This window comes from Mycobacterium sp. 134 (assembly GCF_048282715.1).
In the GTDB taxonomy this organism is placed as follows: Bacteria; Actinomycetota; Actinomycetes; order Mycobacteriales; family Mycobacteriaceae; genus Mycobacterium; species Mycobacterium septicum.
This window is the reverse complement of sequence record NZ_JBLVUN010000008.1, coordinates 1810702-1866229: the sequence shown is the minus strand read 5'-3', so window position 1 is coordinate 1866229 and position 55528 is coordinate 1810702. Positions and strand designations below refer to the sequence as shown.

At 67.3% G+C, this 55528-nt stretch carries 57 protein-coding genes, 1 tRNA gene and 2 pseudogenes (2 of these 60 running past the window's edge); 20 read left to right on the top strand and 40 right to left on the bottom strand.

The window, feature by feature from the left end; translation table 11 throughout:
* Nucleotides 1–1254 carry the 5' portion of a fatty-acid--CoA ligase FadD1 gene (gene fadD1 / locus ACNQVK_RS13755; protein ID WP_418029959.1) on the bottom strand. The gene continues 300 nt to the left of window position 1, outside the view, so the window shows 1254 of its 1554 coding nt (coding positions 1–1254); its start codon is at nucleotides 1252–1254; its stop codon lies off the left edge, out of view.
* An 85-nt stretch (nucleotides 1255–1339) separates the two neighbouring features.
* Here fadD1 and ACNQVK_RS13750 point away from each other — a divergent pair, with 85 nt between their 5' ends.
* The gene (locus tag ACNQVK_RS13750; protein WP_418029958.1) at nucleotides 1340–1984 is read left to right on the top strand and encodes a TetR/AcrR family transcriptional regulator; all 645 of its coding nucleotides are present in this window, start codon (nucleotides 1340–1342) and stop codon (nucleotides 1982–1984) included.
* 53 nt (nucleotides 1985–2037) lie between these two features.
* Here ACNQVK_RS13750 and rho read toward each other — a convergent pair whose 3' ends face one another.
* The 6 genes from rho to argS form a co-directional block, all read right to left on the bottom strand.
* Nucleotides 2038–4047, bottom strand: a complete 2010-nt coding sequence (gene rho, locus ACNQVK_RS13745; protein WP_418029957.1) for a transcription termination factor Rho — start codon at nucleotides 4045–4047, stop codon at nucleotides 2038–2040.
* 311 nt (nucleotides 4048–4358) lie between these two features.
* Nucleotides 4359–5306, bottom strand: coding sequence for a homoserine kinase (thrB, locus tag ACNQVK_RS13740; RefSeq protein ID WP_418029956.1), 948 nt, complete (start codon nucleotides 5304–5306; stop codon nucleotides 4359–4361).
* Nucleotides 5307–5311: 5 nt separating this feature from the next.
* The gene (gene thrC / locus ACNQVK_RS13735) at nucleotides 5312–6412 is read right to left on the bottom strand and encodes a threonine synthase (RefSeq protein WP_418029954.1); all 1101 of its coding nucleotides are present in this window, start codon (nucleotides 6410–6412) and stop codon (nucleotides 5312–5314) included.
* Nucleotides 6409–7728, bottom strand: a complete 1320-nt coding sequence (locus tag ACNQVK_RS13730) for a homoserine dehydrogenase (protein ID WP_418029953.1) — start codon at nucleotides 7726–7728, stop codon at nucleotides 6409–6411. Before ACNQVK_RS13730 ends, thrC begins: the two co-directional genes overlap by 4 nt.
* Nucleotides 7725–9110: a diaminopimelate decarboxylase gene (gene lysA, locus ACNQVK_RS13725; protein WP_418034158.1), complete on the bottom strand. Its 1386-nt coding sequence runs from the start codon at nucleotides 9108–9110 to the stop codon at nucleotides 7725–7727. Before lysA ends, ACNQVK_RS13730 begins: the two co-directional genes overlap by 4 nt.
* A gap of 35 nt (nucleotides 9111–9145) precedes the next feature.
* Nucleotides 9146–10795 carry an arginine--tRNA ligase gene (gene argS / locus ACNQVK_RS13720; protein ID WP_418029952.1) on the bottom strand — a complete coding sequence of 550 codons (1650 nt, stop codon included), beginning with the start codon at nucleotides 10793–10795 and terminating at the stop codon, nucleotides 9146–9148.
* Between the two features lie 105 nt (nucleotides 10796–10900).
* On the opposite strand from argS, the gene ACNQVK_RS13715 reads away from it, so the two are divergent.
* A tRNA-Arg gene (locus ACNQVK_RS13715) sits at nucleotides 10901–10973 on the top strand.
* Between the two features lie 33 nt (nucleotides 10974–11006).
* Here the strand turns inward: ACNQVK_RS13715 and ACNQVK_RS13710 are convergent.
* A complete protein-coding gene (locus ACNQVK_RS13710; RefSeq protein WP_418029951.1) occupies nucleotides 11007–11420 on the bottom strand; it encodes a YybH family protein in 414 nt (137 codons plus the stop codon).
* 52 nt (nucleotides 11421–11472) lie between these two features.
* Between ACNQVK_RS13710 and ACNQVK_RS13705 the strand changes: the two genes are divergently transcribed.
* The 3 genes from ACNQVK_RS13705 to ACNQVK_RS13695 all read left to right on the top strand — a co-directional run bounded on the left by ACNQVK_RS13705 (nucleotide 11473) and on the right by ACNQVK_RS13695 (nucleotide 13793).
* On the top strand, nucleotides 11473–12630 hold the full coding sequence (locus tag ACNQVK_RS13705; protein WP_418029950.1) for an acyl-CoA dehydrogenase family protein: 1158 nt from the start codon (nucleotides 11473–11475) through the stop codon (nucleotides 12628–12630).
* An 8-nt stretch (nucleotides 12631–12638) separates the two neighbouring features.
* A complete protein-coding gene (locus tag ACNQVK_RS13700; protein ID WP_418029949.1) occupies nucleotides 12639–13310 on the top strand; it encodes a GntR family transcriptional regulator in 672 nt (223 codons plus the stop codon).
* A gap of 138 nt (nucleotides 13311–13448) precedes the next feature.
* On the top strand, nucleotides 13449–13793 hold the full coding sequence (locus ACNQVK_RS13695; protein ID WP_409552998.1) for a hypothetical protein: 345 nt from the start codon (nucleotides 13449–13451) through the stop codon (nucleotides 13791–13793).
* A gap of 61 nt (nucleotides 13794–13854) precedes the next feature.
* Here ACNQVK_RS13695 and ACNQVK_RS13690 read toward each other — a convergent pair whose 3' ends face one another.
* The 6 genes from ACNQVK_RS13690 to ACNQVK_RS13665 form a co-directional block, all read right to left on the bottom strand.
* The gene (locus tag ACNQVK_RS13690; RefSeq protein WP_418029948.1) at nucleotides 13855–14598 is read right to left on the bottom strand and encodes an ABC transporter ATP-binding protein; all 744 of its coding nucleotides are present in this window, start codon (nucleotides 14596–14598) and stop codon (nucleotides 13855–13857) included.
* Nucleotides 14574–15401 (bottom strand): ABC transporter permease, encoded by an 828-nt coding sequence (locus ACNQVK_RS13685; RefSeq protein ID WP_418029947.1) that lies wholly within the window; start codon nucleotides 15399–15401, stop codon nucleotides 14574–14576. The genes ACNQVK_RS13690 and ACNQVK_RS13685 overlap by 25 nt, the downstream gene beginning before the upstream one ends.
* Nucleotides 15402–15446: 45 nt before the next feature.
* Nucleotides 15447–16505, bottom strand: a complete 1059-nt coding sequence (locus tag ACNQVK_RS13680; RefSeq protein WP_418029946.1) for an ABC transporter substrate-binding protein — start codon at nucleotides 16503–16505, stop codon at nucleotides 15447–15449.
* 13 nt (nucleotides 16506–16518) lie between these two features.
* The gene (locus ACNQVK_RS13675) at nucleotides 16519–17874 is read right to left on the bottom strand and encodes an LLM class flavin-dependent oxidoreductase (RefSeq protein WP_418029945.1); all 1356 of its coding nucleotides are present in this window, start codon (nucleotides 17872–17874) and stop codon (nucleotides 16519–16521) included.
* 171 nt (nucleotides 17875–18045) lie between these two features.
* Nucleotides 18046–18417, bottom strand: a complete 372-nt coding sequence (locus ACNQVK_RS13670; RefSeq protein ID WP_090428564.1) for a hypothetical protein — start codon at nucleotides 18415–18417, stop codon at nucleotides 18046–18048.
* A 382-nt stretch (nucleotides 18418–18799) separates the two neighbouring features.
* Nucleotides 18800–19681 carry an LLM class flavin-dependent oxidoreductase gene (locus tag ACNQVK_RS13665; RefSeq protein ID WP_418034157.1) on the bottom strand — a complete coding sequence of 294 codons (882 nt, stop codon included), beginning with the start codon at nucleotides 19679–19681 and terminating at the stop codon, nucleotides 18800–18802.
* 51 nt (nucleotides 19682–19732) lie between these two features.
* Here ACNQVK_RS13665 and ACNQVK_RS13660 point away from each other — a divergent pair, with 51 nt between their 5' ends.
* The 4 genes from ACNQVK_RS13660 (at nucleotide 19733) to ACNQVK_RS13645 (ending at nucleotide 23097) form a co-directional block, all read left to right on the top strand.
* Nucleotides 19733–20146: a VOC family protein gene (locus tag ACNQVK_RS13660; protein WP_418029944.1), complete on the top strand. Its 414-nt coding sequence runs from the start codon at nucleotides 19733–19735 to the stop codon at nucleotides 20144–20146.
* An 85-nt stretch (nucleotides 20147–20231) separates the two neighbouring features.
* A complete protein-coding gene (locus ACNQVK_RS13655; protein WP_418029943.1) occupies nucleotides 20232–21542 on the top strand; it encodes a sensor histidine kinase in 1311 nt (436 codons plus the stop codon).
* Nucleotides 21530–22174 (top strand): response regulator transcription factor, encoded by a 645-nt coding sequence (locus ACNQVK_RS13650; RefSeq protein ID WP_418029942.1) that lies wholly within the window; start codon nucleotides 21530–21532, stop codon nucleotides 22172–22174. Before ACNQVK_RS13655 ends, ACNQVK_RS13650 begins: the two co-directional genes overlap by 13 nt.
* A 32-nt stretch (nucleotides 22175–22206) precedes the next feature.
* On the top strand, nucleotides 22207–23097 hold the full coding sequence (locus ACNQVK_RS13645; protein ID WP_418029941.1) for a DUF4097 family beta strand repeat-containing protein: 891 nt from the start codon (nucleotides 22207–22209) through the stop codon (nucleotides 23095–23097).
* A gap of 96 nt (nucleotides 23098–23193) precedes the next feature.
* On the opposite strand, the gene ACNQVK_RS13640 is transcribed toward ACNQVK_RS13645, so the two are convergent.
* A complete protein-coding gene (locus ACNQVK_RS13640) occupies nucleotides 23194–24210 on the bottom strand; it encodes a nitronate monooxygenase (RefSeq protein WP_418029940.1) in 1017 nt (338 codons plus the stop codon).
* The gene (locus ACNQVK_RS13635; protein ID WP_418029939.1) at nucleotides 24210–24734 is read right to left on the bottom strand and encodes a GNAT family N-acetyltransferase; all 525 of its coding nucleotides are present in this window, start codon (nucleotides 24732–24734) and stop codon (nucleotides 24210–24212) included. Before ACNQVK_RS13635 ends, ACNQVK_RS13640 begins: the two co-directional genes overlap by 1 nt.
* Before the next feature lie 55 nt (nucleotides 24735–24789).
* Here ACNQVK_RS13635 and ACNQVK_RS13630 point away from each other — a divergent pair, with 55 nt between their 5' ends.
* Nucleotides 24790–25173, top strand: a complete 384-nt coding sequence (locus tag ACNQVK_RS13630; protein ID WP_418029937.1) for a VOC family protein — start codon at nucleotides 24790–24792, stop codon at nucleotides 25171–25173.
* Here the strand turns inward: ACNQVK_RS13630 and ACNQVK_RS13625 are convergent.
* On the bottom strand, nucleotides 25161–25802 hold the full coding sequence (locus ACNQVK_RS13625; protein WP_418029936.1) for a maleylpyruvate isomerase family mycothiol-dependent enzyme: 642 nt from the start codon (nucleotides 25800–25802) through the stop codon (nucleotides 25161–25163). The genes ACNQVK_RS13630 and ACNQVK_RS13625 overlap by 13 nt on opposite strands.
* Complete coding sequence (locus ACNQVK_RS13620; RefSeq protein WP_418029935.1) at nucleotides 25789–26691, bottom strand: alpha/beta hydrolase; 903 nt, start codon at nucleotides 26689–26691, stop codon at nucleotides 25789–25791. The genes ACNQVK_RS13625 and ACNQVK_RS13620 overlap by 14 nt, the downstream gene beginning before the upstream one ends.
* A 77-nt stretch (nucleotides 26692–26768) precedes the next feature.
* Between ACNQVK_RS13620 and ACNQVK_RS13615 the strand changes: the two genes are divergently transcribed.
* A complete protein-coding gene (locus ACNQVK_RS13615; RefSeq protein ID WP_418029934.1) occupies nucleotides 26769–27395 on the top strand; it encodes a TetR/AcrR family transcriptional regulator in 627 nt (208 codons plus the stop codon).
* Here the strand turns inward: ACNQVK_RS13615 and ACNQVK_RS13610 are convergent.
* The 6 genes from ACNQVK_RS13610 to ACNQVK_RS13585 all read right to left on the bottom strand — a co-directional run bounded on the left by ACNQVK_RS13610 (nucleotide 27392) and on the right by ACNQVK_RS13585 (nucleotide 33541).
* Complete coding sequence (locus ACNQVK_RS13610; RefSeq protein WP_418029933.1) at nucleotides 27392–27862, bottom strand: Rrf2 family transcriptional regulator; 471 nt, start codon at nucleotides 27860–27862, stop codon at nucleotides 27392–27394. The two genes, ACNQVK_RS13615 and ACNQVK_RS13610, sit on opposite strands and share 4 nt — an antisense overlap.
* Nucleotides 27863–27897: 35 nt before the next feature.
* Nucleotides 27898–28494, bottom strand: coding sequence for a cysteine hydrolase family protein (locus ACNQVK_RS13605; protein WP_418029932.1), 597 nt, complete (start codon nucleotides 28492–28494; stop codon nucleotides 27898–27900).
* 95 nt (nucleotides 28495–28589) lie between these two features.
* Nucleotides 28590–29333 carry a 3'(2'),5'-bisphosphate nucleotidase CysQ gene (locus ACNQVK_RS13600; RefSeq protein ID WP_418029931.1) on the bottom strand — a complete coding sequence of 248 codons (744 nt, stop codon included), beginning with the start codon at nucleotides 29331–29333 and terminating at the stop codon, nucleotides 28590–28592.
* Complete coding sequence (gene cysC, locus ACNQVK_RS13595; RefSeq protein ID WP_418029930.1) at nucleotides 29330–31174, bottom strand: adenylyl-sulfate kinase; 1845 nt, start codon at nucleotides 31172–31174, stop codon at nucleotides 29330–29332. Before cysC ends, ACNQVK_RS13600 begins: the two co-directional genes overlap by 4 nt.
* Nucleotides 31174–32112, bottom strand: coding sequence for a sulfate adenylyltransferase subunit CysD (cysD, locus tag ACNQVK_RS13590; protein ID WP_418029929.1), 939 nt, complete (start codon nucleotides 32110–32112; stop codon nucleotides 31174–31176). The genes cysC and cysD overlap by 1 nt, the downstream gene beginning before the upstream one ends.
* 94 nt (nucleotides 32113–32206) lie before the next feature.
* Nucleotides 32207–33541, bottom strand: coding sequence for an MFS transporter (locus ACNQVK_RS13585; protein ID WP_418034156.1), 1335 nt, complete (start codon nucleotides 33539–33541; stop codon nucleotides 32207–32209).
* Between the two features lie 146 nt (nucleotides 33542–33687).
* On the opposite strand from ACNQVK_RS13585, the gene ACNQVK_RS13580 reads away from it, so the two are divergent.
* Complete coding sequence (locus ACNQVK_RS13580) at nucleotides 33688–34077, top strand: PaaI family thioesterase (protein ID WP_418034155.1); 390 nt, start codon at nucleotides 33688–33690, stop codon at nucleotides 34075–34077.
* Between the two features lie 3 nt (nucleotides 34078–34080).
* On the opposite strand, the gene ACNQVK_RS13575 is transcribed toward ACNQVK_RS13580, so the two are convergent.
* From ACNQVK_RS13575 to ACNQVK_RS13550, 6 genes are all read right to left on the bottom strand, one after another.
* Nucleotides 34081–34572, bottom strand: coding sequence for a beta-class carbonic anhydrase (locus tag ACNQVK_RS13575; RefSeq protein ID WP_418029928.1), 492 nt, complete (start codon nucleotides 34570–34572; stop codon nucleotides 34081–34083).
* Nucleotides 34573–34696: 124 nt separating this feature from the next.
* Entirely contained in the window at nucleotides 34697–36619 is a 1923-nt protein-coding gene (locus tag ACNQVK_RS13570) for an ArnT family glycosyltransferase (RefSeq protein WP_418029927.1), read from the bottom strand.
* On the bottom strand, nucleotides 36616–37902 hold the full coding sequence (locus ACNQVK_RS13565; RefSeq protein ID WP_418029926.1) for a glycosyltransferase: 1287 nt from the start codon (nucleotides 37900–37902) through the stop codon (nucleotides 36616–36618). The genes ACNQVK_RS13570 and ACNQVK_RS13565 overlap by 4 nt, the downstream gene beginning before the upstream one ends.
* Nucleotides 37903–37957: 55 nt before the next feature.
* Nucleotides 37958–39757 (bottom strand): glycosyltransferase family 39 protein, encoded by a 1800-nt coding sequence (locus ACNQVK_RS13560; protein ID WP_418029925.1) that lies wholly within the window; start codon nucleotides 39755–39757, stop codon nucleotides 37958–37960.
* Nucleotides 39758–39851: 94 nt separating this feature from the next.
* A complete protein-coding gene (locus tag ACNQVK_RS13555) occupies nucleotides 39852–41450 on the bottom strand; it encodes a sensor histidine kinase (RefSeq protein WP_418029924.1) in 1599 nt (532 codons plus the stop codon).
* Nucleotides 41428–42132 carry a response regulator transcription factor gene (locus tag ACNQVK_RS13550; RefSeq protein ID WP_164481193.1) on the bottom strand — a complete coding sequence of 235 codons (705 nt, stop codon included), beginning with the start codon at nucleotides 42130–42132 and terminating at the stop codon, nucleotides 41428–41430. Before ACNQVK_RS13550 ends, ACNQVK_RS13555 begins: the two co-directional genes overlap by 23 nt.
* 178 nt (nucleotides 42133–42310) lie before the next feature.
* On the opposite strand from ACNQVK_RS13550, the gene ACNQVK_RS13545 reads away from it, so the two are divergent.
* Entirely contained in the window at nucleotides 42311–42763 is a 453-nt protein-coding gene (locus ACNQVK_RS13545) for a hypothetical protein (RefSeq protein WP_418029923.1), read from the top strand.
* Here the strand turns inward: ACNQVK_RS13545 and ACNQVK_RS13540 are convergent.
* The 3 genes from ACNQVK_RS13540 to ACNQVK_RS13530 form a co-directional block, all read right to left on the bottom strand.
* Nucleotides 42760–42996, bottom strand: coding sequence for a hypothetical protein (locus ACNQVK_RS13540; RefSeq protein ID WP_418029922.1), 237 nt, complete (start codon nucleotides 42994–42996; stop codon nucleotides 42760–42762). The two genes, ACNQVK_RS13545 and ACNQVK_RS13540, sit on opposite strands and share 4 nt — an antisense overlap.
* Before the next feature lie 74 nt (nucleotides 42997–43070).
* Nucleotides 43071–43340 carry a hypothetical protein gene (locus ACNQVK_RS13535; protein ID WP_418029921.1) on the bottom strand — a complete coding sequence of 90 codons (270 nt, stop codon included), beginning with the start codon at nucleotides 43338–43340 and terminating at the stop codon, nucleotides 43071–43073.
* A 65-nt stretch (nucleotides 43341–43405) separates the two neighbouring features.
* Nucleotides 43406–43660, bottom strand: coding sequence for a hypothetical protein (locus ACNQVK_RS13530; RefSeq protein ID WP_418029920.1), 255 nt, complete (start codon nucleotides 43658–43660; stop codon nucleotides 43406–43408).
* Between the two features lie 161 nt (nucleotides 43661–43821).
* On the opposite strand from ACNQVK_RS13530, the gene ACNQVK_RS13525 reads away from it, so the two are divergent.
* The 4 genes from ACNQVK_RS13525 to ACNQVK_RS13510 are packed head-to-tail and all read left to right on the top strand — an operon-like array spanning nucleotide 43822 to nucleotide 49312.
* Complete coding sequence (locus ACNQVK_RS13525; protein WP_418029919.1) at nucleotides 43822–44799, top strand: ABC transporter permease; 978 nt, start codon at nucleotides 43822–43824, stop codon at nucleotides 44797–44799.
* The gene (locus ACNQVK_RS13520) at nucleotides 44796–45737 is read left to right on the top strand and encodes an ABC transporter permease (protein WP_044519675.1); all 942 of its coding nucleotides are present in this window, start codon (nucleotides 44796–44798) and stop codon (nucleotides 45735–45737) included. Before ACNQVK_RS13525 ends, ACNQVK_RS13520 begins: the two co-directional genes overlap by 4 nt.
* A complete protein-coding gene (locus tag ACNQVK_RS13515) occupies nucleotides 45734–47578 on the top strand; it encodes an ABC transporter ATP-binding protein (protein WP_418029918.1) in 1845 nt (614 codons plus the stop codon). The genes ACNQVK_RS13520 and ACNQVK_RS13515 overlap by 4 nt, the downstream gene beginning before the upstream one ends.
* Before the next feature lie 42 nt (nucleotides 47579–47620).
* Entirely contained in the window at nucleotides 47621–49312 is a 1692-nt protein-coding gene (locus ACNQVK_RS13510) for an ABC transporter family substrate-binding protein (protein WP_418029917.1), read from the top strand.
* Nucleotides 49313–49321: 9 nt separating this feature from the next.
* On the opposite strand, the gene ACNQVK_RS13505 is transcribed toward ACNQVK_RS13510, so the two are convergent.
* Genes ACNQVK_RS13505 through ACNQVK_RS13480 form a run of 6 tightly spaced genes read right to left on the bottom strand, consistent with a single transcriptional unit; the run spans nucleotide 49322 to nucleotide 53241 of the window.
* The gene (locus ACNQVK_RS13505) at nucleotides 49322–49594 is read right to left on the bottom strand and encodes a hypothetical protein (RefSeq protein ID WP_418029916.1); all 273 of its coding nucleotides are present in this window, start codon (nucleotides 49592–49594) and stop codon (nucleotides 49322–49324) included.
* Entirely contained in the window at nucleotides 49591–50859 is a 1269-nt protein-coding gene (locus ACNQVK_RS13500) for an alpha/beta fold hydrolase (RefSeq protein WP_418029915.1), read from the bottom strand. The genes ACNQVK_RS13505 and ACNQVK_RS13500 overlap by 4 nt, the downstream gene beginning before the upstream one ends.
* Nucleotides 50860–50884: 25 nt before the next feature.
* A complete protein-coding gene (locus ACNQVK_RS13495; RefSeq protein WP_418029914.1) occupies nucleotides 50885–51151 on the bottom strand; it encodes a cytochrome C oxidase subunit IV family protein in 267 nt (88 codons plus the stop codon).
* Nucleotides 51152–51153: 2 nt separating this feature from the next.
* Nucleotides 51154–51750: a cytochrome c oxidase subunit 3 gene (locus ACNQVK_RS13490; RefSeq protein WP_418029913.1), complete on the bottom strand. Its 597-nt coding sequence runs from the start codon at nucleotides 51748–51750 to the stop codon at nucleotides 51154–51156.
* Between the two features lie 4 nt (nucleotides 51751–51754).
* The gene (locus tag ACNQVK_RS13485; protein ID WP_418029912.1) at nucleotides 51755–52468 is read right to left on the bottom strand and encodes a hypothetical protein; all 714 of its coding nucleotides are present in this window, start codon (nucleotides 52466–52468) and stop codon (nucleotides 51755–51757) included.
* 5 nt (nucleotides 52469–52473) lie between these two features.
* Complete coding sequence (locus tag ACNQVK_RS13480; protein ID WP_418029911.1) at nucleotides 52474–53241, bottom strand: hypothetical protein; 768 nt, start codon at nucleotides 53239–53241, stop codon at nucleotides 52474–52476.
* Nucleotides 53242–53363: 122 nt separating this feature from the next.
* On the opposite strand from ACNQVK_RS13480, the gene ACNQVK_RS13475 reads away from it, so the two are divergent.
* The 3 genes and pseudogenes from ACNQVK_RS13475 to ACNQVK_RS13465 form a co-directional block, all read left to right on the top strand.
* Entirely contained in the window at nucleotides 53364–53969 is a 606-nt protein-coding gene (locus tag ACNQVK_RS13475) for a TetR family transcriptional regulator (RefSeq protein WP_418029910.1), read from the top strand.
* Nucleotides 53970–54026: 57 nt separating this feature from the next.
* Nucleotides 54027–54986 (top strand): annotated as a pseudogene (locus tag ACNQVK_RS13470) (acyl-CoA dehydrogenase family protein); the annotation flags it as partial.
* Nucleotides 54987–55106: 120 nt separating this feature from the next.
* A pseudogene (locus tag ACNQVK_RS13465) lies at nucleotides 55107–55367 on the top strand (acyl-CoA dehydrogenase); the annotation flags it as partial.
* Here ACNQVK_RS13465 and ACNQVK_RS13460 read toward each other — a convergent pair.
* On the bottom strand, nucleotides 55364–55528 hold the final stretch of the coding sequence (locus ACNQVK_RS13460; RefSeq protein ID WP_418029909.1) for a LysR family transcriptional regulator. 750 nt of this gene lie beyond the right edge of the window; 165 of the gene's 915 nt are visible here — the last part of the coding sequence; its start codon lies beyond the right edge, outside the window — the gene reads right to left on this strand; it ends in the stop codon at nucleotides 55364–55366. The pseudogene ACNQVK_RS13465 and the gene ACNQVK_RS13460 sit on opposite strands and share 4 nt — an antisense overlap.

The following is a 55528-nucleotide window of genomic DNA, read 5'->3' as shown; positions in this document are numbered from 1 at the left end:
CCGCAGCAGGATTCGCTCGATGGGGGCGGCGGTGATGTTCTCGCCGTCCACCCGCATCCAGTCCGCGGTTCGGCCGGCCAGGTAGATCCAGCCGTCGGCGTCGCGGTAGGCCAGGTCACCCGACCAGTACATGCCGTGCCGAAGCCGTTCATCGGTCGCGCCCTGATCGTTGTGGTAGCCGCGGAACATCCCGCTGCCGTTAGTGTTGACCAGCTCACCGGTGGCGGCGTCGGCGTTGACCAGGGCTCCGGTGTCGTCGAATTCCGCGATTGCGCACTCTTCGACGGTCTCCGGGTCGTAGATCGCCACCCCGGGGAAACCCTGGCCGACGCTGCCGGCCGGTGTGCCTTCGGATCGGGTGATGATGATCGCCAGCTCGGTCGATCCGAAGCCGTCCCACACGCTGCAGCCGAACCGGCGGCTGAACTCGTCGATGTCACGGTCGGCCGCCTCGTTGCCGAATGCCACCCGCAGCGTGTTGTCGTGGTCGTCGGACTGCTCGGCGGTGGCCAGGATGTAGGCCAGCGGCTTGCCCACATAGTTCATGTACGTCGCGCCGTAGCGGCGGATGTCCGGCAGGAAGCCGGACGCGGAGAACTGTGCCGGCGCCATGGATGCGCCCGAACTGAGTGCGACGCCCCACCCCGCGTACACCCCGTTCGAGTGGAACAACGGCATGGCCAGGTAGCAGGTGTCCGCGTCGGTGAGGTCGTAGCGCTGTACCAGCGCCGCAGCCGAGAACAGCACGATCGAGTGGGCCACCTCGACAGCCTTGGGCTCGCCGCTGGTCCCAGAGGTGAAGATCATCATGAACGTGTCGTCGGGCCCCACCTCGCGGTGCGGGGTGAGTTCCCGTGGCGACCAGGTGGTCTCGGAAACGTCGATGACGGTGACGCCCGGCAGGTCGACACCGTCGAGCAGCTGGCGATGCTGGTCGTCGACCAGGACGACCTGACACTCGACCCGGGCGATGTCCCGGGCCAGCGCGTCGCCGCGACGGGTGTTGTTGATACCGCACAGCACGTAGCCGCCGAGCGCCGCGGCGGCGAGCGCGGTCAGCATGTCGGGGGTATTGCCCAGGAGTGTGCCGACATGCAGTGGACGCTGCGGATCGGCCATCCCGATCAACGCGGCAGCCTGAGCTTTCGCCTCGGCCACGTGCTCGCGCCAGGTCCAGGTGCGATCGCCGTACTTGACGGCGACCGTGTCGCCTCCTTCGCGCTCGCGGAGCAACTGCTGCAGCGTTTCGGCCATCCGGTAATTCCCCAAGGATCAGTGAACAGAATTAGAAAACTGTCTACCATGGTTGTGGCGCGACGGATACACCCTTGGCAGAATCATGTACCTAACCCCATCAGAAGACCAGGAGACACCACAGTTGACCAGCACCACGTCTCCGCGCAGCGTGCGAGATCGACTGATAGACGCTGCCGAAGAATGCCTGCGCACCAAGGGCATTCGCGCGACCACGGTCTCGGAGGTGGCCGAGGCCGCAGGCGTGTCCCGCGGGTGGCTGTACCGCCACTTCCCTGACAAGGTGACGCTGCTGGGCGCGGTGATCGTCCGGCTCACCGACACGTTCTGGTCGGAAGCGCAGGCCGTGCTCGAGCAGATCGACGGACTGGACCGGCAGATCGCCTGGGGTGTGGGCAACGGCCTGCGGGCGTACGACGACCCAGGCGCGGTGGTGATGAAACTCCGCACCGAGGAACCCGAGGAATTCGCCGCCTGCGCCGGCGCCGGCGTGCAGGGCATGATCCCCGACCTGGCCGAATTCTGGTCGCCCTATCTGGTGGCCGCACGCGACCGCGGCGAGGTCCGCGCCGACATCGACATCCCCGAGGCATCGGAATGGGTTGCGCGAGTATTGATCTCGCTGGCGACCGTGCCGGGCAACACGCTCGACCCCAGCGATCCGGACGCGGTGCTGACCCAGGTTCGGCGCTACTTGATGCCCGGGTTGCGCCCCGATCCCACCGCCTGACGGTACGAAAAAGGCCCCCGAACAATCGGGGGCCTTTCGCGTGTCTACAGCGCTCAGTCGACGTCCATCGAGCCTGGGGCGGTCTTGGAGACCTGCACCAGGAACTCGTAGTTGGTCTTGGTCTTGCGCAGCTGGCTCATCAGCAGGTCGATGGCCTGGTGTGAATCCAGCCCGGACAACACCCGGCGCAGCTTGTGCACGATCGCGAACTCATCCGGGCTGAGCAGCAGCTCGTCCTTGCGGGTGCCGGACGGGTTGACGTCGACCGCGGGGAACACCCGGCGCTCGGCGATCTTGCGGTCCAGCTTGAGCTCGGCGTTGCCGGTGCCCTTGAACTCCTCGAAGATCACGGTGTCACCGGTCGAACCGGTCTCGACCATGGCCGTGGCGATGATCGTCAGCGAGCCGCCGTGCTCGATGTTGCGTGCCGCGCCGAGGAACCGCTTGGGCGGGTACAGCGCGGTGGAGTCCACACCACCGGACAGGATGCGGCCCGAAGCCGGCGACGCGTTGTTGTACGCGCGGCCCAGGCGGGTGATCGAGTCGAGAAGGACGACCACATCTTTGCCCTGCTCGACCAGGCGCTTGGCCCGCTCGATCGCCAGCTCGGCAGCCTGCGTGTGGTCTGACGGCGGACGGTCGAAGGTCGAGGCGATGACCTCACCCTTCACCGAGCGCTGCATGTCGGTGACCTCTTCCGGACGCTCGTCGACGAGCACCACCATGAGGTGGCATTCCGGATTGTTCTTGGTGATCGCGTTGGCGATGTCCTGCATGATCGTGGTCTTACCGGCCTTGGGCGGCGACACGATCAGGGCACGCTGACCCTTACCGATCGGCATGATCAGGTCGATGACGCGGGTGGTCAGCCGCTCGGGCGTGGTCTCCAGGCGCAGCCGCTGGTTCGGGTACAGCGGGGTCAGCTTGGTGAAATCAGGCCGGTTCTTGGCCGCTTCGACCGGACCGCCGTTGACACTGTCCAAGCGCACCAGCGGGTTGAACTTCTGCCGCGGGTTGTTGCCGCCGCTCTCACCGCCCTCGCGGGGCACACGGACCGCACCGGTGACCGCGTCGCCGCGGCGCAGACCGTTCTTGCGCACCATGTTCATGGACACGTAGACGTCGTTCGGCCCGGCAAGGTAGCCCGAGGTACGGACGAAGGCGTAGTTGTCGAGGACATCGAGGATGCCGGCGACCGGCTGGACGACGTCGTCCTCACGCAGCTCGGTCTCGTTACCGCCCTCGGCGCCACGCTCTCCGCGGCGGCGACGGTCACGGTCACGGAACCGGCGGCCGCGGCGGCCCTGGCGGCCATCGCCATCGCCGTCATCGTCGTTGTTGCCCGACGAGTTACCGCCCCGGTTCTGCTGGTTGTCCTGCTGATCGGACTGGTCGCGGCCCTGACCCCGGTCCTGCTTCTGGTCGCGGTCCTGCTTCTGGTCGCGCTTGTCGTCCTGCTTGTTCTCGGCCTTGTTCTCGTCGCCGGACTGCTCGCGCTTCTCGCGTCGTTCCTGACGCTCACGCTTGGCAGGCTTTTCCTGCTGCTCGGCGGCGGGCTCGGCGTCTTTGGTTTCGGCAGGGGCTTCCGCCTTCGCCTCAACCTTCACGGCCTCGTTGCCCGCGTCGTCCTGGGCGGCGTCGGCGGCAGGAGCGCCGGCCTGGCGCGAGGAACCCCGACGCTCACGGCGACGGGTCGCGGGCTGCTCAGCGGCCTCGGCAGCGGCTTCCGGCTGGGCGTCGGCGGGGGCGTTCTTGGGGGCCTCGGCGGCTCCGTTGGATTCGCCACGATGGGCACGAATGGCTGCGATCAATTCACTCTTACGCAAACCGGACGCGCCCTCAACACCGATTTCCTTGGCCAGCGCTCGCAGCTCAGGCAGCACCATGGTCGACAGCGACGCGGGACGGGCGCTCGAAGCGCGCCGCGCGGTGTCCGATCCGGGCGCAGAGGCAGCAGCCGGCGCCGCGGTGTCGGCGGTCGCAGTGCTTTCAGATGTCACGGCATTCGGTAAATCCCCAGCGCCATTGGCGCTGTCAGCCGTGAAGAGGTCCGTATCTGTCACGGATTTCCTTTCTTTCCCTCGCTCATCAGGTAGCGCGAGGGGTTCCCCAAAGGTCGATGCGCGTTCAGCTGAACCGCTGAGCGCGTAGCTCACACCGTCGCCTGCGCAACGGCGATCGCCAGGATTCGCCGAGATGGCGAACCGTCAGTCCACGAGTAGAACACAAGAAGATTGGGTGGTCGTCCTGGTGTCGACGCAGGCAGAGACCCTGCGAGTGCTGGACGAGAGCGAGAATATCTCGCTTTGGTGAAGTAATCAAGCAACGTCGACGCTGGGCGTGTGGCGTTTGCTTCCTCTTGTGTCACTCATCATCAGTTCCTGGCGGCCACACCCGACGTCCAGCGGACGCCCGCTCCGACCGACATCTCCCTGACGGTGAACCCGTTGGCAGTGCCGTAATCAAGGGCCTCATCAGGCAATCCCACCTGGGAACTCATCCCCAGAACCGTGGGCCCGGCCCCGGACAGCACTGCTGCCACTCCACAACGCCGCAGGAGTTGCAGGTATTCCGCCGAGGCCGGCATCGCCGCGGCGCGTTGTGGCTGATGCAACACATCTTGGGTGGCGGCCATCAGCAGATCCGGACGGTCGCTCAACGCCACGACGAGCAGGGCTGCGCGGCTGAGGTTGAATCGCGCGTCGGTGTGACTGACCTGCTCGGGTAGCACCGCGCGGGTCTCCGCAGTGGACGACCGCTGCTGCGGAACCGCGGGAAACAGCCGGATGTCCGGATGAACCCGAATCGGCGCCGCGCGGTAGCGCGGCCTCGCGTCGTCACCGGTCTCGGTCCAGGACACCACGGCTCCGCCCAGCACCGCCGCCGCGGCGTTGTCCGGATGCCCCTCGAACTCACTGGACAGCTGAATCAGCTGTTCCTCGCTCATCGGATCCGAACCAGCCTGTGCGACAAGACCATTGACCACAGCCAGACCTCCGACGACCGCGGCGGCCGAGGATCCGAGCCCACGCGAATGCGGAATCTCGTTGCGGCAGCGCACGATCAGTCCGGCGGCGCGATGGCCGGTGGCCTGCAGACCCGCCTCGATGGCCCGCACCACCAGGTGTGTCGCATCGAGCGGCACCTGGCCCGCACCCTCACCCTCGACCTCCAGCTGAAGGCCGGATTCGGTTGTCTCGACGATGATCTCGTCGTACAGGCTCAACGCCAAGCCCAGGCTGTCGAATCCTGGGCCGAGATTGGCGCTGGACGCCGCGACGACAGCGGTGGCCGTGAGTCCGGCGGGCAGGGTGTTGGTCACCAGGCTCAGACCAGTCCGAGCTTGGCAACGACGGCAACCGGATCCACCGGCACCGCCGTGACGGTGGGCATGTCCTTGAGCGCGGTGTCGGGGTCCTTGAGACCGTTGCCGGTGACCGTGCAGACCACGGTCGAGCCACGCTTGACCCAGCCGTCCTCGATCGACTTGAGCAGACCGGCCACGCTGGCCGCCGACGCGGGTTCGACGAAGACGCCTTCACTGCGCGCGATCAGGTGATACGCCGCCAGGATCTCCTCGTCGGTGGCCGCCAGGAACCGGCCCTTGGACTGCTGCTGGGCCTCGACCGCTCCCGACCACGAGGCCGGCGAACCGATCCGGATGGCGGTGGCGATGGTCTCGGGTTCCTTCACCGGCTCGCCCAACACCAGCGGGGCGGCTCCGGCAGCCTGGGTGCCGAGCATGCGCGGGAGCCGGTCCGACAGACCGTCGCGGTGGTACTCGGTGTAGCCCTTCCAGTAGGCGGTGATGTTGCCCGCGTTGCCCACCGGCAGCGCGTGCACGTCGGGGGCGGTGCCCAGCGCGTCGACGATCTCGAACGCGGCGGTCTTCTGCCCCTCGATGCGGTACGGATTGACCGAGTTCACCAGGGCGATGGTCGGGAAATCGGCGGTGATCTTGCGGGCCAGTTCCAGGCAGTCGTCGAAGTTGCCGTCGACCTGGATGATCTTGGCGCCGTACATGACCGCCTGCGCCAGCTTGCCCATCGCGATCTTGCCCTGCGGGATCAGCACCGCACAGGTGATGCCGGCCTGGGCGGCGTAGGCCGCCGCCGAGGCCGAGGTGTTACCGGTGGAGGCACACATCACGGCCTGCTGTCCGCGGGCCAGCGACTCGGTGACCGCCACGGTCATGCCGCGGTCTTTGAAGGATCCGGTCGGGTTGAGCCCCTCGACCTTGAGATGCACCGTGCAGCCGGTGAGTTCGCTCAGGCGCTTGGCGTGGATGAGTGGCGTGCCGCCCTCCAGCAAGGTGATCGGCGTCCAGTTGTCGCCGACCGGCAGCCGATCGCGGTAGGCCTCGATCAGTCCCGGCCAGGGCCGGTGCACCGGCCCGGCGCTGGTCTTTCCTTGCGTCCCGGGGTTCATGCGTTCGTTCCTTCCATACGCAGCACGCTGTTGATGGTCTGCACCACGTCGAGATCGGCCAGCGCCTCGACGGTTTCCGACAGCGCGGCATCGGTGGCCTGGTGGGTGACGACCACGATGCGTGCACCGCACGGCTGCCCGCCCTCGTCGACCATGCCTTCCTGGCGCACCTCGGCGATGCTGACCTCACGCTTGGCGAATTCGGCTGCCACGGCGGACAACACACCGGGCCGATCCGAGACGTTCATGTTGACGTAGTAGCGGGTGGGGATGAATCCGATCGGGGCGATCGGGAGCTTCGCGTACTTGGATTCCCGCGGACCACGGCCACCCTGGACCCGGTTGCGCGCGGCCATCACGACGTCGCCCATCACGGCCGACGCGGTCGGCGCTCCCCCGGCACCCTGGCCGTAGAACATCAGCCGACCGGCTGCCTCGGCCTCGACCACCACCGCGTTGAAGGCACCGTTGACGGCGGCCAGCGGGTGCGTCAACGGCACCAGCGCCGGGTAGACGCGCGCCGAAACACGTTGCTTGCCTTCGTCACTGGTGAGCCGCTCGCAGATGGCCAGCAGCTTGATGGTGCAACCCAGCGCCCGGGCCGACTCGAAGTCGGCGGCGCTCACCTTGGTGATGCCTTCGCGATAGACGTCGTCGGCGGTCACCCTGGTGTGGAAGGCGATCGAAGCCAGAATCGCCGCCTTGGCCGCGGCATCATAGCCCTCGACATCGGCGGTGGGATCGGCCTCGGCGTAGCCCAGCGCACTGGCATCGGCCAGGGCCGAGTTGTAATCGGCTCCGGTGCTGTCCATCTCGGACAGGATGTAGTTGGTCGTGCCGTTGACGATGCCGGCCACCCGCAGCACCGAATCACCGGCCAGCGACTGGGTCAGCGGGCGGATGACCGGAATGGCACCGGCCACCGCTGCCTCGAAATACAGGTCGACGCGCGCCTTTTCGGCGGCCTGCGCCAGTTCACCGGTGGACTGCGCCATCAGCGCCTTGTTGGCGGTGACCACCGACTTGCCCTGTTCGAGTGCGGCCAGGATGGCCTTGCGGGCCGGCTTCACCGGGCCCATCAACTCGACCACGATGTCGACGTCGTCGCGCGACACCAGTTCGATGATGTCGTCGGTGAGCAGCTCCTTGGGCACCCCACGGTCACCGGAGACCTTGCGCACGCCGATGCCGCGCACCTCGAGCGGCGCACCGATGCGGGCAGCCAGGTCGGCGGCGCTCTCGTTGATGATGCGCACCACTTCGCTGCCGACGTTGCCCAGCCCCAGTACCGCTACGCCGATGGGCTTCTCACTCATTGACCACTCACCTCCAGGCTCAAAAGGTCGTCGACGGTCTCCCGACGGAGCACCAACCGCGTCTTGCCGTCCTTCACTGCCACCACGGCCGGACGGCACAGCAGGTTGTACCGGCTCGACATCGAGTAGCAGTAGGCGCCGGTCGCGGCGACCGCCAGCAGGTCGCCCGGCGCGATGTCATCGGAGACCCAGGTGTCGCGAACGACGATGTCACCGGTCTCGCAGTGCTTTCCGACGATGCGCGCCAGGGCCGCCGATGCGTCGCTGACCCGGGAGACCAGGCGCGCGTCGTACTCGGCGTCATACAGGGCGGGGCGGATGTTGTCGCTCATCCCGCCGTCGACGCTGACGTAGCGCCGCTGCGCGGTGGCGCTGACCGCGACGTCCTTGACGGTGCCGACCTCGTAGAGGGTGATGGTGCCCGGTCCGGCAATGGCGCGGCCCGGCTCCACCACGAGCTTCGGCGTCGGCAGACCGACCGCCTCGGACTCGCTGCGCACGATGGCCAGCAGCTTGTCGGCCAGCTCCTTCATCGGCGGCGGATCATCTTGGGGCACATAGGAAATACCCAGGCCACCACCCAGGTCGATGATCGACATCTGCGAGGTCTTCTCGACACCGAATTCGGAGACGACGTCACGCAGCAGGCCGATCACCCGGTGGGCGGCCAGTTCGAAGCCGGCCACGTCGAAGATCTGGCTGCCGACATGGCAGTGCAGGCCGACCAGCCGCAGGTTGTCGGTGGCGAACACCTTGCGCACCCCGTCCATCGCCGCACCGCTGGCGAGCGACAGGCCGAACTTCTGGTCCTCGTGCGCGGTCGAGATGAACTCGTGGGTGTGCGCCTCCACACCCGGGGTCACCCGGACCAGCACGTCCTGGACGATGCCCGCCGCTCCGGCGACTTCGTCCAGGCGCTCGATCTCGATCAGCGAGTCGACCACCACGTGGCCGACCCCGGCCTTGACGGCGGCAGTCAGCTCCGTGACGGATTTATTGTTGCCGTGCAACGTGATTCGTTCCGGCGGGAACTCCGCGTGCAACGCGACGGCGAGCTCTCCCCCGGTTGCGACGTCGAGCGAGAGGCCTTCCTGGTTGACCCAGCGCGCGATCTCGCTGCACAGGAACGCCTTGGCCGCGTAATGCACATGATCGCCGCCGCCGAACGCCGCGGCGATCTCGCGGCAGCGTGACCGGAAGTCGTCCTCGTCGATCACGAAGAGCGGGGTGCCGTACTCGGCCGCCAACTCGGTGACCGGCACTCCGGCGATCGACACCACGCCGTCGGCGCCGCGAACCAGGTTGCGCGGCCACACATTCGGCGCCAGCAGCAGGATCTCGTCGGGTGACTGCGGCTTGGCGGGTGCACCCGGGTGGTGGATCTCTTCGGCGTGCCGGGGCCCGGCGGGGTGCGCGTTCACATCCGCTCCGGGGCAGTGACGCCGAGGATGGCCAGACCGTTGGCGATCACCTGGCGGGTGGCCTCGCACAGCGCCAACCGCGCCGCGTTCAGGTCGCCCGGTTCCTCATCGCCCTGCGGCAGCACCCGGCAGGCATCGTAGAAGCGGTGGTAGTCGCCGGCCAGGTCTTCCAGGTAGCGGCACACGCGGTGCGGCTCACGCAGCGCGGCAGCGGCTTTGAGCACCCTGGGGAACTCGCCCAGGTTGCGGATCAGGATGCCCTCTTTGTCGTGGGTCAGCAGATCCAGGTGCGCGGTATCGGCGGTGACGCCGAGATCGGCCGCGTTGCGGGCCAGCGCCGACAACCGGGCGTGCGCGTATTGCACGTAATAGACCGGGTTCTCGTTGGACGCGCTGGACCACAGAGCCAGGTCGATGTCGATCGGCGTGTCCACCGAGGAGCGGATGAGTGAGTACCGGGCGGCGTCGACGCCGATGGCCTCGACCAGATCGTCGAGGGTGATGACGGTGCCGGCGCGCTTGCTCATCCGGACCGGCTGGCCGTCGCGGACCAGGTTGACCATCTGGCCGATCAGCACCTCGACGGTGTCCGGGTTGTCACCCAGCGCCGCGGCGGCGGCCTTCAGGCGCGCGATGTAGCCGTGGTGGTCGGCGCCGAGCATGTAGATGCACAGGTCGAACCCGCGCTGGCGCTTGTCCAGGTAGTAGGCGAGGTCGCCGGCGATGTAGGCCGCGTTGCCGTCGCTCTTGATGACGACACGGTCCTTGTCGTCGCCGAATTCGGTGGTGCGCAACCAGGTTGCGCCGTCCTTCTCGTAGATATTGCCGGTCTCGCGCAGCTTGGCGATGGCCTGGTCGACCCGGCCGGACGTGTGCATCGAGTCTTCGTGGGTGTACACGTCGAAGTCGGTGCCGAACTCGTGCAGCGATTCCTTGATGTGGGTGAACATCAGGTCCACACCGATCTCACGGAAGGTTTCCTGCTGCTCGTCGGCGGGCAGGCTCATCACATCGGGCCGCTTGGCCAGCACGGCCGCGGCGATGTCGTTGATGTAGCTGCCGGCGTAGCCGTCCTCCGGGGCCGGTTCGCCCTTGGCCGCGGCGACCAATGAGCGGGCGAACCGGTCGATCTGGGCGCCGTGGTCATTGAAGTAGTACTCGCGGGTGACGTCGGCGCCCTGCGTGGTCAGCAGCCGGCCCAGCGCGTCACCCACGGCGGCCCAGCGGGTCCCGCCGATGTGGATGGGTCCGGTCGGGTTGGCGGAGACGAACTCCAGGTTGACCTTCTCGTTCAGCTCGGCCGAGTTGCCGTACGCCGCGCCCGCGTCGAGCACGTTGGTGATGATGACGCCCTGCGCGGAGGCCTCGATGCGCAGGTTGACGAAGCCGGGACCGGCAACCTCGGCGGCGGCGATGCCGTCAGCAGCGGCCAGCGCGGCGGCCAGCCAGCCGGCCAGCTCGCGCGGATTGACGCCGACCTTCTTACCGAGCTGCAGCGCCAGGTTGGTCGCGTAGTCGCCGTGCTCGAGGTTGCGCGGGCGCTCGACCGTGACGGTGTCGGGCAACGCGGCGGTGTCCAGGTCGTGTTCGGTCAGCACTGCGGCGGCAGTAGCCTTGAGCAGCTCTGCGAGGTCGGCGGGGGTCACGAGGGTCCATCCTATGGTCTGGGGTCCCCGCGCCCCGAATCCGTATTCGCTCTTCCATGCGCTACGCTATGCAAGCCCAATCGGCGCAGCTGATCTTCAGCCCGCGCCCCCGTAGCTCAGGGGATAGAGCGTCTGCCTCCGGAGCAGAAGGCCGCAGGTTCGAATCCTGCCGGGGGCACTCTTCAAAACTCACTCTACCTGCGAAAACAGGTCACACGGGGCTGTTGCTGCCCTTCGTCCACGCCCACGCGGTCAGCCGCCACTCCCCGGCGACTCTGCGCAGCGCGATTGTGAAGACCGCCCCGGTCTGCGTGACCTTCTGACCATTGAGGTCGAACGTCATCGTCGTCGGGACGACGACATACCCGGTATCTCCGTTGGCATCGACATGTCGCGGCTCGCCGAGCGTGACGTGGTAGCCGGACGCACCGAGATGCGCGCCCTCCGCGAGCACGTCGCGCCACCAGTCCCGAGCGGCGGTCGGCCCCTGCCACACGTGCGGCGCCATTCCGTCCAGGATCTGCATCGGATCGGCACAGACTGCTGCCATCGCGTCGACGTCGCCCCGGTTGAACGCGTCGATGTACTGGCGGACCGCCGCCATCGGATCATTCGGCTCAGCCATGCCTAAAACTCTATAGAATATTTTCTATAGAGTTTGAGGGAAGGACGCAGCAGTGATCACTTTGTCCGCAGAAGAGCAGGCCATCGTCAGTACCGTCCGCGACTTCGTCGACAAGCAGGTCCGGCCCGTGGTCCGCGAACTCGAGCACGCCAACACCTACCCCGAAGAGCTCATCGAGGCGATGAAGGAGATGGGCATTTTCGGGCTCGCGATCCCGGAACCGTATGGCTTCGCCGCTGTTTCGATGCCGTGCTACGCCCAGGTCACCGAGGAACTCGCGCGCGGCTGGATGAGCCTGGCCGGCGCGATGGGCGGGCACACCGTGGTCTCCAAGCTGCTGCTGCAGTTCGGCACCGAGGAGCAGAAGCAGAAATACCTCCCCCGGATGGCCACCGGTGAGCTCCGCGCGACGATGGCCCTGACCGAACCCGGTGGCGGCTCCGACCTGCAGGCCATGCGGACGGTCGCGACAGAGGACGCGTCGGGCTATGTGATCAACGGGTCGAAGACCTGGATCAGCAATGCCCGCAAGGCGGGCCTGGTCGCGCTGCTGTGCAAGACCGATCCGGCCGCGACCCCCGCCCACAAGGGGGTCTCGATCCTGTTGGTGGAGAAGGTCCCCGGCTTCACGGTCTCGAAGGACCTGCCGAAACTGGGTTACAAGGGCGTCGAGAGCTGTGAGATCAATTTCGTTGACTGCCAAGTGGGTTCGGATGCGCTGCTGGGCGGAGTCGAAGGACGTGGCTTCGCGCAGATGATGAAGGGACTCGAGGTCGGCCGGATCCAGGTCGCGGCCCGGGCAACCGGTGTGGCCCGGGCCGCCTTCGATGACGCACTTCAGTACGCGCAGGACCGGGAGAGCTTCGGGGTGCCGATCTGGCAGCACCAGTCGGTCGGCAACATGCTGGCCGACATGGGCACCAAGCTCTACGCCGCCCGCAGCCTGCTGCTCGACGCGGCCGAGCGGATCGACGCAGGCGGCCGCTGCGACATGGAGGCCGGCATGGCCAAGCTGTTCGCCTCCGAGACCGCGATGGAGATCGCGCTCAACGCGGTACGTATCCACGGCGGCTACGGCTACTCCACCGAGTACGACGTCGAACGCTACTTCCGCGACGCGCCACTGATGATCGTCGGCGAGGGCACCAACGAGATCCAGCGCGGAGTGATCGCCAAGCAGTTGGTCAAACGCGGCGGACTCGACATCTGAGGCGCGCCATGACCGGAAACTCGAAGAGACCCGTGCCGATGCGGTTGTCCGACGTCGCCTCGGCCCACGTTCGCGAACTCATCGTTTCGGGGCAGCTGCATTCCGGAGAGTTCATCCGACCGGAGACGGTCGCCGATGAACTCGGGATCAGCGCCACCCCGGCGCGCGAAGGCCTGCTCCAACTGCAGACCGAGGGCTTTCTGTCCGTGGAGCCTCGACGCGGTTTCATGGTGACCGCGCTGTCCAGCGACGACATCCGCGACATCTATGACGCCCAGGCACTGTTGGGCGGTGAGCTCACGGCCCGGACTGCCGCCACGATCACGCCGACCGCGGTCGACGAACTCGAACACATCCAGGAGGCGCTCGAACGTGCCGCTGCCGCGAACGATTTCGACGAAGAGGAACGCCTGAACCATCAGTTCCACGCTCTGATCTACCAGCTGAGCGGATCGCGCAAGATGCGCTGGCTGATCAAGACGACGCTGGCATACGCACCGCGTAAGTTCTTCGCCGCGGTGGAAGGGTGGCCCGAAGCCTCGGCCCAGGATCACCGCGCCATCATCGAGCACCTGCGGACCAACGACCCGGAGAAGGCCCGCGCCGCGATGGCCCGGCACATCCGCAATGCCGGGGCGCTACTCGCCGAGCACTTGGCACAGAACGACGGCTCCGCCTGATCGCCACTTCACCAAACTGTGCAGTTTTGGCAAACGAATGTTTGAATCCACACCCGCGCAAAAAAAGTCTTTAGCAAACTGTGCCAAAGGTATACAGTTGCCCCAACGTTTCAGCATTCCTTCAGGGGGGACACAAGCATGCAGAAGTTCGTCGCAGCGGCGGTGGCCGCCGGTGCCTTGAGCGCCGGACTCGCACTCGCCGCGCCGGCCGCGGCGGCACCGAACTGCTCCGACATCGTCGACAAGATCAACAGCGAGGACGGCTACACGCCGACCAGCGGTGAGAAGTGGTCCTGCGCAACCGAGATCCAGGCGAACAAGTGGGCGACGTTCCCGGGCAGCATCACCGGTAAGTGGGGCAGCTTCCCCGCCGACACCGCCGACAAGTGGGCCAATGCCCCCGGCGATGTCGCCAAGAAGTGGAACGACTTCCCCAAGAACCTGAAAGATAAGTGGACCGGGGGCGGTGACGAAGCGGAGTAATCCTCCGAACACCGCCTCACATCAGTGGTGATCCGTTTACAGCGGGTCACCACTGATCTGTCTATGGTCCTTCGTCTGCCCCCACCCCGAGCGCGGCGAGCAGCGCCTCCCGATGCGCGACGAACTCGGGATTGCGATACGTGCGGGCATCCGGCGTTTGGAAGTCCAGGTGACGATCGACGACGAACGATCCGCCATCGAGGACCAGGACCCGGTCGGCCAAGGTGACCGCCTCGTCGACATCGTGGGTCACCAGGAGCACCCCGGGTTCGTATTTCGCACACAGTTCCTTGAGCAGGTGATGCATGCGAACCCGGGTGAGGGCGTCGAGCGCCCCGAAGGGTTCATCGGCCAGCAGCAGCGCGGGGTTGCGCACCAGCGACCGGGCCAGCGCCACCCGTTGTTGTTCACCGCCGGACAGTTCGTACGGCCAGGCCTGTTCGCGTCCGGCCAGGCCGACATCGGCGAGCACCGTGCTGGCCCGCTGCCTCACCTCGCGACCGGACAAACCGAGCGCGACGTTGTCGAGTACCCGCGCCCACGGCAGCAGCCGCGAGTCCTGGAACACCACCGACACATCGCGGGCGACGAACAGGTCCCCTGTTCCGGCGACTCCGTGGTCCAGCCCGGCCAGCGCGCGCAGCAGCGTGCTCTTGCCGGAGCCGCTGCGGCCCAGCAGGGCCACGAACTCGCCCTTGCGGATGGTGAGGTCCACCGCGTCGAGAATCGTTGTGCCACCGAATGATCGGCTGAGCTCCCGGACGACGGCGACTTCCTCGGTCAGGTTCCCAGTGCGCGCCGCCACGACAACGCTCTCCTCTCGATGGCCCGGACCGCGTAGTCGCCGGTGAGTCCGAACACCGCGTAGACCAGCAGGCCCACCACCACCACGTCCAGCTGCCCGTACAGCCGGGCCTGGGTCATCAGATAGCCGATGCCACTGGTGGCGTTGACCTGTTCGACCACCACCAGCGCGGTCCACGAGATGGTGACCGCGAGCCGCAGCCCGGTGAAGAAACCGGGAAGGGCACCGGGGATGGCCACCTTGCGGATGAACTGACTGCGGGAAAGCCCAACGGTTTCAGCAAGTTCGACGTGGCGCAGGTCGACACCCTTGAGCTGTGCGGTGGTGTTGATGTAGACGGGGATCAGCACGCTGGTCGCGATGATGATGATCTTCATGGTGTCGCCGATCCCGAACCAGATGATCGCGAGCGGGATGATGGCCAGGGTCGGCACCGCCCGCTTGACCTGGATGGGCCCGTCGACGATGGCCTCGCCGATGCGGCTCAACCCTGAGATCAACGCGAGCACCAGACCCAATGCCACGCCGATCGCCAATGAGATCGATGCCAGCTTGAGCGAGGCGAGGATGTTCGTGGGCAACCGGCCGTCCGACCACATCTCGCCGATCGTGCGCACGATGTCCAGCGGGTGCGGCAGGGTACGCGGATCCAGGATGCCCAGCTGCGAGGTGACGATCCAGACGACGACCAGCAGAAGCGGTCCGATGGCCAACGACGCGGGGATGGCCCGGCCCCAGCCGCCGGCGGCGCTGCGTGCCCGACCGGTGTTCCAGATGCGGATAGTCCTGGCGTCCGGCGGCACCCGCCCCCAATGTCACCGCCGAAGCGGGCGCCGTCTGGACGGCGGTCACTGTTTACCCGTCGACGTCGCGTTCAGATCGGCGAACCGGGAATCGAATTCCTCCTTGGCGTGCAACTCTTTCCCGGAGAATGCACCCGCCTGCTGCAGCAGGTCGATCGTCTCCTGCTGGGTGTTGATGAGCTCATCGGTGAAGCCCGGCACCGAGGACTTTCCGTCGGCCGCGGCGATGGCCTTGGCGTCCTCGGGGCTGACCTTCTGATCCTTGATCAGGTACTCGTCGATCCAGGTCTGCTTGTTGTCGTTGAGCCATTGTTCGGCGCGGTACCAGGCGATCACGAATTCGCGGATGGCCGCCGCGCGAGCCGGGTCGGACAACGCTTCCTGGCTGGCGTAGACGTAGTACAGGCCGGGGTAGGCACCTGGGGCGTTCGGGATTTCGATGCTGCCCTCCCCCTGCGTGGAAGCGAGGTACCGGACGCGGTCGGGTTGCTTGAGCACCGCGGCGTTGACCTGCTCGGCACGCAGGCCGTCGGCGAACTCGGCCAGACCCAGATTGATCGGCTGCACGTCCTTGATGCTCAGGCCTGCGGACTTCAGGTTGCGTAGCACGACCGCCTGCTGCGCGGTGCCCTCGTTGATCGCAATCTTCTTGCCGGCCAGGTCTTTCAGCGATTTGATGCCCGATCCCGGTGAGGTTGCCAGCACCAGCCCGTTCCCGTCGTATTTCACCGCCCCGACGATGGGCACCCCGGCGTCCGAATACTGCGCGAGGATCGGCGGGACATCACCGACCCGGCCCAGTTGCGCGTTGCCCGACCGGATCGCCTCCAGGCGCAGCGGTCCGCTGCTGAAGTTGGCGTAGGTCACGTCGGCGCTGAGCCGGTCCTGCTCACCGGAGAGTTTGAACAATGTCTTGAGCCGGTTCGCGTCGTCGGCCACCACCAGGCTGGTTCCCGCCGGAACCGCCACCGGAATCGGTGCGTCGGCGGACAGTCCGCCGCTGCCTTGCGTCCCGGATCCAGACGACTGGCAACCGGCCACCACGACCGCGACGAGGCCGGCGGCCAGGATCACCCGGGTCAAGCGGGTCAACGGATTACGCATGTCTGGTTCCCTGTCAGCTCGCGGCCGACACGGAAGCGTCCGCGCCGGTGGTGAATCGGTTGGCCGGCCGGTCCAAACCGAGGTGGTCACGGAGTGTGCTGCCGGTGTATTCCTCGCGGAAGATGCCGCGGCGCTGCAACTCTGGGACGACGTGGTCGACGAACTCGGTCAGTGAGGACGGCAGCGCGGGCGGGATGAGATTGAAACCGTCAGCGGCGCCGGTGGTGAACCATTCCTGGATGGTGTCGGCCACCTGTTCGGGCGTGCCGGCGAACAATCGATGTCCCCGACCACTGCTGAGCCGCAGCAACAACTCCCGGACGGTGAGGTTGTCGGTCTCGACCAACCGCTTCACCAGGGAGAGCCGGCTCTTGATGAAGGTGTCGCCCGGATCCTCGGACGGGAAGCTCAGTTTCCGGTCGAGATCGTCCTTGGTGACCGCGAATCCGACGATGGCGCTCAGTTGTTCGAGCCCGTAATCGGGCACGGTGAGTTCTTCGAACTCGCGTTGACGCTCGCGCGCCTCGGCTTCGGTGCCACCGATGATCGTCGACAACCCGGGCAGAATGTGCACCTGGTCCGGGTTGCGACCGAACCGGCGGATCCGGGCCTTGACGTCGCGGTAGAAGTCGCGAGCCTCGTCCAGCGTGGGCTGCGCGGTGAAGATGGCCTCGGCGTATCTGGCCGCGAGATCCTTACCGGGCTCGGACGATCCGGCCTGGAACAGCACTGGATGCCCTTGCGGGGAGCGCGGCACCTCCAACGGCCCGGCCACGTCGAAATGCGGGCCGGAGTGGTTGATCGCGTGGATCTTGGCCGGATCCACGAACCGTGGCGCGACCTTGTCTCCGACGATGGCGTCGTCTTCCCAGCTGTCCCACAACTTCAACGCGACCTGGAGGAACTCGTCGGCGCGCTGGTACCGAGCCGCCGGGTCCGGGTGGTTCGGCACCCCGAAGTTGGCCGCGGCCGAGGCATTGGCGGTCGTCACGACGTTCCAGCCGGCCCGGCCGCGGCTCACGTGGTCGAGTGTGGCGAACCGCCGCGCCAGACCGTACGGGTCGTTGTAGGTGGTGGACGCTGTCGCGATCAGCCCGACGTTGGTGGTGGCCCCGGCCAGCGCCGAGACCAGGGTGATCGGGTCGAGCGCGTCGAACGGGCGAAACTCGGTCTGGTCCTTGAGGACTGGATGGTCGGCGAAGAAAACCGCGTCGAGCTTGCCGCGCTCGGCGATGCGGGCCAGTTCGATGTAGTGGCCGATGTCGGTGATACCCGACAGATCGGTCTCGGGGAGACGCCACGCCGCTTCGTGCTGGCCGATGTTGCGCAGGAATGCGTTGAGGTGCAACTGCCTTGCGGGCGCAGCCATTGCGACGAGCTCCTTTGGTCGGTGAACCGGGCTGCGTCTATTTCAGGGGGACGGGCTGTGCTCCGAGAACAGTTAAGATCAGCGAAATTCCAGCTAACCCGCAGACAGCACACGAGCGTGCGGCTTGTCTGCCGCACGCTCGTGAGTGAAGTTGGTGCCGTCGGTCGGGGTTCAGCCCAGGCCGGTCCACTTCTTCAGGACCTTGCCCGGGAAGCCTCCCCATTTCTCGGCGGTCTTGCCGGGGAACGTCGCCCACTTCTCGGCGGTCTTGCCAGGGAAACCCGTCCACTTCTCGGCGGTCTCACCCGGGAACTTGGTCCATTTGTCGACGACGGGAATGTCGGGCAGATCAACCCCGCCGGTCAAGGATTTCTCGGCGGCGTCGGTGATGGCATCGGTGACCGACGAAGACACACGGTCACACGGCGAGCACCCGACGGTGCTGTTGCCCTTGGAATCGGCCGACGCCGGCGCGGACAGCGCCACCGCGGCGCCGACGGCCCCCGCGGCGAGGGTCGTGGCGATCAAACTCTTCTGGATCATGGGGTCCCCAACTGTCGTGTCCGACGCCGCCTGACGGCGACGCCAAATCGACACGCTAGTCCCAGAACCCAGCTCACGTCCTGCCGTGCCAGACGCCCGAGATCGTTTGCTGTAGCTGCGCGGGCCCGGGGTGGCGCCCGGCCACAGCCGATTGCACCAGACCGGACCGGTCACCCCGGCCGAACAGCAGGTAACCGCCGGGTTAACAGTCCCTCGGCATGCCCATCTACCATGCGCTTCCTCGGCATTCGAGCGCGCTGCAGACAGCTCACCTCGAAGGTGACAACACCGGGAAGCGCATCGCGATTTCGAGACCCAGACTACGTCGCAGGCCACGGATGATCTTGCTCACTTTTTGCTGGGGTGACCTGGCCCGGACAGCTCATTCGAAGACCTTTGCCACCTCGGCCACTCGGCGCAACTGGTCGATATCGGAGCTGGTGGGGATCAGGTGCACCTCGTCGGTACCGATGTCCTCGAACTTGCCGAGCACCTCGATGAGTTGTTCTTCGGTACCGGCCCACCCGGTCATGGGAGCCATGGCGTCGACGTATTCGGCCGGGATCCAGTTCATGTACCGGCGCAGGTGCCGATGCACCTGGGCGCGGGCCTCTTCGGGCTTGCCGAGAGCGAACCAGAAGGAGGTGGCCAGGTGCGGCTTGGGTTTGCCGGCCTCGGCCCAGGCGGTGCGGGCGACGTCGAACAACTCGGCCTGGCGGGTCAGATCCAGGTCCAGTGTCGTGCCTGCCACGCCGTCGGCCCAGGCCGCGGCGTCACGGATGGTCTTGGGCCCGATGGAACCGATCTGCAGGGGCGGCCCGCCGGTCTGAACCGGAGATGGCCCGACCGGAAGCACCGAGTCGGTGACCTTCTCCCCTGCCCAGACCCGTTTCATCACCGCGACGCGCTCCGCCATGCCCCGCCGGGTCTGGGACGCCGGGTCGGCGCCGACCGCGTGGTAGTCCTCGTGGCGGCCGCCGACCCCGATGCCCACGGTCAACCGCCCGCCGCTGAGCAGATCGCCGGTCGCCAGGCCCTTGGCCAGCATCACCGGATCGTGGAGCTGCGGCACCACCACCGTGGTCACCAGCCGCACGCGGTCGGTCCACGCCGCCAGGGCGCCCAGCAGCGTCAGGCTGTCGGGGTTGTCGAAGGCGATGCGCTCGCCCCAGCACAGCGACGAGAACGGGCCTCCGTCGATGACGTGCGCCCAGGACCGCAGCGTCGTCGCATCCAACTGAGGTTCCATGACCGGCATCGTCATACCCACGCGCACGCAGGGATTCTGTCACGTCCAGGTGGCAGCATGATCCTTATGGCCATCACCACGTCCTCGGTCGCCCACGTGCGGCTGACGGTCACCGATATCGAACGGTCCCGGCAGTTCTACGAGAGCGTTTTCGGCTGGCCGATTCTGATCGAACTGCCGCAGGACGCCGACGCCACCACCCGCGCCCGGCTCAGTTTCCTGTCCGGCGGGGTCATCTACGACGCCGGGGCAACGCTGATCGGCCTGCGCCCGGTCGGGCGCGACGCGTTCGACGAGAACCGAACGGGATTGGACCACTTGGCCTTCCGGCTCAAGAGCCTCGACGAGCTGAACGACGCCGCGCAACACCTCGACGATCTGGGCGTCGGACACGAAGCCGTCAAGGACATCGGGCCCTCCTACATCCTGGAATTCCGCGACCCCGACAACATCGCCTTGGAGCTCACCGCACCGAAGTAGATCCCCGACCCCGGGGGATATCCCCCACCCGGGTCTGGGGAAAACGCTGTGTCGCCGGGCCGCGCAACTTCGTAGGTTGAAGGGCATGGTCGCAACAAGCGAAACCGCCCTGCCCGCCCCGGCCGAGCCGGCTGCTGAGTCCGTGACGGCACCACGCAACATCGGCCTCGTGCCGACCGCGTCGATGATCACCGGCGCGGCAGTGGCACTGGTGTGGTTCTGGATTCCGTTGTCCATCATGGTCATCGGGGTCTCCTCGATCCCTTCGGTGATCGGATTCCTGCTCTCCGGGGTGGTCTTCATCTACCTGATGCGCGGTGTCGAGTGGGTCGAGCGAACGCGCAGCGAAGCGGTGTTCGGCCTCGGTATCGGGATTCCGCCGCGTCAGCTGTCACCTCACACGGGGTTCCAGGGCTGGGCACACCAGCTGTGGCTGGACATCAGCAGTACCCGGTTCTGGAAGGGCGTCTGCCACAACTACCTGCGGATGACCTACGACATGCTGGCCACCGGCCTCGCGTTCGCCTTGCTCACCTTCACGTTCGTAGGACCGGCCGCGGCCATCGCGATCCGGCAGAGCGACAACGACGCCGGTCTGATCTTCCTCTCGCCGCCGATCGCCGTGCTGCTGGCGATCGTCGCCGTCGCCGCCGCGATTGCCATCCTGATCTTCGCCCCGGCCATGGATGCCGCGATCGACCGATGGCTCTTGTCCCCCTCGTCCACCGCAGCCCTGGAGTACCAGGTGAACGCGCTCGCCGATGCGCGGAAGGGCGCGGTCTCCTCGGCGCAGACCGAGCGCCACCGCATCGAACGCGATCTGCACGACAGCGTGCAACCCCGGCTGGTCTCCCTGGCGATGACGATCGGGCTGGCCCAGACCAAGCTGGATTCGGATCCGCCCGCCGCCAGGGCGCTGATCGCCGAGGCGCATGACGATGCCAAGAGCGCACTGGTGGAACTACGCAACGTGGTGCGCGGTATCGCCCCGACGATCCTGTCGGACCGAGGTCTTGACGCCGCGTTGTCCTCGGTGGTGCAGCGGACCGAGACCTCGGGAGTACCAACCACATTGCACATCGATCTGCCGCGCAGGCTGCCCGACGAAGTGGAGTCGGTCGCCTACTTCGTGGTCGCCGAGGCCTTGACCAACGTCGCCAAACACGCCGGAGCCTCTCAGGCCGTGGTCACCGTCCGATTGGACGACACCGCCAACGTGCTGCACGTTTCGGTGTTCGACGACGGTCAGGGCGGCGCGGTCGTCGACGCCGGCGAGAACGCCACCGGCCTGCGCGGGCTGGACGAACGAGTGCGCGCGGCAGGCGGAACGTTCGCGGTGTCCAGCCCGGCCACGGGCCCGACGATCATCACGGCGGTGCTGCCATGCGGATCGTGATCGCCGAGGACTCGGCGCTGCTGCGGGCAGGCATCGAACGGATCCTGGCCGACGCCGGGCACGAGATCGTCGCCGGGGTGCCCGACGCCACAAACCTGCTGCGACTGGTCAACGAGCATCACCCAGACCTGGCCATCCTCGACGTCCGGATGCCGCCCACGTTCACCGACGAGGGCATCCGCGCGGCAGCGCTGCTGCGCAGCCAGAACCCAGAGTCCCCCGTGCTGGTGCTCTCCCACTACGTCGAAGAGCGCTACGCGGCCGATCTGATCACCTCCGACACCAGAGGATTCGGCTACCTGCTCAAAGACCGGGTGGCCGATGTGCCGGCGTTCCTCGACGCCGTCGCCGTGGTGGGCGGCGGCGGCACGGTGCTCGATCCCGAGGTGGTGTCACAGATCCTGGTCCGGTCGGCCCGCCGTAGCGCCCTGAGCCAGCTGACCCCGCGTGAGCGCGATGTCCTGCAACTGATGGCCGAGGGCAAGACGAACTCGGCGATCGCTGCCGCCCTGCACGTCTCGGTCGGCTCGGCCGAGAAGCACATCGCCTCGATCTTCACGAAATTCGACCTCGCTCCCGACGAGAGCGAGAACCGCCGGGTGCTGGCGGTGCTGCGTTACCTCGAGACCTAGACCGAACACCCCTACCGGGAAGGACTTTCATCGTGACAACCATCGCCCCTCCGCCACCGGTCAATCCGCCGCCCCAGTTGAACTCCGGTGGGCGTACCACGTTCCGCCTCGTCCTGATCGCCTCGGCGACGCTGCTGGTGGCCGGCGCAGTCGCCGCGCTCGGTGTGACGGCCTGGGGCGTGAGCACCGTGCGGGTGGTCACCGATCATCAGGGTCTACCGGCGACGATGCGGTCACTGGTGATCGACACGGAACAGATCCCCGTCGCGATCCGCATCACTGCTGACCGTGAAACCCGCGAAGCCACAGCGGATCTGCGCCTGGTGAACACCACTCACAGCGGGGCGCACCGGCTGCAGGTCATCACCGACGGCGACGGCACCCGGATCACCATCGCGGGCAAACCCTCACCCATGCTGGAGTGGGCCCGCGGCGGTGAGATCACGATCGCCGTGCCGCCCGAGCAGGCCCGGCGCCTGACGGTCCGTACCGAGCAGGAGCTCGGATCGGTGATCGCGCAGGCCGATGTGGACCAGTTGATCTCCCGCGTCTCCGACGGGGCGATCATCCTGCGCGGGGCTGCCCGCCGCGTCGAGGCCCACACCGTCGACGGCGAGATCGTCTCGCGCGACCCGATCGCGGTCACCGAAGAATTCAGCGCCACCACGTCCGACGGGGACATCACCGTCGACTTCCGTGATGCCGCGCCGCGCCGCGTCGACGCGGTGAGCCGCAACGGCGACGTGGTGATCGGACTGCCGGAGCGGGGACCGTATCTGGTGCACGCACAGTCCGGGGCCTCGACAGAGGTCCGCGTGGCCGAGACCAACGATCCCGACGTCGCTGCCGCCGAGGTCACCGTCCGCTCCGACGATGGCGACGTGGTCGTGGAGCGTGTCGGCCCGGGGCGCGGACGGGGCTAGCGGACGTTGAGATTGCGCACAGGGTTGTGATTTCTCGGCTTTCACGACCCTGGGTGCAATGTCAACCATCCACGTTCAACCGTCTACACCAACCCCTTACGCCAACCCCGTCATGATCTCCGCCACCGTCCCGGTCCGGGCCTGGCGCCATCCGGTACCGGCCCACACGTTGGTGGCCTGCGGATCACCCGCAGCCGCCGAGGCCTTCCGCACCGGGCTGGTCAGGTAATGGATCTCGGGGTAGCCCAGCGGCGCCTGCGCATCGTGCTCGACGATGAAGCGGTTGCGCAGCCCGCGGGCGTACCGGCCGGAGAATGCCCGGGTGACAACGGTTTCGGTGAACTCAGGACTTTGCAGCGCGGCACGGTGTACCGGGCTGCTGCCGGCTTCGTCGGCCAGCAGGAACGCGGTGCCGAGTTGGGCGGCCACCGCGCCGGCGGCCAGCACACCCGCCACGTCGTCGGCGCTGATCAACCCGCCGGCGGCAGCGACCGGGACGTCCACGGCCGCCAGCACGTCGGCCAGCAGATGGTCCAGTGACTGCGATCCCGGCGAGGCGCCCGGATCGAACGTGCCACGGTGCCCACCCGCTCCCGGTCCCTGGACGGCGAGGGCATCCACCCCGCGGCTCACCGCCAGCCAGGCTTCGTCCAGCGTCGTCACGGTTCCGACGGTGGTGATACCGGCGCTCCGCAACCGGGCGATCTCTGCCTCGGTGGGCAATCCGAAGGTGAACGAGACCACCTCGGGCCGTAGATCGAATACCGCATCCAGCTTGGCGGCCCACGCGTCGTCGTCGTAGCGCGGATCACCCAGGGCCACACCGTAACGCTGCGCCTCACCGGCCAATTGCGCGGCGTAGGCGCCGATCTGTTCGGGCGTACCCGCACTGGGTTGGGGCGCGAAGAGATTCACGCCCAGCGGTTCGGTGGTCAAACCGCTTGCGGCGGTCAATCTTTCGGCAAGACCGTCGGCGCTCAGATACCCGGCCGCGAGGAATCCCAGCCCGCCGGCGTTGCTGCCCGCCGCGGCCAACTCCGGAGTCGAGGGGCCACCGGCCATCGGCGCCACGACCACCGGCCGCCGCAGCCCGCGAATATCGAATGTGCCCATCACCGCACCGCCTTCCCGAACAACAGCACGTCCTGTGGTTCGTCACTGATATTGGGGAACATCGCGTACCGCGCGAGCCTTCCCTCCAGTGACAGACCACACCGCCGCAGCACCCCGGCGGAGCCGGCGTTGTCGGCATGGCAGTACGCCGTGATCCGGTACACCGTGGGATCGGACCGCAGATCGGTCAGCATCAACGAAACCGCTTCCGACATCAGGCCGCGCCCCCACCACTGCCGGGCCAGGCAGTAACCGAGTTCCACCGCGTACGGCTGCGGGCGTCGCCGCGCGCACAGCCCGGCCACCTCGCCGTCGACTTCGACCAACCAGGTCTGCTCGTCACCGACGTTGAACAGCGTCGTGATGACCCGGCGTGTTTCGGCCACCCCCGAATGGGGACACCAGGACAGATACCGCGTCACCGCGGGATCGGAGGCGATGCGGGCGTACAGGGCCTCGGCGTCCTCGACGACCGGCGGCCGCAGCCGCACCTGTGGCCCGGCCAGGATCTGGGTGTTGGGCATGGCCCCATCCTGCACCGTTGCCGGGGCTGCCAGTCCAGCGGTTTACTGGATTGATATGGCTATCACCTTCAACCACACCATCGTCGCCGCCAAGGATCGGCAGGTCTCGGCCGAGTTCTTCACCGAGTTGTTCGGCCTGCCCGGCCCGCAGGAGTTCGGCCCGTTTCTCGCCGTGACGATCAATCACGGAGTGAATCTCGATTACGCCCAGGTCGGTGCCGACGAGGAAGTCCGACCGCAGCACTACGCATTCCTGGTGTCCGAGGACGAGTTCGACTCGATCTACGGCAAGATCCGCGACCGCGGCATGCAGCACTGGGCCGATCCGCACGGTCAGCACCCGGGCGAGATCAATCACAACGACGGCGGCCGTGGGGTCTACTTCCAGGACCCGTCCGGGCACTACCTGGAGATCATCACCCGCCCTTACGGGGGCTGAGTACCCGCCTGGCGAGTATTCCTGCGCCCGTGCCACGTATCCGGGGCACCATGGCCGCCCGGTTGCCCAGAACCGAGATCAACTCGGCAGCCCGGCCCTTCGACCAACGGGCCGCCGTCGCCGTGCGCCCAATCGGCGTCGGTGGCCACCAGCCGCAAGCCACGGCTGTTCCGGTAGGCCGGCACGAATGGATTGGGAATACTCACCTGGGCGTCGAGCACCGCGACGAGAACGTCGGTCGGGATTCGTGGTTCGACATCCAGCGCATAGAGGATGTCGAGCTCATGGGTGACGTGATCACCGATCAGAAGCCGGGGCGGAAAGTACCGGCCGATGCCGGCCGGACGGTCCATCAGCCCGCGGAACTCCGCCAACAATCGGTCAGGACTACGGACGGCGGCCCGCGCCCGCGCGAGGGCGGTGTTGGCGGCGTCGAATCCGCGCCCGCGGTACATGTGCGCGACGAGGGAGCCCGCACCGCAGCTGTAACCGACCACCAGGTGGGCGAGCACCTCGTGGTTGGTCCACTCGGAGCACAGACTGGGCGCCGACCAGTGGTCCGCTGTCAACGTCTCGGCGACCGAGACGAACCGAGCATCGTTGGCCCGCAGCAGCTTACGCGCGGACATCGAGGTGCTCCCTGAGGAATGCGGTCTGATCGGCCAGCACCCGGTCCACCAACGGAGGATGGTAGATCGCGAAGTGGTCCGAATCGTAGTGCCGGGCAACACCTCGTGGTGCACGTGCGGCCACCGATACGGCGTACCTCGGGTCCATCAGGTTCTCCCGGTCGCACACGCACACCAGCAAAGGGGCCGTAATTCGCCGTGCGTGGCGCAGCGCAGAGGCCAGCACGACTCCCATCATGTCCGCCGCAGCAATCCGGTTGTCGAAGCTCCCGCCGGACGGCACCGTCGAATTCCAGCCGGCCTCCGCGCCGGGCGCGGTAACCATGGCCTTGCCGCCGGGCGGCCCGACGATCGGAACGTAGCGACGACCGCGCCGCCATAGTGCGCGCAGCGCGTCAGCACCGATGGCCGGACCCATCCGCAGAACGGCGGGCAGGCCCAGGCTCTGTGCGGCCGCGCGCCCGTGCACGATCGGGCATTGGACGATCGCCACGGCGATGTCGGTTCGCTCAGCGGCGACCCGCACCACGTTCATGGCACCGAGACTGGTACCCCACAGACCGAGCCGGGTGGCGTCGATGCCGGGATGCGCACGAAGATGATCGAGCGCGGCATGTACGTCCCGACATTGTCGGCGTATCGAAAAGTGTTGCCGTGGCATGGCTTCAGATGCACCGGTGTGGCGGTAGTCGAAGGCCAGCGTCGCGATGCCCGAAGCCGCGAAGTGTTGTTCGTACTGCGGCAGCATCATCTCGTGCGTGGCCCCGAGGCCGTGGGCCAGCACCACAGCCGGGTGTGGGCCCGGGCCGGCGGGCAGGGTCAGCCACGCGGCGCAGCGCTGCGTGTCCGATACGAAATCCGAACGGGTGGTGGGGATGGTGCCGGGCATCGAGAATCTCCCTCATAAGTACGGTGTACGTATGAGCTAGACTGCGATACGTACGCCGTACTTGTCAAGGAGCTTCGATGCGCGCACGCTTCACGGTCGATGAGATCGCCTCGGCGGCACTACGAATAGTCGACGACTCCGGCCCCACGGCGTTGAGCATGCGGGCCCTCGCCGCTGCACTGGGTACCGGGCCCATGACGATGTACAACTACGTCGCCGACAAGGAGGCGCTGGAGGAACTCGTCGTCGGCGCAGTGGTCGCCGAAATCGCCGTGCCGGAAGCCACCGGCAACTGGCAGCACGACGTACACGCGATCGCGACGGCGATGTGGGCCGGTGTACGAGCGCACCCGGCCGCGCTCCCGCTCGTACTCACCCGGCGCATGGCCTCGGCGACGGGCTTCGCCATCGCCGACGCACTGATTGCCGCGCTGGGACGTGCCGGACTGTCCGATGCCGACCGCCTCTCGGCATTCCACGCCGTGCTCGGCCTGGTGGTCGGATCCGCCCAGGCAGCCCTCGCCGGACCGCTGACCGGTGAGGCGCCCGAGGCGGCGGCCCAGATCGGCTCAGTGGCCGGGACCAGCTACCCGCACATCGAGGCGCTTTCCCACGTGGCGGCAACGACGTCGGTCGACGACGACTTCGACGGCGGGGTACGGATGTTGATCGACGGCATTGCGATGCGCGGCCGCAAACGCTAGCGGTGCCCGCGCTCGTGTTCCTGATCGCGGTAGGCGTCGGCCAGCGTGTCGACGTGACCGGGCAACGTGCCTGCCGCCACGTCGGCCAGGCTGGTCTCCTCCAGCACCGAGCGCATGCTGGCCCGCAGTGCACGCCAGACGTCGGTCAGCGCTGCCGTCGGACCCGAGTACGGCAGATCCCCCAAGCCGATGTCACGCACACTGGCCAGCGGCCCGTCGATGCAGCGCAGCACGTCGGCGATGCTGATCTCGCCCGCCGGACGGGCCAGCTCGTAGCCGCCGTCGCGGCCTCGATGGCTGCGGACCAATCGATCGGTGCGCAGGGCCGTGAGGATGTCGACGAGGAACTGCGCCGGGATGCCCTGCGCCTTGGCCAAGTCGTCGGTTTTGACCAGCTCGCCATCCTCGACGGTGGCGAGCTGGACCATGGCGCGGACGGCATACTCCGCCTTCGCCGACATCCGCATGCTCAGGATTGTGCCAGCTCACTCATCGCCCGCGCCTAATCAGGGATCCCCGCACCGTCCGGCACGACGACGGCGAACAGGTCCGACATCGCGGCCAGGCTCGCCGACTGCATGACCGCGGCAGGCACGGGCGCGCTGTCGGGGCCGGCCAGTGTGCGGGTGGCGGTGGCAGCGGCCACCACGGTCGGGGCGTATCCGAGGTTGAAGGCACCGCGCGCGGTGGAGTTGACACACATGTGTGTCATGAATCCGGCCAGCACCAGGTTCGACGCGTTGAGGCCTTTCAGCCGATCGTCGAGATCGGTCTGCACGAACGAATTGGGAAACTGCTTGACCACCACCGGTTCTCCCTCGCGCGGCGCCACGGATGCGACGATCGCACCGCTCTCACCGTCGATGTCATACAGCGAACCCGGGCCGTCGGAGTGCTGGATGTGAATGATCGGGATGCCCGCGCTGCGGGCCCGGTCGAGCAGTTGCGCCGTCTGCTCGAGGGCGGCCTGCACACCGTCGAGCTCCATGATTCCCTGGGTGTAGGTGTTCTGGCAGTCGATGAGAACCAAGGTGGAATCGGCGAGGCGGGCCGGTGCGGCGGGCAGGCTGGCCAGTTCGCGCAGCGTGGGGCGGCTCATCTGTTCAGCCTAGTCACCGAGATCAACGCTGTGGCTGCTCGCGGTCTGCGTAAGCAACCACTGCGTTGATCTCGCCGAGTACGGCCGCCGCTGCCCTACCCCGCCGTGACGGCCAGTACCTGTTCGGCCAGCTCGGGCCGGCACACGATCAGGTCGGGCAGGGTGGGATCGGCCGAGTTGTAGACCAACCGCGATCCGTCGATGCGCGAGGTGTGCAGGCCGGCCGCGCGGGCCACCGCGACGGGCGCGGCAGAATCCCACTCGTACTGGCCACCGGCATGCACGTACACGTCTGCGAACCCGCGGATCACCGCGGCCACTTTGGCCCCGGCCGAACCCATTTCCACCAGCGTTCCGCCCAGCGCCTCCCGCACCGCCAGCGCCACCGCGGGCGGCCGCGTGCGCGACACCACGACCCGGGGCGGGCCGTCGAAGGGCCGTGGTGCGGCCACGTCGGGGGTGGACAGCGTGGTGTTCTGCGCGGGCAGTGCGACCGCCCCGGCCACGAGTTCGCCCGCACTCCACAGCGCCACGTGCACGGCCCAGTCGTCGCGGCCGAGCTCGGAAAACTCCCGGGTGCCGTCGAGCGGGTCGACGATCCAGACCCGTTCGGCGCTCAGCCGTGCCGGGTCGGCCCGCTGATCGGCCGTCGCCTCCTCCGACAGCACCGAGTCACCAGGACGCAGTGCGGCCAGCTCGGCCATCAGGAAGTCGTGGGACTGCTTGTCGCCGGCGGCCTTTCGCTCAGCAGCCGGGGCATCGGCGTAATCGGCGCGGACGTCGAGCAGCAGATCCCCGGCCCTGGTGGCCAGCCGGGCAGCCAGTTCGTGATCGTTCACGACGGTAATTCCAACAGCTCGATCACCATGTCTGCCAGTTCAGCGGTGCTGTGGTCCGGTGTCAAACGCAGATCCGGGTTCTTCGGCCGCTGGTACGGGCTGTCGATACCGGTGAAGTGGGTGATCTCACCGGCCCGCGCCTTGGCGTACAGGCCCTTGGGGTCGCGGCGTTCGCAGTCTTCCAGCGGGGTGTCGCAGAACACCTCGTAGAAGTCGACGCCGCCCTCGTTGGCCACCTTTCGCGCCAGCTCACGGTGCTCCTCCAGCGGGCTGATCGCTGGCACCAGCACGATCTGGCCGGAGTCGGCCAGCAGCGAGGCGACATGCGCCAGCCGCCGCAGGTTCTCGGCCCGGTCGGCCATCGAGAAGCCGAGGTCGGCGTTGAGGCCGTGGCGCAGGTTGTCACCGTCCAGAACGTATGCCGGCACGCCCTTTTCGAGCAGCTTCTGCTCGACCAGCATCGCCACCGAGGACTTGCCCGAACCCGACAGGCCGGTGAACCACACGGTGCGCCCACGGCTGAGTCGGTCCCCGGGGGTGACCAGCGATTCGTGCCGCACCGCATTGGGGCTCGCGGTCTCGTTGCGGGAGTCGCGCAACACCATGCCGGCGCCGACGGTGCCGTTGGTGTTGGGATCGATCAGGATGAACGATCCGGTGGCCGCGTTGCGGCTGTACTCGTCGAGCAGCAACGGGGCCTGCGTACGCAGCGAGATACGGCCCAGCTCATTGAGTTTGAGCGCGCTCGCGGACTTGTCCCGATGCAGCGTGTTGACGTCGAGGCGGTAGTCCAGACCGGTGACCTTGACCCGGGTGGTGCGGGTCGTGTGCTTGATCAGGTACTCGCGACCGGGCTCCAGCGACGACTCGTCGGCCATCCAGCACACCGTGGCGTCGAAGTCCTGGGTGACGCGAGGCTGGTTGTTGGGCCGGGCGATCATGTCGCCGCGTGAGATGTCGATGTCGTCGGACAGGCTGATCGACACCGCCATCGGAGGGAACGCCTCGTCGACGACGCCGCTCGGGCCGTCGATCTGGGTGATGCGGGTCGGCTTTCCGGCCGGCAGCACGATCACGTCGTCACCGGGACGCAGCACACCGCTGGCGACGGTGCCGGCGTAGCTGCGGTGGTCGGCGTGCTCATGGGTCTGCGGGCGGATGACGTACTGCACCGGGAAGCGCACATCGACCAGGTTGCGGTCACCGGCGATGTAGACGTCTTCGAGGTGGCTCAGCAGCGACGGTCCCTCGTACCAGGGCGTCACATCGGATTTCGTCACCACGTTGTCGCCGTTGAGTGCCGACATCGGGATCGTCGTCACGTCGTGGACGTCCAATCGCGCTGCGAACGCGTGGAACTCGTCGCGGATCGCCTCGAAGCGTTCCCGGTCCCAGTCGATCAGGTCCATCTTGTTCACGGCCAGCACGATGTGCTGGATGCCCAGCAGCGAGGCCAGGAACGCGTGCCGGCGGGACTGTTCGAGCAGACCGTGGCGCGCGTCGACCAGCACGATGACCAGCTGTGCGGTGGAGGCGCCGGTCACCATGTTGCGGGTGTACTGGATGTGCCCCGGGGTGTCGGCGATGATGAATTTGCGCTTGGCCGTGGCGAAGTAGCGGTAGGCGACATCGATCGTGATGCCCTGCTCACGCTCGGCACGCAGGCCGTCGGTGACCAGTGCGAGGTCGGTGTAGTCGTGGCCGCGTTCCTTGGAGGTCCGCTCGACGGCGGCCAGCTGATCCTCCATGACCGCCTTGGAGTCGAACAACAGCCGGCCGATCAGCGTGGACTTACCGTCGTCGACGGATCCCGCGGTGGCGATGCGAAGAAGCGTCGACATCAGAAGTAGCCCTCTCGCTTGCGATCTTCCATTCCGGCCTCGGAGATCCGGTCATCGGCGCGGGTGGCGCCACGCTCGGTGAGCCGGGACACCGCGGTCTCCGCGATGACCTCCGAAACCGTTGCGGCCGTGGACTCCACGCATCCGGTGCAGGTGACATCGCCGACGGTGCGGAACCGCACGGTCTTCTCGATCACCGGCTCGTCCTTGCGGGGCTGCAAGTACTTGTGCACCGCGAGCAGCATGCCGTCGCGCTCGAACACCTTGCGCTGGTGCGCGTAGTAGATGGACGGCAGCTTGATCTTCTCGGCGCCGATGTAGGACCAGATGTCGAACTCGGTCCAGTTGGAGATCGGGAAGGCACGGATGTGCTCGCCCTTGTGGTGCCTGCCGTTGTACAAGTTCCACAGCTCGGGGCGCTGGGCCTTGGGGTCCCACTGGCCGAACTCGTCGCGGAAGGAGAACACCCGCTCCTTCGCGCGGGCCTTCTCCTCGTCGCGCCGGGCCCCGCCGAAGGCGGCGTCGAACTTGTTCTCCCGGATGCCGCGCAGCAGTGTGACGGTCTGGATCGGGTTTCGCGACGGGATGGTCTCCACCACGCGGCCGGCGTCGATGTCGTCCTGCACCTTGGCGACGACCAGGCGCGCACCATAGTGCTCGACGAGTTCGTCGCGGGCCTGGTAGACCTCGTCGAAGTTGTGACCGGTGTCGACGTGCATGACCGGGAACGGCAGCCGTCCGGGCGCGAACGCCTTGACCGCCAGGTGCAGCATGACGATCGAGTCCTTGCCGCCGGAGAACAGCAGCACCGGCTTCTCGAACTCGGCGGCCACCTCGCGGATGATGTGGATGGCCTCGGCCTCCAGGGACCGCAGGTGGCTCAGCTCGTAGTGCCCGGTACGGCCGGACTGCTGATCGGATTTCTGCGCGGTGGTCATCACTTCCCCATTAAGTTGGTAGGAATGGCCAGAATTGCAAGCATGGCCAGGAATCTATCCGCCGGGCCGCCGCGGTGTCAATGGACTCTGATGGTCAGGCCCGGTGCCCCGTGACGTGCGCGCCCGCCCGCCTGGGCAAGCGCACCGTTGCGACCAGCGTCAGCGCCAGCAACGCACCGAGCACCAGATAGGTCACCGGATACGAGGTGAGTTGGCTGAGCAGCAGTGCCGCCACGGCGACCCCGAGCCCGGCCGCCAGTTCCTGCACCGAGGCATTGAGGGTGTTGGCATGCGTCAGCTCCTCTCCGTCGACGTCGGAGAAGGCCAGGCTGTTGTAGGCGGTGAAGCCGATCGACCTCAGCGCCCCGCTCAGATAGAGGATGACGGCCATCACCGCCACCGGCAGCCCCGGCTGCAACAAGGCCAGCAGGCCGAAGCACGCGACCGAGGCCAGCCCGTTGACCAGGAGCACGGTGCGGATGCCGAATCTGCGCATCAGCGGCGTGGTGGCCGGCTTGATGGTCAGGTTCCCGGCGAACAGTGCGGCCACCATGGCACCGGCGGCCAGCGGCGTCCAGCCGAACTCCAGCTGGAACTGCAGTGGCAGCAGAAACGGCACCGCGGTGATCACCAGTCGATACAGCGACCCCGCCACCACGGTGATGCGCAGCGTGTGCACCCGCAGCACCCGCAACTGCACCAGCGGGGCCGTCGCGGTGAGCAGCCGCCACACCGCGCCGGCGAGAAGCAGGACGGCTGCGACGCCGCACCCCGCGACCAGTCCCCAATCGGTCCCCGACACCCGGATGTTCTCCAAGGCGATCAGTGCCGCAGCAATCCCCGAGCCCAGCGCCAGCAGGCCCGGCCAATCCAGGGATCGGGCAGTCGGCTGCGGCTCGCCGCGGACGAGTTTGAGCGCGAGAACAATTCCGATCACGCCGATCGGAATGTTCACCGCGAAGATCCATCGCCAGCTGCCCAGCGTCGCGATGGCCCCGCCCAGGACCGGGGCCAACACCGGTGCGGTCAGCGCCGGCCAGGTCAACAACGCGATGGCACGCACCAGGTCCGCCTTGCCGCTCTGACGCAACACCGCCAGCCGGCCGACCGGCACCATCATGGCGCCACCGACCCCCTGCAAGATCCGCATCAGCACCAACATCGGCAGCGACGCGCTCACCGCGCAGCCGACCGAGGCCAGGGTGAACACCGCGATGGCCCCGATGAACACCCGGCGTGTGCCGAACCGGTCGGCCAGCCATCCGCTGGCGGGGATCAGCACCGCAACCGTGACCAGATAGGCCGAGATCGCCACATTGACGTCGATGGCCTCCACCCCGAACGACGCGGCGATCAGCGGGATGGCCGGCGCGATGATCGTGGCGTCGAGGATCTCCATGAACAGGCTGCCCGCCACCAGCAGCGCCATGCCCCTCGGGAACGCCGGGTTCTCTGGTCCGGACATCACACCGGCCCACGCCGGCCGGCGACCGCAGTGGTTACCCCGCAGGTAATTGAGACGCTGACCACCGGCGGCACACACTGGCGGCCATGAGCATCCAGACCGGCCCGGCCGTGATGGCGCAGTTCCTGCCCCAGTCGCCCTTTGTGGCCAAACTCGGGATCGTCGCCGAGACACTGGAAAGCCCAGAAGTCCGGCTGCGGCTGCCGTGGGATCCCTCGAACATCACGATCGCCGACATGGTGCACGGCGGTGCGATCGCGGCGTTGGCCGATGTGACGGTGATGGCCGCGGCGTGGGCGCAGGCCGAGGTTCCGGATTCGCTTCGCGGAGTGACGGTCTCGATGACCATCAGCTATCTGGCGCCCGCGCGGGCCACCGATCTGATCGGCCTCGGGCGCGTGCTGCGCCAGGGCAGGTCCCTGGTGAACTGTGACGTCGATATCGTCACGCCAGACGGCGAGGCGGTGGCCAAGGCCCTCGCGACGTACAAGGTGGGGTGAGCCTCACAGCGAGACCTCGTCGAGCTTGCCGGTGGCGACGTCGAAGATGAAGCCGCGCAACGATTCGTGCTTCGTGACGAACGGACTCGCCTCGATCCGCCGCAATGACTGGCGCACATCTTCTTCGAGGTCGACGAACGACTCGGCCGCCCAGTTCGGCTTGATACCGGTGTCGTCCTGGATCTGCTGTTTGAACCCGTCATCGGTGAAAGTCAGCATGCCGCAGTCGGTGTGGTGGATCAGGATGATCTCCCTGGTCCCCAGAAGCCGCTGACTGATGGCCAGCGACCGGATCTCGTCGTCGGTGATGACACCGCCCGCGTTGCGGATGACGTGCGCCTCGCCGTCACCCAGACCGAGGATGCGATAGACGTCCAGCCTGGCATCCATGCACGCCACCACCGCGACGTGCTTGCTCGGCGGCAGGGGCAACGGCCCGGTGAAGGTCGTGGCGTAGACCTCGTTGTTGGCCAGGTACTGGTCGGTGACAGACATGATTCGACGCTAGCCCCGCAACGGGTGGCCCCGCCAGCGGCAGAATCAGGCTGAGTCGATGGTGCATGAACGAGCGACGGCCGTCCTGCCGGGGGGTTGCAGGACGGCCGTCGCGGTCAGGTGGTCAGTTACGTGGTGCCGACAGGTCGTACACCGGGACGTCACCCACCATGGACTTGGTGAAGTTGGCCTTGACCCAATCGGTGATCTGGGCGGCGCTCCCGTGCTCTTCGCGCGACGGCCCGGGGGGGCCGCCATGGCCGCCCTCTTTCCGATCCAGGAAGTACCGGACCTGGCCGTCGGCGACATACTGCTGGAACTGAGCGAGTGTCGGCGAGTCGTCGCTGCCGGTGAACCCGCCGATCGCCATCAACGACTCCCCCGTCTTGAGTTCGAGGTCGCTGACCATCATCGATCCCACACTCGCTGCGGCCCAACGGCCGTCTGCACCCGCGATGAGCTCTGCCAGCGCCTTGTCGTCGGCCCGCCCGAAGCCGCCCGGACCGCCCGGTCCTCCGAAGCCGTTGTCCCGCTTGGGCCCCGAGGTGGCGATCGGTCCACCGCTGTGACCGGCGGCCACCGTCTCGACGGTGTAGGCCGCGGTCGCGCCCAACCCGAAGACCATGGCGGCCAAGGCCACCACCGCGGTCAGTTTGCCCGGACGGTGGGCGACCACGACCAGGACCACCGCGGTCAATACCGAGCCGATCAGCACGATCCAGCGCAGTGCCGGCAACCAGTCGGGGGTCCGGTTGAGCAGTACGAATGCCCACACTCCGGTACCGGCCAGCATCACCGCGAGCACCACCCGCGACGCCAGTCGCGCACGCACCTGCCACAGTTCGGCGACGGATATGCCCACCAGCGCTGCCACGGCAGGCGCCAGCGCCACGGTGTAGTAGGGGTGGATGATCCCGTCCATGAAGCTGAACACCACGGCGGTGACCAGCATCCAGCCGCCCCACATCAGCAGGCCGGCCCGCAGCCCGGCTGTCCGCGCGGTGCGCCGCGTCAGCCACAGCACGGCCACCAGGCCGAGCAGTGCGGCGGGCAACAACCACGATGCCTCGGTGCCCATGGACAACCCGAACATCCGGCCGATCCCGGGATCGCCGCCGAACATCAGGTTGGCGCCGCCGCCCGGCCCATGACCGGGTCCGCCGGGGCCAGAGCCGTGGCCCGGGCCTTCCTGCCCCATGATGCGCTGGAGGCCGTTGTAACCGAATGCCAGCTGCAGCAGGCTGTTGTCGGTCGAGCCGGCGATGTACGGTCTGGAGCCGGCCGGCCACAGCGCCACCAGCGCGATGTACCAACCCGACGAGGCGATCATCGTCGCCGCGCCGATCAGCAAGGTGCCCAATCGTTTCCACACGCTCACGGCGGGTGCGGCGACCAGGAACATCAAGGCCAGGCCCGGCACGACCAGGAACGCCTGCAGCATCTTGGTCAGGAAGGCGAAGCCCAGCGCACATCCCGCCAGCGCCACCCACCCCGCGCTGGCCCTGGCCGACACCGGCCCGACCGCGCGCACCATGAAGTAGGCCGCCAGCACCAACAGCAGCACCAGGAGCGCATCGGGATTGTTGTAACGGAACATCGAGGCCGCCACCGGTGTCAACGCCAGCGCGACCCCGGCGATCAATGCGGCGGCAGGCCCGCTGGTCCGGCGCACCGTGGCGTAGAGCAGTGCCACCGCACCGACGCCCATCAGTGCCTGCGGCAGCAGCATGGTGAACTCGTTGAAGCCGAACAGCCGGCCCGACAAACCCATCGCCCACATGGCGGCCGGCGGCTTGTCCACCGTGATGGCATTGCCGGCGTCCAGGGATCCGAACAGCCAGGCCTTCCAGGACTGGGTTCCGGCCTGGGCCGCGGCGGCGTAGTAGCTGTTGGCCCACCCCGACGATCCCAGGCCCCACAGGTAGAGCACCGCGGTGCCGGCCAGCAGAACCCAGTAGGAGGGTCGAACCCAGCGGGGGGCCACCGGCTTCGGCGATTCCGCGGGCTCTGCCGCGGCGCCGGGTGCCGTCTCGACGATGGTCGTCACAGTCCCGTCTCCCGGTCCGGGCCGTCGGCACGCTGTGTCCGCGAGGGATGGAATACCCATCCCCGCAACAACACGAAGCGCACCACGGTGGCCAGCAGGTTGGCTGCCACCAACACCGCGAGTTCGATGCCGCGGTGCGGCACGGGCGCCACGGCGTGCAGGAGTCCCAATGATCCGCTGGTGATCGTCAGCGCGATGGCGAACACCGTCAGGCCCTCGAGATGATGGCGGGTGATGTTGCCCGCCCCGGCGATACCGAACGTGAACCGCCGGTTGGCGGCGGTGTTTCCGATCGCGGTCACCAACAGGGCGATCAGGTTGGCGGCCTGGGCGCCGACGCCAGCCCGCAGTGCTGTGAACAGCAGCAGGTAGGCCAGGGTGGAGATGACGCCAACGGCGCCGAACCGCACCGCCTGGCGCAGCAGGGACCGGGGCGCAGCCGATTTCCGCGACGATCCGAGTTGCGCGGCGATGGTGTTCACCGGGATCGAGCCATTGGCGAATCCGCGTAGCAACCGGCCGATGCCCTTGAGGTCGGCAGTGGCGGTGGCGACGATGTCGACCCGGCTGTCCGGATCGTCCACCCAGTCCACCGGCACCTCGTGAATGCGCAGGCCACTGCGCTCGGCCAGCACCAGCAGCTCGGTGTCGAAGAACCAGCCGGTATCGGTGACATGAGGCAACAGCCGGCGGGCGACGTCGGCGCGGATCGCCTTGAAACCGCACTGTGCATCCGAGAACCGCGCTGCCAGAGCCGACTTCAGGATCAGGTTGTAGCAGCGCGAGATGAATTCGCGCTTGGCGCCGCGAACCACCCGTGAGCCGCGGCCCAGCCGGGTACCGATGGCCAGATCGGAATGACCCGAGATCAGCGGCGCCACCAACGGTGCCAGCGCGGCCAGGTCGGTGGACAGGTCGACGTCCATGTAGGCCAGCACCGGCGCGTCCGAGGTCGACCACACCGCGTGCAGAGCCCGTCCGCGGCCCTTCTCCTCCAGTCGCACCACCCGCACACCGTCGAGTTCGGCTGCCAGCTCCGCGGCGATGCGCGGCGTGTCGTCGATGCTGGCGTTGTCGGCGATGGTGATGCGCACCGGCACAGCGAAGTTCTCTTCGAGGTAGCGGTGCAGCCGCCGCACCGAATGGGCAAGTGCGGCCTGCTCGTTGTACACCGGCACGACAACGTCGAGCACTGGAACCCCGGCCTCCCGGGCGGCCAGTGCGGCGTTCGGCCGGGACGCGAATCGGAATCGCTGCTCGGGGGCTTGGACCAAGGTTGTCATGACTTCATCGTTCTCCCGTGGCTTGTGATCTGGGTGGGGCGAAGCTATGCGCCTGCTATGTGTTCGTCGCACGTTGAGTCAGGTCGTAGATGGTGACGTCGTCGACGGCGATCGGGTTGTAGTGGGCCTGTACCCATTCCGCGATCTCGGTGGCCGCCTGGCTGCCGCTCGGGGTGTGTCCGCCGAAGCCGCCAGCCATGATGTGGGAACGGATGAAGAAGTGGATCGCACCGTCGTCGACCAGCTGCTGAAACTCCTGAAGCGTCGGCGCCGGATCGGTGCCGTTGAAACCGCCGACGGCCATTACCGGTACACGGGTGGCCAATTGGTATCCCGCGGCATTCGACGAACCCACCACGGCCGCCGCCCATTGGTAACGGCCGGCGTCGGCGGCCAGGGTCGCGGTCAAGGTCGGCCCCGGCTCAGGAGCTCCGAACAGTCCGCCGAACCCTCCGCCGCGCGACGGGCCGACGGACGGTATCGCCCCGTTGTGCGGGCTGGCCGCTGTGGCGATCGAGTATGCGGCCGGGCCCGCCAGACAGGCGGCGATGGCCAGCGCCGCGGTCGCCCGCACCATCGGGCGGTCCAACCGCGCGACCACGAGCAGGAGAACCGCCGCACCAACCCCGACCACCGCCACCGCACCCCGCAGCCACGGATACGGATCGTCGTTGCGGGCCAGCAGTACCGCCGCCAGGATCGCGGTGACCAGCACCGCGCCCGACATCGCCGTGGCGGCACGGATATCGGCCCGGTGCCGCCACAGCAGCGTGGCGCCGACCCCGATCACCGCGCCGATCGCAGGGGCGAGAGCCACGGTGTAATAGGGATGCACGATGCCGTTCATGAAGCTGAACACCACCGCGGTGACCAACAGCCAGCCGCCCCACAGGATCAGAGCTGCACGGGTCAGGTCGGTGCGGGCAGCCCGGCGGGTCAGGTAGAGGCCGGCCGCCAGGCAGATCAGGGCTGCCGGCAGCAGCCAGGCGATGTCGGCGCCCATCTGCGATCCGAACAACCGGCCAGGTCCCACGTCGAAGTTGAGGTTGCCCAGACCACCCGTCTCATCCCCGGTCAGTCGCCCCAAACCGTTGTAGCCCAAAGCCAATTCGACGATGCTGTCGTTCTGCGAACCACCGATGTACGGTCGCGCCGAGCTCGGCCACAGCTCCACCAGCACCAGATACCAGCCACCGCTGAGGACCATGGCGGCCCCGGCCGTGACGACATCGAGCACACGCCGGCCCAGTGGACGGTCACCGGCGATCAGGGCCGCCCCGACGAAGGCGGGCAGCACCAGGAAGGCCTGCAGCATCTTGGCCAGGAACCCGAAGCCGACCGCGGCTCCCGCGGCGACGAACCACCAACGGCTGGCATCCTTTTCGATTCCGCGCTGAATGCAGTACGCCGCCGTTACGAGCAGCAGCACCAGGAGTGCGTCGGGATTGTTGAACCGGAAGATCAACGCGGCCACCGGAGTCAGCGCCAGAACCGCGCCGGCCAACAGACCGGACCATGGGCCGGCCGCCCGGCGCACCGCGGCGTAGAGCACCGCGACGGCGCCGACCCCCATCAGCGCCTGCGGCACCAGCACGCTCCACGAGCTCAGCCCGAACAGGCGTACCGAGATGTCGATGACCCACAGTGCCGCGGGCGTCTTGTCCACGGTGATGGCGTTGCCCGCGTCGCTGGACCCGAAGAGCATCGCGGTCCAGTTCTCGGCCCCGGCCTGCGCCGCGGCCGAGTAGAACGCATTCGCCCACCCACTGCTCGACAGGTTCCACAGGTAGAGCAGGGCGGTGCCAGCCAACAGCAGACCGAGGGCCACCCGGTGCGAACAGACGGAGAATCGCATTGCCTGCGCGGTTTTTGTGCGAGTCTGCGTCTTCTCGACAGAGAGAGCCCCGGCAGGGAGAGCGAGCGTCACTACTTCATGTTTGCCGCCGCCGCTAGGTGCCCGATTGGTCCGTCCTGTGGGTGCCCTGTGAGCTCATCCCGGGCAGGTGCACCACGAACTCGGTCGACCCGGCAGTACTGGTCACTCCGATGGTGCCGCCGTGTGCCTTGACCACCGCGGCGACGATCGCCAGGCCCAGCCCGGTGCTGCCCTCGCGCCGTGAGCGCGACGAATCGCCGCGGGCGAACCGTTCGAACACGTCAGGCAGGAGCGCCGGCGAAATACCCGGGCCGTCGTCGGCGACGGTGATCAGCACCGCATCCGTGACGGATTTCAGCGATACCGTTACCGAGGTGCCTGTTGGAGTGTGGGTCCGGGCGTTGGCCAGCAGATTCGCCAGCACCTGATGAAGTCTGGCCTCATCGCCCTCGACCAGCACCGGGTCATCGGGCAGGTCCAGCGACCACTTGTGATCCGGGCCTGCGATGTGCGCGTCGCTGACCGTGTCGACCACGAGCCGGGACAGATCGACGCTGTCCCGCTCCAACGGCCGCCCGGCGTCGAGACGGGCCAGCAACAGCATGTCCTCGACCAGTTGCGTCATCCGGGTCGTCTCGGACTCCACCCGGTTCATCGCATGGGCCACATCAGGAGGCAGGTCGTCACGCTTGCGCTGGGCCAGCTCGGTGTAGCCGCGGATCGCGGCCAGCGGTGTCCTCAACTCGTGGCTGGCGTCGGCGACGAACTGGCGCACCCGGGTCTCACTGGCGTGCCGGGCCGAGAGCGCACTGGCGATGCGGTCGAGCATCCGGTTCAGCGAGGTGCCGAGCTGACCGACCTCGGTGTGGGCGCTGGCCGGGTCCACCGGGACGATCGGCGTGGGCAACTCCACCTCGCCACGGTCGAGCTCGAGATCGGCCACCTTCCGCGCCGCAGCCGAAACCCTTGACAGCGGGGCGAGTTGACGCCGGATGATCAGGGTGCCCGCGGTCGTCGCGGCGATCAGCGCGATGGCCGCCAGCACACAGAACATTCCGAGCACCCACAGCAGGGTGTCGTCGACGATCGCGGTCGGCAGGCCCGTCACGATGGTCTGGGGGCCGCCGTGGCGCGAATGCAGGCCGATCAGCCGGTACCGGCCCAGCCCGTCGAGCTCAACGGTTTCGGGGATCCGGTTCGGCGGGATCTGGGAAAGCTGTTCGGCCGCAGCGCCACTGACCTCGACCCGCTCCCCTTCGGCGGTGATCACACCCGCGTCCACGGGCCGGTTCGGCGCCACCACGGCCCCGACCGTGCGCGCGGCCTGCCCCGGTGCGTTGAGAAATCCGGGACCCGGCCCCTCCTCCGGGTCGAAGGGGAAGCGATGGTGACCGTGTATCCCCGGCGGCGGCGGGGATCCCGGCGGAGGAGGCGGTAGGTCGAAGATGGCTGCCGAACGCCGGCCCGCCTCGATCAGTTGATCGTCGAGCTGGTTCATCAGAAACCGTTGCAGCGCAAACTCTGTCGCCACCCCGATGCTGGCGCACACCACGGCCAGGAGTGCCACCTGGGTGACCACCAGGCGGGCGCGCAGCGACCAGGTCCGCGGTGACCACCACCGAGTGGTGCTTGCGGTCCCGGCCGTCACCTCAGCGCGCGGGCCGGAGGACATAACCCGCACCGCGCAGCGTGTGGATCATCGGTTCCCGCCCGCTGTCGATCTTCTTGCGCAGATACGAGACATACAGCTCGACGATGTTGGACCGGCCGCCGAAGTCGTAACTCCACACCCGGTCCAGGATCTGAGCCTTGCTCAACACCCGCTTGGCGTTGCGCATCATGAACCGCAGGAGTTCGAACTCGGTGGCGGTCAGCGTGATCGGGTCACCACCGCGGGTGACCTCATGACTGTCCTCGTCGAGCACCAGATCCCCGACGACGATCTTGGCGCCACCGTCCTCGCTGGTCACCCCGGTGCGCCGGAGCAGCGCCCGCAACCGCAGCACCACTTCCTCCAGGCTGAACGGCTTGGTGACGTAGTCGTCGCCGCCCGCGGTGAGTCCGGCGATGCGGTCCTCGACCGAATCCTTGGCGGTCAGCAGCAGCAAGGGCAGGCCGGGGATCTGTTCGCGCAGCTTTCGCAGGACGTCCAGACCACTCATATCGGGCAGCATCACATCGAGGACGACCACATCCGGCGGGTTCTCCCGGGCCGCGGCGATCGCACTCGCGCCATCCCCCGCGGTCGCGATGTCCCAGCCCTCGTAGCGCAGCGCCATCGACACCAGTTCGGCCAGTACCGGCTCGTCGTCGACCACCAGGACCTGGATCGGGTTGCCGTCGGCACGCCGCATGACGGCGCGCCCGGACTCTGAATCGGTGCCGTTGGTGGTCATACTCACGCAGTCATTATTCGTCGCGCCAATAGGCCCAGACTGTGTCCTGTCTATGCGCAAGCTGTGAAAGACCGCCATATCCCACGCTGAGGGGCTACACAGCCGACTCACAGACAACACCTGCACCGTGGACCGCATGAGCTTCCGACACACGGCCGCTGCGCTGGGCATTGCGGCGGCGATTGCCGGGCTCGGGGGCGCGGCGGTGTACGCCGCCACCGACAGCCAGGGCCCAGGACACGGCGGCGGGCCACCCAATGCGGAAGGCGGCCCCCCACCGTGGATGGACGGCCCACGCGACCGGCCCGCACCGGCCACGCTCCACAGCGAGGCCGTGCTGGCCGACCACGACGGGGCCGGCTACTCCACTGAATTGACCCAGAACGGCACGATCACCGAACTGACGGCAACCTCGGTCACGGTGCGCAGCAACGACGGGTTCACGCAGAGCTACGTTCTGCCCGCCTCCGTCACGCCCTCGTTCGGCGTCGACGACCGGGTCCAGATCAAGGCCACCCGCGGCGGGCCGGCGTCGACCGCCGAGCCGACCGTCACCAGCATCGGCGAAGCGCCGAACCCCCGACGCTAGTTGCCATAGCCGTCGGGCAGTTCGACCTTCACCGTGGGTTTCGCGAATGAGGTTTCCAGCTCAGCGGGAGCCGTTGTCTTCGTTACGGTTTCGCCGACGTTGACCGCCGGCACCGCCCCACTGCTGGGCGCCACGGCCATCGTCGTGCCGAATGCCCCCATCGCCACCAGTGCGATCGCTCCCACACCGGCCATCACGTAGTTGGTCCGCTTGTTGCGTTCGTCTCCTGTCACACCGACCTGCCTACCGCGAACCGACGGGCGAGAAAACCAGCCGCCCGCCGGCCCGGCGGCGAGATCAGCCACGATCAGTGCGGTGTGGCAAACCCGGGCGGAGTCGTCGCCGAAACCGTCGGTGAGGCCTCGGACGTCTCAGGAGCACTCGGCGCAGTCGTGTCGGTGACGGTCTGCCCTGTGGTGATGGCCGGGGGTTCGACCCGCTGCTGGGCTCCGATGTGGCCGCCGCCCATCCCTACACCGATCACGGCCGTGGCTAACCCGCCGACGGCTCCGAGCCCGGCGGCGATGAACTTCAGATTTCGCTGATTGTTTCCCTGTGCGCTACTCAATGCGCTCACCTCCACAGCGTCGTATAACCGCTGCGGCCGGAGGTGAAACCGTTACCCGGAGCCTCGCCCGGCCATCAATGCGTGACGGCGAACCCGGACGGCGGCGTGTAGCCCCTCATCGCAGGCACGGCCATCGACACCTCCGGCGCTGTCGGCGGCGTCGTCTCCGTGCTGGTCTGGCCGACGTTCATGTGGGATCCGGACGCCAGCGCCGGAGAGCCGGCCCCGGCACCGTCCGAGATGGCACCGACGACTCCCAGTCCCACCACTGCCGCACCACCGGCGACCGCAGCGATCACTTTCACATTCTTGAGCCCGCTGACCTTCATGTATTTCAGTGAACCCCTGATTTCTATGCCAGGGCTGTGGCTCCACTGTCAGTTACCCGCCGAGTGCGGGCGCGCCGAAACATCACATCGCGCACTGACCGGATTCCGGTTCCCGGCTGCTTTACCCTGTCTGGCATGCAGCCGTGGGCAGGAACAACCGGATGACGCGCTTTCTGGCGCGCCGGCTGCTCAACTACATCGTGTTGCTGGCCCTGGCATCGTTCCTGACGTTCACGCTGACGTCTCTGAACTTCAAACCCCTCGACAGCCTCGAGCAGCGCAATCCACGGCCCCCGCAGTCCGCGATCGACGCCAAAGCCGCTGAACTCGGCCTCGACCAGCCCATTCCGCTGCGCTACGCGAACTGGGCCGCGGGCGCGGTCCGCGGCGACTTCGGCACCACGGTGACCGGTCAGCCGGTGGGCGACGAGTTGTGGAGGCGCATCGGGGTGACGCTGCGGTTGCTCGTCATCGGCGCGATATCGGGCGCCGTGATCGGCGTGGTGGTCGGGGCCTGGGGTGCGATCCGCCAATACCGGCTCTCGGACCGCGTGATCACCGTGTTGTCCCTGCTGGTGATCAGCACGCCGTCGTTCGTGATCGCCAACATGCTGATCCTGGCCGCCCTCAACGTGAACTCCGTACTGGGCGTGCAGATCTTCGAGTACACGGGGGAAACCGCGCCGGTGCCCGTCGGCGGCGCCTGGGACCAATTCGTCGACCGGCTACAGCACCTCGTGTTGCCGACGTTCACGCTGGCGCTGATGGCCATCGCCGGCTACAGCCGCTACCAGCGCAACGCGATGCTCGACGTGCTCGGCCAGGACTTCATCCGCACCGCGCGCGCCAAAGGGCTGACCCGACGGCACGCCCTGTTCAAGCACGGGCTGCGAACCGCACTCATCCCGATGGCCACCCTGTTCGCCTACGGCGTGGCGGGGCTGGTGACCGGATCGGTGTTCGTCGAGAAGATCTTCGGCTGGCACGGCATGGGCGAATGGGTGGTGCAGGGCATCGCCACCCAGGACACCAACATCATCGCGGCCATAACGGTGTTCACCGGCACCGTGATCCTGGTTGCCGGCCTGCTCTCCGACGTCATCTACGCGATGCTGGACCCGAGGGTGAGAGTCGCATGACCCAGACCTCCGCCCCCACCGGTGATGCCGCCGCGGCCCGCTCGGGTCTGCACACCGAGGAATTCGCCACCAGGCGCACCCTGGTGTTCCGGCGGTTCCTGCGCAACTGGCCCGCCGTTGTTTCGCTGGCACTGCTCGTGATCATGTTCGTGGCCTGCTACGCGCTGCCGTCGGTGCTGCCCTACAGCTATTCGGACCTCGACTACTACGCGCTGCAGGAGCCGCCGTCGGTCGACCACTGGTTCGGCACCAACGCACTCGGGCAGGACATCTTCGCCCAAACCTTGCGCGGCATGCAGAAATCCATGCTGATCGGTGTCTGCGTGGCGTTCATCTCGACCGTCATCGCCGCCACGGTCGGCTCGGTGGCCGGATACTTCGGCGGCTGGCGCGATCGCACGCTCATGTGGATCGTCGACGTGCTGCTGGTGGTGCCCAGCTTCATCCTGATCGCGATCGTCACGCCGCGGTTGAGCCAGTCCGACCGGGTGTTCTGGCTGATCGTGCTGCTCTCGGCGTTCAGCTGGATGATCAGTTCGCGCATCGTGCGCGGGATGACCCTGAGCCTGCGGGAACGCGAATTCGTGTTGGCTGCCCGCTATATGGGTGTCAGCAGCTGGCGCATCATCGTGCGCCACATCCTGCCCAACGTGGCATCCATCCTGATCATCGACACCGCGCTCAACGTCGGGGTGGCGATCCTGTCCGAAACCGGTTTGAGCTACCTGGGATTCGGTATCCAAGCGCCGGACGTATCGCTGGGCACGCTGATCGCCGACGGCACCAAATCCGCCACCACGTTCCCCTGGGTGTTCCTGTTCCCGGCCGGGGTGCTGGTGCTGATCATCCTGTGCGCCAACCTGATCGGTGACGGTCTGCGGGACGCACTCGACCCGGGCAGCGGCCGGCTGCGCCGGCGGAAGAGAGCCCGCCGATGACCCGCCTCCTCGAAGTATCCAATCTGACGGTGGACTTCCCCACCGACGCCGACGCGGTACACGCGGTGCGCGGCCTGAACTTTCACGTCGACGCCGGCGAGGTGGTCGCGCTCGTCGGCGAATCCGGTGCCGGGAAATCCGCCAGCGCCATGGCCGTGGTCGGGCTGCTGCCCGAATTCGCCGAGGTGTCCGGGTCGGTACGGTTGCGCGGCCAGGAACTGGTCGGCTTGTCCGACGCGCAGATGTCACAGGTGCGGGGCAACACCATCGGCACGGTGTTCCAGGACCCGATGTCCGCCCTCACCCCGGTCTACACCGTGGGCGACCAGATCGCCGAGGCCCTCACCGTCCACAACCGCGACCTGGGCAGGCGCGCGGCCCGTACCCGGGCGGTCGAGCTGCTCGAGCTGGTGGGCATCGCCCAGCCCGAGCAGCGCGCCCGGGCCTTCCCGCACGAGTTGTCCGGCGGTGAACGCCAGCGGGTGGTCATCGCGATCGCCATCGCCAACGACCCCGATCTGCTGATCTGCGACGAGCCCACCACCGCCCTCGACGTCACGGTGCAGGCACAGATTCTCGAAGTGCTCAAGACCGCGCGCGACGTCACCGGCGCCGGCGTGCTGATCATCACCCACGATCTCGGTGTGGTGGCCGAATTCGCCGACCGGGCCATGGTGATGTACGCCGGGCGGGCGGTCGAGGACGCCCCGGTGGCCCAGCTGTACGAGAAGGCCCGGATGCCTTACACCGTCGGCCTGCTCGGCTCGGTGCCACGGCTGGATGCCCCGCAGGGCACCCGCCTGGTGCCGATCCCCGGTGCACCGCCGTCGCTCACCACGACACCACACGGTTGCCCGTTCGCCCCCCGCTGCCCGCTGGCGATCGACGAATGCGAGGCCGCCGAACCCGAGCTGATCGAGTTGGCGCCGGGCCACGATGCCGCCTGCATCCGCACCGACCAGGTCAGCGGGCGCAGCGCCGCTGAGATCTACCAGGTGGCCGGCACCGGCGCTGCCGCCCCCGAGGCCCAGCCCGCCGAGGCCGACGTGGTGCTGCGGGTGCGCAACCTGTCCAAGACCTACAAGCTGACCAAAGGGGTGGTGCTGCGCAGGCAGGTCGGTGAGGTCCGGGCCGTCGACGACGTCAGCTTCGACCTGCGCAGCGGCCGGACGCTCGGCATCGTCGGCGAGTCCGGGTCGGGCAAGTCCACCACCCTGCACCAGATCCTGAATCTGTCTGCCCCGCAATCGGGTTCGATCGAAGTGCTCGGATCCGACGTGGCCACCCTGAACCGCAAGACGCGCCGCGCCCTGCGCACCGACCTTCAGGTGGTGTTCCAGGATCCGGTGGCGTCACTGGACCCACGGCTACCGGTATCGGATGTGTTGGCAGAGCCGTTGACCGCCAATGGTTTCGACAAACCGCGGATCGACGAGCGAGTGGCCGAGCTGCTCGAGTTGGTGGGCCTGCGCCGCGCCGACGCCGGCCGCTATCCGGCCGAGTTCTCCGGCGGGCAGAAACAGCGCATCGGGATCGCCCGCGCCCTGGCTCTGCAGCCCAAGATCATCGCCCTCGACGAACCGGTCTCCGCGCTGGACGTCTCCATCCAGGCCGGGATCATCAACCTGCTGCTGGACCTGCAGGACCAGTTCGGCCTGGCCTACCTGTTCGTTTCCCACGATCTTTCGGTGGTCAAGCACCTGGCCCACGATGTCGCGGTGATGTACAAGGGCGCGGTCGTCGAACAGGGCTCCGGCGACGAGGTGTTCGCCAGCCCACAGCACGCCTACACCCGCAAGTTGCTGGCCGCGGTTCCGCAACCAAAGCCCGTCAACGGTTAGGTATTGCCGCATGCACCGGTGTCGGCATCTAGCATCGACGGGGTGAACGGGTTCAAAGGGTTCAAGTTCCAGCGTTTCGCCGTCGTCGCAGCCGTCACCGCCCTGGCCCTGGCCGGATGTTCGGGCGGCGATCGGGAAGCCCCGTCGGCCGGCGGCAACGCCGAGCTCGGTAGCACCAACGACATCAATCCACAGGATGTCGCGAACCTGCGCCAGGGCGGCAACCTGCGCCTGGCACTGACGGAGTTCCCGTCGAACTTCAACCCCCTGCACCTGGACGGCAACACCGGCGACGTCGGCGCGCTCACCAGGCCCACGTTGCCGCGCACGTTCGTGATCGCCGCCGACGGATCGGCGACGGTCAACACCGACTACTTCACCAATGTCGAACTGACGGGCACCAACCCCCAGGTGGTCACCTACACCATCAACCCCAAGGCCGTGTGGACCGACGGCACGCCGATCACCTGGGAGGACATCAAGTCCCAGTCCGAGGCCAACAGCGGCAAGAACCCGGCGTTCGTCATCGCCGCACCCAACGGCTTCGAGCGGGTGGCCTCGGTGACCCGCGGCGTCGACGACCGCCAGGCCGTGATGACCTTCGCCAAGCCGTATGCGGACTGGAAGGGCATGTTCGCGGGCAACGGCCGGCTGCTCCCCAAGAGCATGACCGCCACCCCCGAGGCGTTCAACAAGGCTCAACTCACGCAACCCGGGCCGTCGGCGGGGCCGTTCATGGTCTCCAACATCGACCGGGGTGCCCAGCGGATCACGATGAGCCGCAACCCCAAATGGTGGGGCGCCCCGCCGCTGCTCGACACCATCACCTACCTGGTACTCGACGACGCAGCGCGCATCCCCGCGCTGCAGAACAACACCATCGACGCCACGGGCACAGCGTCATTGGACGAACTGACCATCGCGCGCAAGACGGCGGGGATCAGCATCCGTCGGGCACCGTCGGCCAGCTGGTACCACCTGACCTTCAACGGCGCGCCCGGCTCGATCCTGGCCGACCCGGCGCTGCGCAGCGCGGTGGCCAAGGGCATCGACCGGCAGGCGCTGGCCAACATCACCCAGCGGGGTCTCACCGACAATCCGGTGCCGCTGAACAACCACATCTTCGTCGCGGGCCAGCAGGGCTACCAGGACAACGCCGCGTCGGTGGCGTTCGACCCCGAGAAGGCGAAGGCCGAACTGGACGCCCTGGGCTGGAAAGTGCCTGAGGGACGGCAGTTCCGGGAGAAGGACGGCAAGGAACTCGTCATCCGCAATGTGTTCTACGACGCGGGCAGCACCCGGCAGGTGGCCCAGATCGCGCAGAACATGCTCGGCCAGATCGGGGTGAACCTGAAGCTCGACACCAAGCCCGGCACCGGGTTCTTCACCAACTACATCATCAAGGGCGACTTCGACATCGCTCAGTTCGCCTTCCTCGGCGACGCTTTCCCACTGAGCTCGCTGACCCAGATCTACGCGCAGGACGGGGCCAGTAACTTCGGCAAGATCGGCAGCCCGGAGATCGACGCCAAGATCGAGCAGACGCTGGAAGAACTGGACCCGGTCAAGGCGCGCACGCTGGCCAACGAGCTCGACCAGATGCTGTTCGAAGAGGTGTTCAGCCTGCCGCTGTTCCAGTCACCCGGAAACGTCGCGGTGCGCAGCAACCTGGCCAACTTCGGGGCTCCCGGCCTGGCCGACACCGACTACACGAAGGTCGGGTTCGTCAAGTAATTTCGAGTCTCAGATCGCCGATCCGCGGTTGGGCGGCGGCGGCACAATCAGGCGGTCATCACACTCGCGACGCCGACACCCGTCCGCCAGCGGGATCGCCGAAGCAGGGTCGGCGACAAACGCCCGGTACTCGCTGTCGTCGATCGCGTAATACTCCGTGTAATCAGCGATCTGGAGGCTCACCGGTATCGACAGGTAATGGCCACCGGTGGTCGTATCGACCCCCAGCGAGAACCAATGCTCCCGATAGACGTGCGTCGTTTCGAAGCGCTTGGCGCTCATCGAGTTCCCCCATCGCCGGAGTGGCGCCCTGGCGAAAGTGCGGTCGGCAGCGCCGTCTCCACGACCGTGGCGACCGAGATCGCGGATACCGCCACCCGGACGACGGGACGCGCAGGCAGGGCGTCCAACTCGGCGGCAGTGGCCGAAAGTTGTTCGGCCACACCGTCACGTACCGCGCGGATCACCGCGAACGCAGCACGCTCGCGGGTGTCGATCACGCTGTGTACCACCGTCGGCATCCGAACCAGCACGGCCCCGGGCACCAGCGCCGCGATCCGCTCCGCCACAGCCGGTGGTGTGGTCAGATCCCGTCCACCGGACAGCACGACGGTGGGCCAGTGGAACTCCGGTAACTCAGCGAGCAGGTCGAAGGGCTCGGCCTCGAACGGTTCGTAGAACTTCGCACTTCCGATCATGTCGGCCATCTCCAGCGCGGGATCCAGCGGCAGGCCATCGGGCACCCCGGCGTAGTTCAACTCGCGGAACGCGATCCGCCCGACCAGATCTACCTCGTTACGGTACGGCGCTTTTCGCGTCGAGAGCCGACTCAGCCGGGCCAGCCCCGACCACACCACCGTTCGCCCGCGGAGCAGCAGATCGAGTTGGCGGTCCAGCAGTGCGGCTCCGCCCAGCCCGTACAGCAGGCCGGCCAGTTCTCCCCCTTTGGTGGCCAAAGCCCCATCGGCCACCAGGCGTCGCACCTTGGGCGCCAGGTCCGCGGTCTCCGGGTCCGTGCCCTCCCACAGCAGCCCGCGGATGGCACTGCGTATCGCTTCGATATCGGCGGTGGACAGCAGCGGGGAGTCCAGCACCATCGCTGCGACCCGGTCGGGATGACGAACCCCGAAACCGGCGGCGATGTAGCTCCCGTACGAGGTGCCGTACAGCACTGCCTCGTGTACACCCGCGTCATCGAGCACCGCGGCGATGTCGTCGACCACCTGCTCGACGGTGATGGCCGCGGGCGGCAGATCGGCGCCCGCATCGGTGTGCCGCGACATCCCGATACCCCGGTGCTCGATCATGATCACGTCGAATCCGGCCGCGGTCGCACGTCTGCGGAGCGCACGGTAGGGCTGGATCGACGCGACGCCGGGGCCTCCCGGAATGATCACCACCGGGTGCGCAGACTTGCGGCCGGCCCGCACGTAGAACAGGTCGAACAGCTCGTCGGAACCGGGACTGACCGGGCGTCGCACGGCCCGCACCCCCGGTAGCGCGGCAAGCTTGTCGTGCGCGCGCCGACGCTTGGCGTTCATCGTCATTGCGCTCCATTGTGCCGCGCAACGCTCAGATCAGATAGATGGCGAAGACCGCCCCGAACAGCACCACCAGCCACCCGTCGGTGGCCAGTTTGAGCCACCGCGGCGCGGTCCGGACCTCCATGAACTGCCGGATGATCAAGCGGGACTTGATCAGCGTCAGCGCGAGCACCAGCGCGGTGATCGGCACACTGGCCCGCAGGGCGTCCGAGTACTGGGCCGGCGCCAACCACCAGGATCCGACGGTGATGGCGACCAGCACCAGCCACGTCTGGGTCACAGCCTTGTCGGTCATGGTCACCTCACCACGTAGAGCAGGCCGAAGATGATCACCCAGAGCAGGTCGACCATGTGCCAGTAGACCGCGCCCGCCTCCACCACCGACGCCCGGCGCCGCGACGGATTGCGCAACTCCCGCACGATCACGCCCAGCACGATGAGCCCGATCAGCACGTGGATCAGGTGCACACCGGTCAGGACGTAGTAGAACGAGTAGAACATCTCGGAGTTGGTGTGCCCGGCCCGGATCTTGACCACCCACTCATAACCCTTGCAGGCCATGAACATCAGGCCGCCGATACCACCGGCGTAGGTCAACCGGATCGCCGCTTCGTGACGTCCGGCCCTGATGGCCAGCACCGCGCGGGCCACCAGCCACGAACTGGTCAACAGGATAACCGTGTTGGCGACACCGACGGTGATATCGAGATGCTGCTGGGCACGTAGGAATTCGTCCGGGCGCATGGTCCGGTAGATCATGAAGATGATGAAGTAGCCACCGAAGATGACCAGATCGCCGAGCACCATCACCCACATGTGCCCGTCACCCGGCAGGTGGGCCGGCGTCGTCTTCGTCGGTGAATTTGATTGTTTCAGAACAGGATTGGTCGACATTTACTCACTCCAGTCCCGGTTCTTCGACTGCCTCACGCATCGCGGCCTGCCGCAGCAGGACGATGAGAGCCGACAGCCAGACGGAGAAGACGACCACGGCCAACCAGAAGGCGATCGAGCCGTTCCATGCGAACGGCCCCGACGGGAACACGAACATCTGGGTGGCGATCACTTCGGTGATGATCTGCCAGATGGTCACGTAGGCGAACCAGGCCGGGAAGACATCGTTCTTGTCGTAGAGGATCGCGATCGCCAACACCAGATAGGCGGCCGTGAAGCAGCCCAACGAGCCGTTGTAGGACAGCATTCCGAGGTCGTACAGAAGGCTGATCAGTTCCGGGTCACGGTCCGGCCGGAAGGCCGCGGTGAGGAAACAAACCGACACCAGCAGGAATCCGGGCACCGCTCCGACACCCATGCCGCCGATGTAGCCGTAGGCGAACACCGACCCCACCGACATACGTTTGATCTGGTAGGCGACCAGCCCGTTGGTCATCGCCGCACCGCCCAGCAGAATCAGCAGCAGGCAGAAGCCGATCTTGATGGTCAGGCCGTGCTCGGTGAAGAACGCCACCTTGTCGGCCGCGGTGACATCGGGCCGCGGTGGCGGCGTCACCCGGGTCAGGATGCAGATGATGACGCCGAAAGCCCCGTACCAGATAGGGAAGAACCAGGTCATCAACCGCACATCGGGCTTGCCCGGTGGCGCTTTCGTCATTGTCGTCACGCGGCAGTGCCCTTTGGTGAGCCCCCTGCTACTCCGTCTTGAATGGCCTGGCTGATCACCGCACGGCGCAGCACGAAGAACATCACCACGACGAAGACGGCGAAGGCGCCGTTGCGCAACCAGAAGGTCAGCACGCCGTCCCAGGCCAGCGGCCCGGTCTGGAAGACCGCCGCGCCGGCGGCCGGGATCATCGCCACCGCAGTCGCCAGCGAGTAGTGCCCTACCCAGCGGGGAAACACCGGGGCGGGCCCGTTGTCGAAGTACACCGCGACCGCGAGCAGCGCGAACTGCGACACCACCATCCCCACCGGGGCGACGAACACGATCCAGGCCAGGTCGTTGAGCAGCATGATCAGCTCGGGATTGCGGTCTGGACGAAACGCGGCCACCAGGAAGAAGACATTGGACAGCGCGAAGATGGTGGCGCCACTGACCACCGCGGTGAGATAGCAGTAGGCGAACACATGGCTCTGGGTCTTCATGCGCTTCATCTGGACCACGATCACCATGAAGAACGGCAGGATCAGGATCCCGCAGAGGTTGAACGTCACCTGGCTGAACCGGATCCACGCGGTGTGATCGGCGTAGAACTCGGCGACCTGTTGCGCGTTCCAGGTCGGCGCCATCGGCGGCCAGAAGCCGGGAAACGCCAGCATCGCCGCCAGCAGCACCGCGCCGACGACGGGCCCGGTCCACAGGCTCACCCACTGGGCCTTGATGTTTCCGGCTTTCGGCAGGTCTTGTACCTGCTCCAGGATCTGCACGCCAACCTCCAAAAACTGACTTAAGTCAGAACTGTCTGCCCTCGAAACCGTAATGGCAGTGGGGATGAAAGGAAAGAGCAATACTGAGTACAGTCAGTTTGTCGATGTCGTAGCATCGGGCCGTGCTCACTGGACCGCCGCGCAGCCGCAAGGGTCTGCAGACGCGGGAACGGCTGTTGGGCGCCGCGATCTCCGAGTTCAAGCACGACGGCATGGCCGCGGCCGATACCGCTGCGATCGCGTCGGCCGCGGGTGTCGCCCACGGCACCTTCTTCTTCCACTTCCCCACCAAGGAACACGTCCTGGTGGAATTGGAACACCGCGAGCAACTCCGCATGGCCACCGAGCTCGGCCGGATCTTCGCCACGCCACACGACGTGCGCACCACCCTGACCGAATCCGTCCGCGTCCTCGAGAAACTCGAACGACGCCTGGGTGGCCGCTTGTTCAAAGATTTTCTCGCCCTGCACTTTTCCACCACGCGGCCGCCATCGGAGGAATGGGCCCGTCACCCCGTGATCGTCGCCGTGGTCGAGGAACTGCAACGGGCGCAGGAGCGCGGCGAGATCCCGGCCGAAGTGGACGTGATGTACAACGGCGTGTCGTTCCTTGTCGGGCTCTACGCGTTGCTGATCACCATCCCGGACGCGGTCGAGGTCCGGGCCCCGGTGCTCGCCGAATACCTGACCACGTATCTGTACGGCTTGCGGGTCGTCCAGACGGCTTAGGTTCGGGCTGATCCAAACGCGTGCCCTCCGATAGCCGGTGCAGATACAAACGGTGCCATGACCACCGTCGAGAACGTGACCCGTGTTTTGCCCGGTACACCGGAATGGGATGACCTGCTGGCTTCGATCGCCGCAGGTGCCAAGGACCGCGACCTCAACGACGAGAACCCGTTCGACCAGGTCGCCGCGCTCAAGCGCGCGGGGTTCGGCACCCTGCGTCTGCCCGAGTCCCTCGGTGGGGCCGGATTCACTGTGCCGCAGCTGTTCTCCGCTGTGATCGACGTGGCCAAGGCCGATCCCATTGTGGCCCACATCTTCCGCACCCACTTCTGGTTCACTGAGGAGCGGCTGCGCAGCGCCGACGATCCGGTGTCCAGGCACTGGCTGGGCAAGATCGCCCAGGGAAAGATCTTCGGCAACGCCTTCAGCGAGAAGGGTTCACTGGCGGTGGGGAGCCTGGTGTTCAACACCCGGCTCCTGGCCGACAGCGCGAACCCGGGCGCGTTCCGGCTGACCGGTGAGAAGTACTACAGCACCGGCACCCTGTTCTCGGACTATCTGACCGTCACCGCCACCACCGATCACGACTCGGTGGCCAACGTCCTGGTTCCCACCGACCGCGAGGGAGTACGGCTCGTCGACGATTGGGACGGCTTCGGCCAGCGCCGCACCGGAACCGGCACCACGACGTTCACCGACGTCGCGGTGGCCGCCGACGAGATACTCACCGACACCCCGTATGACGCCGAAGCGGTGCCGACCGTGCAGTACGCCTCGCTGCAGTTGTTCATCCACGCGGTGGTCGCCGGAATCCTGGCCAATGTCGTCGACGACGGCGTGGCGCTGCTGCGCTCCCGGGAACGCAACTTCAGCCATGCCGTCACCGAGCGGCCCACCGACGATCCCCTGCTGCAGCGCCAACTCGGGGTTCTCGCCAGCACGGCCTACGTGGCGCGGGCCGCGGTGCTCGATGCGGCGGCAGCGATCGGGGCCGCCACCGATTCGGCGGTCGACGGGGTTCCCGATACGAAGCTCGCCGCGGTGCCCGATTCGCGGCTCGCCGCGGTGCCCGATTCGCGGCTCGCCGCGGTGCCCGATTCGCGGCTCGCCGCGGTGCCCGATTCGCGGCTCGCCGCGGTGCCCGATTCGCGGCTCGCCGCGGAAGCCCAGCTCAAGGTCGCCAAGGTCAAAGTGCACCTCGACGACGTCGCCCCCGAAGCCGCCACCCGGCTGCTGGAACTCGGTGGGGCCAGCGCGGCCTCCCGGCAGCGCAACCTGGATCGGCACTGGCGCAATATTCGGACGATCACGTTGCACAACCCGGTGGCCTACAAGGCGCGGGTGATCGGCCAGAACCTGTTGCACGGCACGCCCGTTCCGGCCAACGCGTACTTCTAGACAGGCCCGAGCATGGCGGCGCGCACACAGTCACGCAGCCAGCGGTGCGCGCCGTCGGCGTCGAAGCGCGGGTGCCAGGCCATACTGAGCACCAGCGGTGGGAGCTGGAGCGGGATCTCGAAGGTGCGCAGGCCGAACGTCGCGATCGCCCGCGCGCCGAT

Bases quoted from the DNA above. Each gene is read 5' to 3' on its own strand.
- ACNQVK_RS13575 (WP_418029928.1), bottom strand. From the start codon at position 34,572: ATGTCTGTCACCGACCAGTACCTGGCCAACAACGAGGTCTACGCCACG.
- ACNQVK_RS13610 (WP_418029933.1), bottom strand. From the start codon at position 27,862: ATGCGGATGTCGGCGAAGGCGGAGTATGCCGTCCGCGCCATGGTCCAG.
- ACNQVK_RS13615 (WP_418029934.1), top strand. From the start codon at position 26,769: ATGCGCGCACGCTTCACGGTCGATGAGATCGCCTCGGCGGCACTACGA.
- ACNQVK_RS13585 (WP_418034156.1), bottom strand. From the start codon at position 33,541: ATGGCGCTGCTGGTGGCGGGCAGCCTGTTCATGGAGATCCTCGACGCC.
- ACNQVK_RS13635 (WP_418029939.1), bottom strand. From the start codon at position 24,734: ATGCCCAACACCCAGATCCTGGCCGGGCCACAGGTGCGGCTGCGGCCG.
- ACNQVK_RS13530 (WP_418029920.1), bottom strand. From the start codon at position 43,660: ATGAAGGTCAGCGGGCTCAAGAATGTGAAAGTGATCGCTGCGGTCGCC.
- cysC (WP_418029930.1), bottom strand. From the start codon at position 31,174: ATGTCGACGCTTCTTCGCATCGCCACCGCGGGATCCGTCGACGACGGT.
- ACNQVK_RS13515 (WP_418029918.1), top strand. From the start codon at position 45,734: ATGACCCGCCTCCTCGAAGTATCCAATCTGACGGTGGACTTCCCCACC.
- ACNQVK_RS13640 (WP_418029940.1), bottom strand. From the start codon at position 24,210: ATGGGCACATTCGATATTCGCGGGCTGCGGCGGCCGGTGGTCGTGGCG.
- cysD (WP_418029929.1), bottom strand. From the start codon at position 32,112: ATGACCACCGCGCAGAAATCCGATCAGCAGTCCGGCCGTACCGGGCAC.
- ACNQVK_RS13695 (WP_409552998.1), top strand. From the start codon at position 13,449: ATGCAGAAGTTCGTCGCAGCGGCGGTGGCCGCCGGTGCCTTGAGCGCC.
- ACNQVK_RS13710 (WP_418029951.1), bottom strand. From the start codon at position 11,420: ATGGCTGAGCCGAATGATCCGATGGCGGCGGTCCGCCAGTACATCGAC.
- ACNQVK_RS13650 (WP_418029942.1), top strand. From the start codon at position 21,530: ATGCGGATCGTGATCGCCGAGGACTCGGCGCTGCTGCGGGCAGGCATC.
- ACNQVK_RS13660 (WP_418029944.1), top strand. From the start codon at position 19,733: ATGGCCATCACCACGTCCTCGGTCGCCCACGTGCGGCTGACGGTCACC.
- ACNQVK_RS13665 (WP_418034157.1), bottom strand. From the start codon at position 19,681: ATGACGATGCCGGTCATGGAACCTCAGTTGGATGCGACGACGCTGCGG.
- ACNQVK_RS13490 (WP_418029913.1), bottom strand. From the start codon at position 51,750: ATGTCGACCAATCCTGTTCTGAAACAATCAAATTCACCGACGAAGACG.
- ACNQVK_RS13565 (WP_418029926.1), bottom strand. From the start codon at position 37,902: ATGACAACCTTGGTCCAAGCCCCCGAGCAGCGATTCCGATTCGCGTCC.
- ACNQVK_RS13655 (WP_418029943.1), top strand. From the start codon at position 20,232: ATGGTCGCAACAAGCGAAACCGCCCTGCCCGCCCCGGCCGAGCCGGCT.
- ACNQVK_RS13730 (WP_418029953.1), bottom strand. From the start codon at position 7,728: ATGAGTGAGAAGCCCATCGGCGTAGCGGTACTGGGGCTGGGCAACGTC.
- ACNQVK_RS13620 (WP_418029935.1), bottom strand. From the start codon at position 26,691: ATGCCCGGCACCATCCCCACCACCCGTTCGGATTTCGTATCGGACACG.
- ACNQVK_RS13500 (WP_418029915.1), bottom strand. From the start codon at position 50,859: ATGACGATGAACGCCAAGCGTCGGCGCGCGCACGACAAGCTTGCCGCG.
- ACNQVK_RS13675 (WP_418029945.1), bottom strand. From the start codon at position 17,874: ATGGCTGCGCCCGCAAGGCAGTTGCACCTCAACGCATTCCTGCGCAAC.
- ACNQVK_RS13625 (WP_418029936.1), bottom strand. From the start codon at position 25,802: ATGTCCGCGCGTAAGCTGCTGCGGGCCAACGATGCTCGGTTCGTCTCG.
- ACNQVK_RS13700 (WP_418029949.1), top strand. From the start codon at position 12,639: ATGACCGGAAACTCGAAGAGACCCGTGCCGATGCGGTTGTCCGACGTC.
- ACNQVK_RS13680 (WP_418029946.1), bottom strand. From the start codon at position 16,505: ATGCGTAATCCGTTGACCCGCTTGACCCGGGTGATCCTGGCCGCCGGC.
- ACNQVK_RS13485 (WP_418029912.1), bottom strand. From the start codon at position 52,468: ATGACGAAAGCGCCACCGGGCAAGCCCGATGTGCGGTTGATGACCTGG.
- ACNQVK_RS13550 (WP_164481193.1), bottom strand. From the start codon at position 42,132: ATGCGGCGTGCCGACGGCAACCCGATCCAGGTCCTGGTGGTCGACGAC.
- ACNQVK_RS13670 (WP_090428564.1), bottom strand. From the start codon at position 18,417: ATGATCCAGAAGAGTTTGATCGCCACGACCCTCGCCGCGGGGGCCGTC.
- ACNQVK_RS13520 (WP_044519675.1), top strand. From the start codon at position 44,796: ATGACCCAGACCTCCGCCCCCACCGGTGATGCCGCCGCGGCCCGCTCG.
- ACNQVK_RS13495 (WP_418029914.1), bottom strand. From the start codon at position 51,151: ATGACCGACAAGGCTGTGACCCAGACGTGGCTGGTGCTGGTCGCCATC.
- ACNQVK_RS13505 (WP_418029916.1), bottom strand. From the start codon at position 49,594: ATGAGCGCCAAGCGCTTCGAAACGACGCACGTCTATCGGGAGCATTGG.
- ACNQVK_RS13630 (WP_418029937.1), top strand. From the start codon at position 24,790: ATGGCTATCACCTTCAACCACACCATCGTCGCCGCCAAGGATCGGCAG.
- ACNQVK_RS13545 (WP_418029923.1), top strand. From the start codon at position 42,311: ATGAGCTTCCGACACACGGCCGCTGCGCTGGGCATTGCGGCGGCGATT.
- ACNQVK_RS13750 (WP_418029958.1), top strand. From the start codon at position 1,340: ATGTACCTAACCCCATCAGAAGACCAGGAGACACCACAGTTGACCAGC.
- ACNQVK_RS13605 (WP_418029932.1), bottom strand. From the start codon at position 28,494: ATGAGCCGCCCCACGCTGCGCGAACTGGCCAGCCTGCCCGCCGCACCG.
- ACNQVK_RS13560 (WP_418029925.1), bottom strand. From the start codon at position 39,757: ATGCGATTCTCCGTCTGTTCGCACCGGGTGGCCCTCGGTCTGCTGTTG.
- ACNQVK_RS13555 (WP_418029924.1), bottom strand. From the start codon at position 41,450: ATGTCCTCCGGCCCGCGCGCTGAGGTGACGGCCGGGACCGCAAGCACC.
- thrC (WP_418029954.1), bottom strand. From the start codon at position 6,412: ATGAACCCCGGGACGCAAGGAAAGACCAGCGCCGGGCCGGTGCACCGG.
- ACNQVK_RS13525 (WP_418029919.1), top strand. From the start codon at position 43,822: ATGACGCGCTTTCTGGCGCGCCGGCTGCTCAACTACATCGTGTTGCTG.